Source organism: Streptomyces sp. NPDC039430 (genome assembly GCF_055639435.1).
Window position 1 is genome coordinate 57,672 of sequence record NZ_JBVKAK010000023.1, and the last position, 57,671, is coordinate 115,342.

9 protein-coding genes and 1 pseudogene (2 of these 10 cut by a window edge) are annotated in these 57,671 nt (G+C 73.5%); 6 read left to right on the forward strand and 4 right to left on the reverse strand.

Annotated features, from left to right (window positions below):
* The 3 genes from ACZ7LS_RS34290 to ACZ7LS_RS34300 all read left to right on the forward strand — a co-directional run.
* On the forward strand, positions 1–15,573 hold the 3' portion of the coding sequence (locus tag ACZ7LS_RS34290; protein WP_385341701.1) for a type I polyketide synthase. The gene continues 912 nt to the left of window position 1, outside the view; only the last 15,573 of its 16,485 coding nucleotides appear in the window; the start codon falls outside the window, past its left edge; its stop codon occupies positions 15,571–15,573.
* Positions 15,574–15,654: 81 nt separating this feature from the next.
* Positions 15,655–21,783 carry a type I polyketide synthase gene (locus tag ACZ7LS_RS34295; RefSeq protein WP_469449305.1) on the forward strand — a complete coding sequence of 2,043 codons (6,129 nt, stop codon included), beginning with the start codon at positions 15,655–15,657 and terminating at the stop codon, positions 21,781–21,783.
* A 242-nt stretch (positions 21,784–22,025) separates the two neighbouring features.
* The gene (locus ACZ7LS_RS34300) at positions 22,026–23,210 is read left to right on the forward strand and encodes a cytochrome P450 (protein ID WP_385136933.1); all 1,185 of its coding nucleotides are present in this window, start codon (positions 22,026–22,028) and stop codon (positions 23,208–23,210) included.
* A gap of 89 nt (positions 23,211–23,299) precedes the next feature.
* Here the strand turns inward: ACZ7LS_RS34300 and ACZ7LS_RS34305 are convergent, their stop codons facing one another.
* From ACZ7LS_RS34305 to ACZ7LS_RS34320, 4 genes are all read right to left on the reverse strand, one after another.
* Positions 23,300–23,494 (reverse strand): ferredoxin, encoded by a 195-nt coding sequence (locus tag ACZ7LS_RS34305; protein ID WP_382529839.1) that lies wholly within the window; start codon positions 23,492–23,494, stop codon positions 23,300–23,302.
* Between the two features lie 60 nt (positions 23,495–23,554).
* Positions 23,555–24,730 carry a cytochrome P450 gene (locus tag ACZ7LS_RS34310; RefSeq protein WP_382529827.1) on the reverse strand — a complete coding sequence of 392 codons (1,176 nt, stop codon included), beginning with the start codon at positions 24,728–24,730 and terminating at the stop codon, positions 23,555–23,557.
* 320 nt (positions 24,731–25,050) lie between these two features.
* A complete protein-coding gene (locus ACZ7LS_RS34315; protein WP_382529825.1) occupies positions 25,051–26,106 on the reverse strand; it encodes a DegT/DnrJ/EryC1/StrS family aminotransferase in 1,056 nt (351 codons plus the stop codon).
* A gap of 11 nt (positions 26,107–26,117) precedes the next feature.
* Positions 26,118–27,596, reverse strand: a complete 1,479-nt coding sequence (locus tag ACZ7LS_RS34320; protein WP_385136931.1) for a glycosyltransferase — start codon at positions 27,594–27,596, stop codon at positions 26,118–26,120.
* A 264-nt stretch (positions 27,597–27,860) separates the two neighbouring features.
* On the opposite strand from ACZ7LS_RS34320, the pseudogene ACZ7LS_RS34325 reads away from it, so the two are divergent.
* The 3 genes and pseudogenes from ACZ7LS_RS34325 to ACZ7LS_RS34335 all read left to right on the forward strand — a co-directional run.
* Positions 27,861–32,051, forward strand: a pseudogene (locus ACZ7LS_RS34325) (type I polyketide synthase); the annotation flags it as partial.
* A gap of 44 nt (positions 32,052–32,095) precedes the next feature.
* Positions 32,096–41,692 (forward strand): type I polyketide synthase, encoded by a 9,597-nt coding sequence (locus ACZ7LS_RS34330; protein ID WP_385136929.1) that lies wholly within the window; start codon positions 32,096–32,098, stop codon positions 41,690–41,692.
* Between the two features lie 90 nt (positions 41,693–41,782).
* The coding region annotated (locus ACZ7LS_RS34335) for an SDR family NAD(P)-dependent oxidoreductase (protein WP_385136927.1) crosses the window boundary (this coding region is incomplete at its 3' end): on the forward strand, positions 41,783–57,671 show 15,889 of its 16,228 nt. 339 nt of the annotated region lie beyond the right edge of the window.

Sequence of the window (57,671 nt, forward strand, 5' to 3'; positions counted from 1 at the left end):
GCCGTCAACCAGGACGGTGCCTCCAACGGCTTCACCGCGCCCAACGGCCCCTCGCAGCAGCGGGTGATCCGGCAGGCCCTCGCCAACGCCGGACTCACCCCGGCCGACGTGGACGCCGTGGAGGCACACGGGACGGGCACCCCGCTGGGCGACCCCATCGAGGCGCAGAGCCTGCTCGCGAGCTATGGCCAGGACCGGGAACATCCGCTGCTGCTCGGCTCGGTCAAGTCCAACATCGGTCACACCCAGGCCGCTTCGGGCGTCGCGGGCGTCATCAAGATGGTCATGGCGATGCGGCACGGCGTGGTGCCGAAGACGCTGCACGCCGACGAACCGTCGTCGCACGTCGACTGGTCGTCGGGCAAAGTCGAACTGCTCACCGAGGCGCGCCCCTGGCCGGACGCGGGCCGTCCGCGCCGTACGGGCGTCTCCTCGTTCGGGGTCAGCGGCACCAACGCGCATGTGATCATCGAGCAGGCGCCGGACGCCGGGGAGCCCACGGCCCCGCGGGACGAGACCGCTCCCGGCCGCCGCGCGACCGCGCTCCCGTGGGTCATCTCGGGTCGGACCGCCGAGGCGCTGCGCGACCAGGCGGCCGCGCTGCTGAGCAGGCTGGAGGCCGAGCCCGGTACGCGCGCGCTGGACACCGCGCTCTCGCTCGCGACCTCCAGGGCGAGCCTGGAACACCGTCTCGCCGTCGTCACGGACGAGGACGGCGGGGCGGGACGCGCGGCGCTGGCGAGCTGGATCGAGAACGGCGCGACGGCCGGCGCCGTCGAGGGCACGGTCGCGGCACGCGCGAAGAGCGCGGTGCTGTTCTCCGGCCAGGGCAGCCAGCGGCTCGGGATGGGCCGCGAACTGTACGAGAGCTTCCCGGTGTTCGCCGAGGCGCTGGACACCGTACTGGCACAGCTGGACGGCGAGTTGGACCGTCCGCTGCGCGAGGTCATCTGGGGCGACGACACGGAGGCGCTCGACGACACCGGCTTCACCCAGCCCGCGCTGTTCGCGATCGAGGTGGCGCTGTTCCGGCTGGTGGAGTCATGGGGGGTGGTCCCGGACTTCGTGGCGGGGCATTCGATCGGTGAGATCGCGGCGGCCCATGTGGCGGGGGTGTTCTCGCTGACGGACGCCTGCGCGCTCGTGGCCGCGCGGGCGCGGCTGATGCGGGCGCTGCCCCCGGGCGGCGCGATGGTCGCCGTCCGGGCCACCGAGGACGAGGTGCTGCCGCTGCTGTCCGGCGAGGTGTCGGTCGCCGCCGTCAACGGCCCGGCCTCCCTGGTGATCTCCGGCGGCGAGGACGCCGTCCTCAAGGCCGCCGCGCGGCTGGGGGAGCAGGGCCGCAGGACGAGCAGGCTCCGGGTCTCGCACGCGTTCCACTCGCCGTTGATGGACCCGATGCTGGACGAGTTCCGCGCCGTCGCGCGGGGCCTCGCCTACGCGGAGCCCGTCATCCCCGTCGTATCGAACCTGACGGGCCGTCTCGCGTCGGCCGGGGAGCTGTGCTCCGCCGAGTACTGGGTGCGGCATGTCCGCGAGGCCGTCCGGTTCGGCGACGGTGTGCGGACGCTGGCCGAGCAGGGCGTGACCGTCTTCCTGGAGCTGGGTCCCGACGGTGTGCTGTCGGCCATGGCCCAGGAGTCCGTGCCGGACGGCGCCGTGACCGTACCGGTGCTCCGCAAGGACCACCCCGAGGAGACCTCGGCCGTCGGGGCCCTCGCCCGCCTGCACGTCCACGGCGTACGCGTGGCATGGCCGGCGTTCTTCGCGGGCACCGGCGCCCGGCTGGTGGATCTGCCGACCTACGCCTTCCAGCACGAGCGCTTCTGGCCGAAGACGACCTTCCGGCCGGCCGACGCGACCGGTCTCGGACTGGCCTCCGCCGACCACCCGCTGCTGGGCGCCGCCATGTCCGTGGCCGGCTCCGACGAACTCCTGCTGACCGGCACCCTCTCGCTCGCCACCCATCCGTGGCTGGCCGACCATGTCGTCAGCGGAATGGTCTTCTTCCCCGGCACCGGATTCCTCGAACTCGCGATCAGGGCCGCCGACCAGGCGGGCTGCGACCGCGTCGAGGAACTGATGCTCGCCGCCCCGCTCATCCTGCCCCGCACCGGCGCCGTCCAGGTGCAGATCTCCGTCGGCGGCGCGGACGACGAGGGCCGCCGCGAGCTGCGCTTCTACACCCGCCCCGCCGCCGCGCCCGACGACGAGTGGACCCTGCACGCCTCCGGCCGGATCGGGAGCGGCGAGCGGATCCTCGGCTTCGACGGGTCCGTATGGCCGCCCAAGGGCGCGACCGTGGTGGACATCGAGGGGCTGTACGACCGTTACGCGGGCAACGGACTCGACTACGGACCGGTCTTCCGCGGCCTGCGCGCGGTCTGGCGCCGGGGCGAGGAGATCTTCGCCGAGGTCGCCCTCGACCGGGCGGTCGGCGACGCCACCGACTTCGGCATGCACCCGGCACTGCTCGACTCCGTCCTGCACAGCACCGTGTTCGCCAGCGCGGACGGCGACGACCGCAGCCTGCTGCCCTTCGCCTGGAACGGCGTTTCCCTGCACGCCTCCGGAGCGTCGGCGCTGCGCGTCCGGATCACCGGCAACGGCCAGGACTCCGTCCAACTGGCCGCCGTCGACGTCCAGGGCGAACCCGTCATCTCGGTGGACTCGCTGCTCCTGCGGGCGGCGGGCCCCCAGGCGGCCGACAGCGGACGCCGGGACGAACTGAACTCTCTCTTCCGCGTCGACTGGGTGCCCGGCACCCCGGAGAAGGTCACCGAGGACACCGGATGGGTGGTGCTCGGCGCGGACCCACTGGGCCTGACGGCCGCCCTCGCCTCGACCGGCGCGACCCGGCTCGGCGCACCGGCGCGTACGCTCGCCGAGCTGACCGCCCGCGACGAGGCGTCGGTGCCGGGGACCGTGCTCGTACCGCTCCGGGGCGACAGCGCGCGCGGCGCCGAGTCCGCGCACGAACTCGCCCACTACGCGCTGACGTTGGTGCGCGAATGGCTGGCCGAGGAGCGCTTCGCGGACTCGCGGCTGGTGTTCGTCACCCGGGGCGCGGTCGAGGACGGCGCCACGGACGTCACCGATGTCGCCGCCGCCCCCGTATGGGGTCTGGTGCGCTCGGCGCAGGCCGAGAACCCCGGCCGGTTCCTGCTGGTGGACGCCGACGACACCGCCGACTCGGCGGCCGTACTGCCCACGCTGCCGGGGCTGGTGGCCGCCGGCGAGCCGCAGGCCGTGGTCCGCGCGGGCGCGCTGCGCGTCGGCCGGCTCGCCCGGCTGGAGTCGGGTACGGGCCTCGTGCCGCCGGCCGGAGGGCCATGGCGGCTGGGCAGCAGGGCGAAGGGAAGTCTCGACGGGCTGACCCTGGCCCCGTTCCCCGAGGTCCTCGAACCGCTGACCGGCCACGACGTACGCGTCGAGGTCCGCGCGGCCGGAGTGAACTTCCGCGATGTCCTCAACGCCCTGGGCATGTACCCGGGCGACGCCGGGCTGTTCGGCTCCGAGGCGGCCGGTGTCGTGGTCGGGACCGGACCCGAGGTGACCGGTCTGCGGGTCGGCGACCGGGTCATGGGCATGCTCTTCGGCGGCTTCGGCACCCATGTGGTGGGCCACGAGCACATGATGACCCGCGTACCGGACACCTGGTCGTGGGAGACGGCGGCCTCGATGCCGCTCGTGTTCCTGACCGCGTACTACGCGCTGGTGGAGCTGGGCGGGTTGCGGTGTGGTGAGCGGGTGCTGATCCATGCCGGTGCGGGTGGTGTGGGTATGGCGGCGGTCCAGGTGGCGAACCATCTGGGTGCCGAGGTCTTCGCGACGGCGAGCGAGGGCAAGTGGGATGTCCTGCGGTCGCTGGGCGTGGCCGAGGATCACCTCGCCTCGTCGCGTACGACGGACTTCGAGGCGGCCTTCGCGCGGGTGAGCGGTGGTGACGGTGTCGATGTCGTACTGAACTCGCTGGCCGGTGAGTTCGTGGACGCGTCGCTGCGGCTGACCGGTCCCGGCGGCCGGTTCCTGGAGATGGGCAAGACCGATATCCGCGAGGCCGCCGATCTGCCGGACGGCGTGCACTACCAGGCGTTCGACCTCGGCTGGGTGGAACCGGACGGCATCCAGCGGATGCTGCTCACGCTGGGCGAGCTGTTCGAACGCGGCGTACTGGAGCCGCTGCCGGTGCGGTCGTGGGACGTACGCCGGGCGCGTGACGCGTTCCGTTTCATGAGCATGGCCAAGCACATCGGGAAGATCGTGCTGACCATGCCGCCGGTATGGAACGCCGAGGGTACGGTCCTGATCACCGGTGGCACGGGCGGTCTTGGCGGTGTGCTGGCCCGCCATCTGGTGGCCGAGCGCGGCGTACGGCACCTGATCCTCACCAGCAGGCGCGGCGCGGAGGCCCCCGGAGCCGCCGAACTGGCCGCGGAGCTGCGGACCCGGGGGGCCGAGGTGTCGGTCGCCGCCTGCGACGTGGCGGACCGGGCCGCGCTGGCCGGACTGCTGGCGTCCGTGCCCGCCGCGCACCCGCTGACGGCCGTGGTGCACACGGCGGGTGTGCTGGACGACGGCATCGTCGGCTCGCTGACCCCCGAACGCCTGGCCGGTGTGCTGCGTCCCAAGGTCGACGCGGCGTGGCACCTCCACGAGCTGACCCGCGATCTCGACCTGGCCGCGTTCGTGCTGTACTCGTCCACCGCCGGCGTCATGGGCAGCCCCGGACAGGCCAACTACGCGGGAGGCAACACCTTCCTGGACGCCCTGGCCGCGCACCGCCGCGCCCAGGGGCTGCCCGCGCTCTCGCTGGCCTGGGGCGCCTGGGAGCAGGGCGTGGGCATGACCAGCACGCTGGAGGACCAGGACGTACGCCGGGTCGGCGGCGGCTCCGGAATGCCGCTGCTCCCGGTGGAACAGGGCCTGGCGCTGTTCGACGCCGCCACCGCGAGCGACGAGGCGCTGATCGTCCCGCTCTCCCTCGGCGGCGGCGCGATCCCCTCGGCGGCCGGCGTCCCGGCCCTCCTGCGCGGACTCGTACGGACCGGCCGCCGCGCCGCGAAGAGCGGAGCCGCCGGAGTGTCCCGCGCGGGCCTCGTCGAGCGGCTGGCCGCGCTGCGCGAGAACGAGCGGCCCCGGCTGCTGACCGATCTCGTCCGCGCCGAGGCGGCGGTGGTGCTGGCGCACTCCTCGCCCGAGGCCATTTCCGTGGAACGGGAGTTCAGGCAGCTCGGCTTCGACTCCCTGACGGCCGTCGAACTGCGCAACCGGCTGGCGTCCGCCACCGGACTGACCCTGCCCGCCACCCTCATCTTCGACTACCCGACCCCGGCCAGGCTCGCCGCGTACCTCCTCGATGAACTGGTCGGCGAGGACGACGTCGCGGCCGTCACCACGCGCGAGTCGCGCGACAGCGCCGACGCCACCGGCGATCCGATCGCGATCGTCGGCATGAGCTGCCGCTTCCCCGGCGGCGTGGAGTCCCCCGAAGGACTCTGGGAGCTGGTGCTCTCCGGCGGCGACGCCATCTCCGGCTTCCCCGACGACCGGGGCTGGGAGGCCGACGCGTCCATCGGCGCGGTCGAGGGCCAGGGCGGATTCCTGCGGAACGTCGCCGACTTCGACGCCGGATTCTTCGGTATCTCGCCGCGCGAGGCCCTCGCCATGGACCCGCAGCAGCGCGTCCTGCTCGAAGTCGCCTGGGAGGCCGCGGAACGGGCGGGCATCGCCCCGGCCACCCTGCGCGGCAGCCGCACCGGCGTCTTCGTCGGCGTCAGCGGCCAGGACTACGCCGGTCTCGTCATGCGGTCGAAGGACGACATGGCGGGCCACGCCACCACCGGCCTCGCGGTCAGCGTCGTCTCCGGCCGGCTCGCCTACGCGCTGGGGCTGGAAGGCCCGGCGATGTCGGTCGACACGGCCTGCTCGTCGTCCCTCGTCTCGCTGCACCTCGCCACCCAGGCACTGCGCGGCGGTGAGTGCTCGCTCGCCCTCGCGGGCGGCGTGACGGTGATGACCACCTCCGCGAACTTCGCCGGCTTCTCCCGGATGGGCGGACTGGCCGGGGACGGCCGCTGCAAGGCGTTCTCCGAGTCGGCCGACGGCACCGGCTGGTCCGAGGGCGCGGCCGTGCTGGTGCTGGAGCGGCTGTCGGACGCGCGGCGCAACGGACACCGGGTGCTCGCGGTCGTACGGGGCAGCGCCGTCAACCAGGACGGCGCCTCGAACGGTCTGACGGCCCCCAACGGGCCCGCGCAGCAGCGGGTGATCCGGCAGGCGCTCGCCAACGCCGGGCTCTCCCCGGCCGAGGTCGACGCGGTGGAGGCACACGGCACCGGCACACCGCTCGGCGACCCGATCGAGGCACAGGCGCTGCTGGCCACCTACGGCCAGGACCGCGACCGGGACCTGCCGCTGCTGCTGGGCTCCGTGAAGTCCAACATCGGCCACACCCAGGCCGCCGCGGGCGCCGCCGGACTGGTGAAGATGGTGATGGCGCTGCGCCACGGGACGCTCCCGAGGACGCTGCACCTGACCGAGCCGTCGAGCCATGTCGACTGGTCGGCGGGGGCCGTGGAACTGCTCGCCGACACCACCGCGTGGCCGGAGACCGGACGCGCCCGCAGGGCGGGCGTCTCGTCCTTCGGGATCAGCGGCACGAACGCGCATGTGGTGCTGGAGCAGGCGGACACGGAGCAGCTTGCGGACACGGAGCAGCCTGTGGCCGCGGAGCGGCAGGCCGGCCCGGAGCCGGACCGGGCCGGCGCCGACCGCGCGCCGGCCACGCCCGTGGCCGTCCCGCGCGCCGTGCCGTGGCTCGTGTCGGCCACGAGCGAAGCGGCGCTGGACGGACAGATCGACCGGCTCAGGGCCTTCGCGCGGGAGCACCCCGAGTGCTCCGCCGTGGACGTCGGCCACTCGCTGGCGACGGGCCGTTCGGTCTTCGAGCACCGCGCGGTACTGCTGGCGACCGACGAGGGCGTCTCGGACGTCGCCCGTGGCCTCGCCACCGAGCCGTCACTGGCGGTGCTGTTCTCCGGGCAGGGCTCGCAGCGGCCGGGCATGGGCCGTGAGCTGTACGGCCGGTTCCCCGTCTTCGCCGAGGCGCTCGACTCCGTACTGGCCGCGCTGGACGCCGAGTCGGGGTCCGGGCCCGGTCGTTCGCCGCGCGAGGTCATCTGGGGCGACGACGCGGAGGCGCTCGATGACACCGGCTTCGCGCAGCCCGCGCTGTTCGCGGTCGAGGTGGCGCTGTTCCGGCTCGTGGAGTCCTGGGGCGTGCGGCCCGACGTCGTCGCCGGTCACTCGATCGGCGAGATCGCGGCGGCGCATGTGGCGGGGGTGTTCTCGCTGTCCGACGCGGCCCGTCTGGTGGCGGCCCGTGCCCGGCTGATGGCGGCGCTGCCGGCCGGCGGCGCGATGGCCGCCGTCCGGGCCACCGAGGAGGAGGTGCTGCCGCTGCTGTCGGCCGAGGTGTCGGTCGCCGCCGTCAACGGCCCCTCGTCGGTGGTGATCTCCGGCGCGCAGGACACCGTGCGCGAGGTGACGGCCCGACTGGAGGCGCGGGGACGCAGGACGAGCGGGCTCCGGGTCTCGCACGCGTTCCACTCGCCGCTGATGGACCCGATGCTGGACGAGTTCCGCACCGTCGCGGAGGGCCTGGCGTACGCCGAACCGTCCCTTCCCGTCGTGTCCAACCTGACGGGCGGCCCCGCGTCGGCGGGCGAGCTGTGCTCGGCCGAGTACTGGGTACGCCATGCCCGCGAGGCCGTGCGCTTCGCCGACGGGGTGCGCGCGCTCGCCGACCGCGGCGTCGGTACGTTCCTTGAGCTGGGCCCGGACGGGGTGCTCTCCGCGATGGCACGTGAGTCCCTGCCCGCCACCGCCGTGGTGGTCCCGGCGCTGCGCAAGGACCGCGACGAAGAAGCCGCGCTGGTCACCGCCGTGGCCCGGCTGCATGTCGCGGGCGTCTCCGTCGACTGGACCGGGATCCTCGCGGGCACCGGGGCCCGGCAGGTCGATCTGCCGACCTACGCCTTCCAGCGCGAACGGTTCTGGCCCGAGGTGGTGGAGGCCGCGCCCGCCGACGGTACGGACCCGGCTGACGCGGAGTTCTGGGCCGCGGTGGAGCGCGAGGACCTGGACTCCCTCGCGGCCGGCCTCGACGTGGACGGCGACTCGCTCGGGGCCGTACTGCCCGCGCTGTCGTCGTGGCGTACCCGGCGCAAGGCCCGTTCCACCGTGAACGCGTGGCGCTACCGCGAGAGCTGGAAGCCCCTGACCGTCAGCGGCTCCACGGCCACCCCGGCCGGGACCTGGCTGGTACTGGCACCCCCGGCACCGGTCGCCGACGCGTGGGTGACCGCGCTGATCGACGGGCTCGGCCCGGCGGCCGTCCGGGTCGACATCGAGGCATCGGACATCGAGGCATCCGGCAGCGGCGCGCTCGGCATCGACGCGTCCGGCGGCGGCCTGGCAGCCCGGCTGGCAGAGGCCGCCGCGGGCGCCCCGGCTGAGATCACGGGTGTGGTGTCGCTGCTCGCCCTGGACGAGACGGCCGGCCCCGCCGGGGTGCCCGCCGGGCTGATCGCCACCGCCGCGCTCCCGCGCGCGCTCGGCGACGCGGGCATCGCGGCCCCCCTCTGGGCCGTCACCCGCGGCGCCGTCTCACCCGTACGCTCCGAGCCGCCGGCCGGCCTGGCGCAGGCCGCCGTCTGGGGCCTCGGCCGGGTCGCGGCGCTCGAACACCCCCGTCAGTGGGGCGGGCTGGCCGATCTGCCCGAGGAGCTGGACGAGCGGTCCGTACGGCGGTTCCTCGCCGTCCTGGGCGGCCGGGACGGCGAGGACCAGGTGGCCGTCCGCGCCTCGGGCGTGTTCGGCCGCAGGATGGTGCCCGCGCCCGGCACCGGGAGCGCCGGGTCCGCCGAGGAGCGGTGGCGGCCGTCCGGCACCGTGCTCATCACCGGCGGTACGGGCGCGCTCGGCGCCCGCGTCGCACGCCGGCTGGCGGGCGACGGCGTCCGGCATCTCGTCCTGCTGAGCCGCCGCGGCCCCGACGCGCCAGGCGCCGAGGAACTGCGGGCGGAACTGACCGCTCTCGGCGCGCGGGTCACCCTCACCGCCTGCGACGCCGCCGACAGGGAGCAGCTGACGCGGGTCCTCGCCGCGGTCCCCGAGGACAGCCCGCTGACGGGCGTGGTGCACACGGCGGGTGTCCTGGACGACGGGGTGCTGGCAGGGCTGACGGCCGAACGGTTCGAGACGGTGTTCCGCGCGAAGGCCGCTCCGGCGCTGCTGCTCGACGAACTGACCCGGGATCTCGATCTGACGGTGTTCGCGCTGTTCTCCTCGGTGGCGGGCGCCGTGGGCAACCCGGGCCAGGCCAACTACGCCGCCGCCAACACCGTCCTCGACGCGCTGGCCGAGCGGCGAAGGTCGCTCGGGCTGCCGGCGACCTCGATCGCCTGGGGCGCGTGGGACGGCGACGGCATGGCCGCGCGGGGCACCCACCTCGGCATGGCCGCCCACCAGGCGGACGCCGCCGCTCCGACGGCAGGAGCCGGCGCGCTCGACCCGGCCCTCGCCGTCTCCGCGCTGCTCCGTGTCGTGGTGGAGCCCGAGCCGACCGTGGTCCTCGCCGACCTCCAGCAACCACGGCTGCTGAGCGCGCTGCTGAGCCTGCGCCCCAGCCCGCTGCTCGCCGATCTGCCCGAGGCGCGCACGGCGCTGACAGCGGTACGGGACGCGCGGCGCGAGAGCGAATCGGCCGCGTCAGGACTCCGCGAGCGGCTGCGCGCCGCGACCGGGGCCGACCGGACCGCCGTACTGCTCACCGCCGTCCGTACCCAGGCGGCGGCCGTACTGGGACACACCGGAGCCGACGCGATCAGGGGCGACAAGGCCTTCCGCGACCTCGGCTTCGACTCGCTGACCGCCGTCGAACTGAGCAACCGCCTCGCCGAGACGACCGGTCTCGCCCTCCCCGCCGGGCTGGTCTTCGACTATCCGAACCCGCACGCGCTCGCCGGCCATCTCCTCACCGAACTGCTCGGCGAGGAGGCGGGGGAGCGGACAGGACCCGACGCCCCGGGCACGGTTCCCGCCCCGTCCGCCGAGGTCACCGACGACCCGGTCGTCATCGTCGGCATGGCCTGCCGCTTCCCCGGCGGCGTGCGCTCGCCCGAGGACCTGTGGCAGCTGCTCACCGAAGGCCGGGACGGCATCGCGGAGTTCCCCACGGACCGCGGCTGGAACCTCGATGTCCTCGCGGGCGACGGCCAGGGCCGCAGCGCCACGCGCGAGGGCGGATTCCTCTACGAGGCCGCCGACTTCGACCCGGACTTCTTCGGCATCTCACCGCGCGAGGCCCTCGCCATGGACCCCCAGCAGCGACTGCTGCTGGAGACCGCGTGGGAGGCGTTCGAGCGCACCGGGACCGACCCGGCCTCGCTGCGCGGCAGCCAGACCGGGGTGTTCGTCGGCACCAACGGCCAGGACTACGCCAACCTGATCCTCCGGGCGAACGAGGACGTCGAGGCGCACGCGGGCACCGGCCTGGCCGCCAGTGTCATCTCCGGCAGGCTCTCCTACGCCTTCGGCTTCGAGGGCCCCGCCGTCACCGTGGACACCGCCTGCTCCTCCTCCCTGGTCGCGCTGCACTGGGCCGCCCAGGCCCTGCGCGCCGGGGAGTGCTCCATGGCGCTGGTCGGCGGCGTCACCGTCATGTCGACCTCGACCAGCTTCGCCGGGTTCACCCGCCAGGGCGGTCTGGCCCCGGACGGACGCTGCAAGGCGTTCTCCGACTCGGCCGACGGCACCGGCTGGTCGGAGGGCGTCGGCGTGCTGGTCGTCGAGCGGCTGTCCGACGCCCGGCGAGGCGGCCACGAGATCCTGGCCGTGCTGCGCGGTTCCGCCGTCAACCAGGACGGCGCGTCGAACGGGCTGACCGCCCCCAACGGCCCCTCCCAGCAGCGGGTGATCCGCCAGGCCCTCGCCGCCGGCGGGCTCACACCCTCGGACGTGGACGCCGTCGAGGCCCATGGCACCGGCACCACCCTGGGCGACCCCATCGAGGCGGGCGCCCTCCTCGCGACATACGGACGTGACCGCGACCCCGGGCGGCCCCTGCTGCTCGGCTCCGTGAAGTCGAACCTCGGCCACACCCAGGCCGCCGCGGGCGTCGCCGGTGTACTGAAGACGGTGCTGGCGCTCCGGCACGGCGAGCTGCCCAGGACGCTGCATGTCAGCGAGCCCTCGACCCGGGTCGACTGGTCGTCGGGCGCGGTGGAACTGCTCACCGAGCGTCGGGAGTGGCCGGAGACCGGGCGCGCCCGCAGGGCCGGTGTGTCGTCCTTCGGGATCAGCGGCACCAACGCGCACGTGGTCCTCGAACAGGCCCCGCGCGCCGAGCCGGTGGCACCGTCCCCGGCTCCCGGGGTGACACCGGCCGCCGTGCCGTGGCCCGTCTCGGCCAGGAGCGAAGCCGCGCTGGACGCACAGCTGGACCGGCTGCGCTCCTTCGTGGCGGACCGCCCCGGGCTCTCCCCGCTCGACCTCGGTCTCTCGCTGGCAGGGAGCCGGTCGTCCTTCGACCACCGTGCCGTGCTCATCGCCCCGGGCCTCGGCGCGGCCGCGGACGCGTCCGCGCCGCAGGTCGCCAGGGGAGTGGCCGTGGAACGGCCGACGGCGGTCCTCTTCTCCGGCCAGGGCAGCCAGCGGCTGGGAATGGGCCGTGAGCTCTATGAGCGCTTCCCGGTCTTCGCCGACGCGCTCGACTCCGTACTCGCCCATCTGGAAGGGGAGTTGCCCCGCCCGCTGCGCGAGGTGATCTGGGGGGACGACGCCGCCACGCTGAACCGCACCGCGTACACCCAGCCCGCGCTGTTCGCGATCGAGGTGGCGCTGTTCCGGCTGGTGGAGTCGTGGGGCGTGGCCCCGGATTTCGTGGCGGGCCACTCGGTCGGTGAGATCGCCGCCGCGCATGTGGCCGGGGTGTTCTCGCTGGCGGACGCGGCCCGGCTGGTCGCGGCCCGCGCCCGGCTGATGGAGGCGCTGCCCGAGGGCGGAGCCATGGTCGCGGTGGAGGCCACCGAGGACGAGGTACGGCCGCTGCTCCGCGCCGAGGTCGCGGTCGCCGCCGTCAACGGCCCCATGGCGGTGGTCGTCTCCGGCGCCGAGGACCAGGTCCTGAAGACCGCGGAACGCCTGGCGGACACCGGACGCAGGACGACCAGGCTCCCGGTGAGCCACGCGTTCCACTCGCCCCTGATGGACCCGATGCTGGACGGATTCCGTACGGTCGCCGAGAAGCTCACCTTCGAGGAGCCCCGTATCCCGGTCGTCTCGAACCTGACCGGCGAACCGGCCACGGCCGGTGAACTCTCCCGCGCCGACTACTGGGTACGGCACGTCCGCGAGCCGGTCCGCTTCGCCGACGGGGTACGGACCCTCGCCGGCCGGGGCGTCGGCACGTTCCTGGAGCTGGGCCCGGACGGCGTGCTCTCCGCCCTGGTCCGCGCGTCCGTACCGGACGACGCGGTCGTCGTGCCCGTCCTGCGCGAGGACAGGTCCGAGGAACTGACCGCCGTCACCGCGCTCGCCCAGTTGCACGCGCACGGTGTCACCACCGACTGGGCGGGGATCTTCGCCGGCACGGGCGCGCGCCGGGTGGAGCTGCCGACCTACGCCTTCCAGCACGCGCGCTACTGGCCCTCGGTGGCGCGGGCGGCGGCGGGCGACGCCACCGGCCTCGGCCTGGTGGCCGCGGGTCATCCGCTGCTGGGCGCGGCGACGACCGTGGCCGGCTCCGACGACGTGGTGCTGACGGGCCGGCTCTCGCTCGCAGCGCTCCCCTGGCTGGAGGCCCACCGGATCTCCGGCGGGCCCGTACCGCTGCCCGCCGCGGCCTTCGCCGAACTGGCCGTACGCGCCGGTGACGAGGTGGGCCGCGCGCTGATCGAGGAACTGACCGTGGAGACCGGCCTGTTCGTGCCCGAGGAGGGCGCGGTACGGATCCAGGTGCGGGTGGGCGCCGCCGACGAGACCGGCCGCCGCACCCTGGACGTGCACGCCCGCCCGGAGGCGGGAGCGGATCTGCCGTGGATCCGGCACGCCACCGGCGTGCTGGCCGCCGAGGACGGAGCGGCGACACCGGACCCGGAGTTCGACACCGCCCTCTGGCCGCCGGCCGGTGCCAGGGCCGTCGAGTGCGAGGGGGACGACGCCGGTCCGCGCACCGCCTGGCGGCGGGACGGCGCGGTGTTCGCGGAAGTCGCGCTGGACGAAGAGGCGGGCCGGGACGGCGCGTTCACGATCCATCCGACCCTGCTGGACGCCGCCGTGCGCGCGGCGGGGCTGCTGGACGACGTCACCACGGCCGGGGACGCCGAAGCGTTCGCCTGGCACGGGCTGACCCTGCACGCGGGCGCCGCCACGGCGCTGCGGGTACGGCTGACCGCCACCGGCCGGGACACCGTGTCGCTGGCGGCCGTCGACGTGGACGGCGCGCCGGTGGTCTCCGTACGCTCGCTCGCTCTCCGCCCGGCCACCGTCGCGGCTCCCGTCGCGGCGGGAGCCGGCGGAGAGGCGGCCGCGCTGCTCGGCGTGGTCTGGGAGCCGGCGCCCGCCCCGGCGGTCCCCGCGTCCTCCGCCGGTCTCCGCTGGGCGGTCGTCGGCGCGGACCCGGTGGGCCTGGCGACCGCGCTGGACATGGCGCGTACGGCGGAGGCGGTGCCCGTCGTACGCACCGGATCCCTGGCCGAACTCCTCGGCTCCGAAGGGCCGTTGCCCGACGTCGTGCTGGCACCGGTCATCGGGGACGCGTCCGGCGCCGGGCACATGGCCGCAGCCATGCGGACCACGACGGCCACCGCCCTCGACCTGCTGCGCGCCTGGTCCGCCGATGAGCGGACCGCGGGGTCGCGGCTGGTGTTCGTCACCCGGCGCGCGGTCGGCGTCGGCACCGAGGACGTACGGGACCTGGCCGCCGCCCCCGTATGGGGCCTGGTCCGCTCCGCCCAGTCGGAGGAGCCCGGCTCCTTCCCGCTGCTCGACCTCGACGACCGCGACGGCGCCGACGTCCTGGGCGCGGCCCTCACCGCCCTGCCCGGCCTCCTGGCGGCCGGTGAGACCCAGACGGCGCTGCGCGACGGCGCCCTGCGGGTCGCCCGGCTCGCCCGGCTGCCCGAGAACGGCGTCACCGCGCCGCCCGGCCGGGTCAGGTCCTGGGACCGCGACGGCACGGTCCTGATCACCGGCGGCACCGGCGGCCTCGGCAGCGCACTCGCCAGGCATCTGGTGACCGCGCACGGCATGAGGCACCTGCTGCTGGCCGGCCGGAGCGGCCCCAACGCGCCCGGCGCCGAGGAACTGCGGGCCGAACTGACCGCACACGGCGCCGAGATCACCATCGCCGCCTGCGACGTCGCCGACCGTACGGCGCTCGACGCGCTGCTGGCCGCCGTACCGGCCGCACACCCGCTGACCGCCGTGGTGCACACCGCGGGCGTGCTCGGCGACGCCACCATCGGCTCGCTCACCCCCGCGCTGGTCGACCGGATACTGCGTCCGAAGGCGGACGGGGCCTGGGAGCTGCACGAGGCGACCCGCGCACTCGTCCCCGATCTGGCCGGGTTCATCCTGTACTCCTCGATCGCCGGGATCACCGGCGGCCGGGGACAGGGCAACTACGCCGCCGCCAACACGTTCCTGGACGCGCTGGCCGGGCACCGCGCCGCCCTCGGTCTGCCCGCACTGTCGCTCGCCTGGGGCCCCTGGACCTCGGACACCGGGATGACGGGCACCCTGAACGGCACCCAGCTGCGCCGGCTGTCCCGCTCCGACCTCGCCCCGCTCCCGGTGGCACAGGGCCTCGCGCTCTTCGACGCGGCGAGCGCCCGCGACGACGTACTGGCCGTGCCGGTACGGATCGCCACCGGCGCGGACCAGGAGACGACCCCCGCGACGGCCGAGGTCCCCGCGATCCTGCGCGGCCTGACCCGCGCCAAGCGCCGTACGGCCGCCGCCAGGAGCCGTGCCGGCGGTCTGACGCGGCGCCTGGCAGAGCTGAACGCGCGGGAGCGGGAAGCGGCCCTGGTGGAGCTGGTGCGGACCGAGACCGCCGCCGTACTGGGCCACGCCACCCCGGACGACGTCCCCGCCGACCGGGACTTCAGCCGGCTGGGCTTCGACTCGCTGATGGCGGTGGAACTGCGCACCAGGCTGACCGCGGCCACGGGGGTACGGCTCTCCGCCACGCTCGTGTTCGACCACCCCACACCGCTCGCCGTCGCCGCGCATCTGACGCCGGCGCTGTTCGGCGCGGACACCTCCGGCCCGGACGGCTCGCCGCTCGCCGCGCTCGGCCTGCTGGAGGCGGCGCTCACCGACGGCGCACTCGACGAGGTCACCACGACCGGAGTCGCCGGACGGCTGCGCCGGCTCCTCGCGCGGTGCGACGCGGCCGCCCCGGAGACCGGCGGAGCCGTGGTCACCGAACGGATCGAGGCCGCGAGCGCCGACGAGATCCTCGCCTTCATCGACAACGAGCTCGGCAGGTCGACGGATTCCTGACAGGGGCCCACTCCCTTCGCACGCGATACATCTGAGGAAGGTTCACGGACGATGCCGGACGAAAAGAAACTCGTCGAATACCTGAAGTGGGTCACGACGGATCTGCACCAGACCCGCCAACGACTCGAAGAGGCCGAATCCGGCCGTCACGAACCGGTCGCGATCGTCGGGATGGGATGCAGGTTCCCGGGCGGGGTCCGGTCCCCCGAGGACCTGTGGGCGCTGCTCGCCGACGGCCGGAGCGCCATCTCCGGATTCCCCGACGACCGCGGCTGGGACCTGGACGTACTCGCCGGTGACGGAGAAGGACGCAGCGCCACCCAGGAGGGCGGCTTCGTCCACGACGCGCCGCGCTTCGACCCGGGCTTCTTCGACATCTCGCCGCGCGAGGCCCTCGCCATGGACCCGCAGCAGCGGCTGCTCCTGGAGGTGGCCTGGGAGGCCGTCGAGCGCTCCGGCATCGACCCGGCCACCCTGCGCGGCAGCAGGACCGGCGTGTTCGTCGGCACCAACTCCCAGGACTACGCGCACCTGGTGCTCGCCGCGCGCGACGACATGGGCGGCTACGCGGGCAACGGCCTCGCGGCGAGCGTTCTGTCCGGCCGGCTCTCCTTCGTCCTCGGACTCGAAGGCCCCGCGGTCACGCTCGACACCGCGTGCTCGTCCTCGCTGGTGACCCTGCACCTCGCCGCGCAGGCCGTACGCAACGGCGAATGCTCGCTGGCACTGGCCGGCGGGGTCACCGTGATGGCGACCTCCGCCAGCTTCGCCGGGTTCAGCGTCCAGGGCGGGCTGGCCGCCGACGGCCGCTGCAAGGCCTTCTCGGACGCGGCGGACGGCACCGCCTGGTCCGAGGGCGCCGGCCTGCTGGTCGTCGAGCGGCTCTCCGACGCCCAGCGCAACGGACACCCCGTCCTCGCGGTCCTGCGCGGCAGCGCGGTCAACCAGGACGGCGCGTCCAACGGACTCAGCGCGCCCAACGGCCCTGCCCAGCAACGGGTGATCCGCCAGGCGCTGGCCGGCGCCGGACTCTCCCCGTCCGACGTGGACGCGGTCGAGGCGCACGGAACGGGCACCACCCTGGGCGATCCGATCGAGGCGGGCGCCCTGCTCGCCACCTACGGCCAGGACCGCGAGCCGGAGCGCCCACTGTGGCTCGGCGCGGTCAAGTCGAACATCGGACACACCCAGGCGGCGGCGGGCGTCGCGGGTGTGATGAAGATCGTGCTCGCGCTCCGCCACGGCCTGCTGCCGAGGACGCTGCACGTGGACGCGCCCTCCTCGCACGTGGACTGGACGGCCGGTGACGTACGGCTGCTGACCGAGCCGGTGGAGTGGCCGGAGGGCGACCGCGTGCGCCGCGCCGGGGTGTCGTCGTTCGGCATCAGCGGCACCAACGCGCATGTCGTCATCGAGCAGGCGCCGCCCGCCGACGCGGCGGACGAGCCCGCGCCGGAGCCGGCCGTCACGCCGAAGGCCGTGCCCTGGCCCGTGTCCGGCCGCGGCGGGGCGGCGCTCGACGCGCAGCTGGACCGGATCCGCGCCTTCGCGGACGCGCGCGGCGGCGACCCGCTCGACATCGGCTTCTCCCTCGCCACGACCCGCACCGCCTTCGAACACCGCGCGGTACTGCTCGCCACCACCGGCACCGGCGCCGGGGCGCCCGTCGAGGTGGCGCGCGGGACGTCCGGCAAGGGCCCGCTCGCCGTGCTCTTCTCCGGGCAGGGCTCACAGCGCATCGGAATGGGCCGGGAGCTGTACGCCCGCTTCCCTGTCTTCGCGGAGGCCCTGGACGCCGTACTGGACCGGCTGGACGGCGAGTTGGACCGTCCGCTGCGCGAGGTCATCTGGGGCGACGACGCGGACGCGCTGAACGACACCGGCTGCGCCCAGCCCGCCCTGTTCGCCGTCGAGGTCGCCCTGTACCGGCTGGTCCGTTCCTGGGGCGTCGTACCGGACTTCCTGGCCGGGCACTCCGTCGGCGAGATCACGGCCGCGCATGTCGCCGGAGTGTTCTCGCTGGCGGACGCCTGCCGGCTGGTCGCCGCGCGGGCCCGGCTGATGCGGGCGCTGCCCGCCGGCGGCGCGATGGCCGCCGTACGGGCCACCGAGGACGAGATCACGCCGCTGCTGACCGACCGGGTGTCGGTCGCCGCGGTCAACGGCCCCGACGCGGTGGTCGTCTCCGGTGACGAGACCGCGGTGCTCGGCCTCACGGCCCGGCTGGCGGCCGACGGCCGCAAGACCACCCGGCTCGCGGTCAGTCACGCGTTCCACTCGCCGCTGATGGAGCCCATGCTCGACGCGTTCCGCGAGGTGGTGGCGGGCCTGTCCGCCCAGGAGCCGGATCTGCCGGTCGTCTCGAACCTGACCGGCGAGGTGGCCACCACCGGTGAACTCACCGACCCCGGCTACTGGGTCCGTCATGTCCGCGAGGCCGTGCGGTTCGGCGACGGGGCGCGCACGCTCGCCGGACGCGGCGTACGGACCTTCCTGGAACTGGGCCCGGCCGCGGTGCTCTCCGCCCTCGTACCCGAATCCCTCCAGGACCCGGCCGTCACGGCGCTGCCGTTCCTGCGCGAGGACCGGTCCGAGGAGACCGCGGCCGTCACCGCGCTCGCCGCGCTGTACACGCGCGGTGTCGCGGTGGACTGGACCGGGCTGTTCGCGGGCACCGGCGCGCGCCGGGTGGAGCTGCCGACGTACGCCTTCCGGAGCGAGCGGTACTGGCCCACGCTCCGCGCGGCCGGCGGCGACGCCTCGGGGCTCGGTCTGGTGGCCGCCGCGCATCCGCTGCTCGGCGCCGCGGTCACGATCGCCGACTCGGACGAGATCGTGCTGACCGGCAGGCTGTCGGCGCAGTCGCATCCGTGGCTCGGCGGCCACCGGATCTCCGGCACGACCGTGCTGCCCGGCGCGGCCTTCGCCGAGCTGGCGATCCGGGCCGGCGACCAGGCGGGCCTGGACCGGGTCGCGGAACTGACGCTGTCCGCGCCCCTCGTACTGGCCGGGCGCGACGCGGTCACCGTGCAGGTGCGGGTGGGCGCGCCGGACGGCTCCGGCGACCGCGCGCTGACGGTGCACTCCCGCCCCGCCGACCGCGACACGGACGGCTGGACGCCGCACGCCCGGGGTGTGCTCACGGCCGCCGGGCAGGCCGAGGAGACCGGCGGGTTCGACACCTCCGTATGGCCGCCGCGCGACGCCGAACCGGTCTCCCCGGACGCGCTGGACGAACGGCTCACCGGCGCCGGCCTGGAACTCGGGCCCGTGTTCCAGGGGCTGTCGGGAATCTGGCGGCGCGAGGGCGAGATCTACGCGGAGGTGGCGCTGCCCCCGGCGGCCGAGGACGCCGGCGCGTTCGGGATCCACCCGGCGCTGCTGGACGCGGCCGTCCGCGCGGCGGGCTGCCTCGGCCCCGACGGCGCGTCCGCCGCCGTCCCGGTGTCCTGGAGGGGACTGACCCTGCACGCCGCCGCGGCCTCCGCCCTGCGCGTACGGCTCACCGCGACCGGCCCGGACGAGGTGGCGCTGAGCGCGGTCGACGCGACGGGCGCTCCGGTGCTCTCGGCCGACTCGCTCGTCCTTGGCCCGCCCTCCGGCGAGCCCCGGCAGGCCCCCGCCGCCGGCGGCACCGAGCGCGGCTCGCTCCTCACCCTCGACTGGGTGCCCGTCCCCGAGCCGGTGGCCGTCACCGGCACCCGCTGGGCGGTCGTCGGCGCCGACGAACTCGACCTGGGCTACGCGATGCACCGCGCCGACGAGACCGTCAGCGCGTACGCGGAGTCCCTGACCGGCGCGGTCGGCGACAGCGGTGTCGCCCCCGATGTCTTCCTGGTGCCCGTGGTCGGCGACCCGGCGGCGGCAGGACCCGGGTCCGTACGCGCCCTCACCACTTTCGTCCTCGGCCTCCTCCAGGAGTGGCTGGACGAACCGGCGCTGGCGCGCGCACGGCTGGTCTTCGTCACCCAGGGCGCCGTCGCCGTCGACGGCGAGGACGTCAGGGACGTGGCCGCCGCCGCGGTCTGGGGCCTCGTACGGTCCGCGCAGACCGAGAACCCCGGCAGCTTCCTGCTGGTCGACATGGACGACACGTTCCTGTCGGCGGGGGTCCTGCCCGGTCTGCTCGGCCTCGACGAACAGCAGCTGGTCGTGCGCTCCCACACGGTCAGGGCCGGCCGCCTCACCCGGCTGCCCGAGCACGCCGAGACCCCCGCGGTCCGCGGCGCTGCCCGCCCCTGGGACCCCGAGGGCACCGTCCTGATCACCGGCGGAACCGGCGGCCTCGGCAAGGAGCTGGCACGCCATCTGGTCGCCGAGCACGGCGTACGGCATCTCCTGCTGGCCAGCAGGAGCGGCCAGGACGCCCCGGGCGTGCCGGAACTGCTCGACGCCCTGGCCGCGCGGGGCGCCGAAGCCTCCGTGGTCTCCTGCGACCTGGGCGACCGCGAGTCGGTGGCCGCGCTGATCGCCGGTGTGCCCGCGGAACGCCCGCTCACCGCCGTCGTCCACACCGCCGGTGTACTGGGCGACGCGCTGACCGGCTCGCTGACGCCGGAGCTGCTGGAGCGCGTCCTGCGGCCGAAGGCGGACGCCGCCTGGTATCTGCACGAGGCGACCCGCGGCCTCGATCTGGCAGCCTTCGTGCTCTACTCCTCCGTCTCCGGTGTGCTGGGCGCCCCCGGCCAGGGCAACTACGCGGCGGCCAACGCCTTCCTGGACGCCCTCGCCCGGCACCGCAGGAGCCAGGATCTGCCCGCGGTATCCCTCGCCTGGGGTCCCTGGGGCCGGGGCAGCGGCATGACCAGTCACGTCAGCGCCGCCGACCTGGAGCGGATGGCGCGGGGCGGCATGCCTCCGCTGGCCATCGACGAGGGTCTGGCGCTCTTCGACGCCGCGCTCGCCCGGGACCTGGCCACGGTGGTCCCGACCCGGATCAATGTCGCCGGACTCCAGGAGCAGCAGGCCCTGCCCGCGCTGTGGCGGGAGCTGGTGCCCCGTACCCGCCGCTCAGCCGCCGCGGCCGACCGCTCGCCCGTCACCCTGCGCGAGCGGCTGCGGCTGCTGGCCCCGGCCGAGCAGGAGGGCCTGCTCACCGAACTGGTGGTGGGCTACTCCGCCGCGCTCCTCGGCCACCCCGACCCGAGCGGTGTCGACCCCGAACGAGGCTTCCTGGAGCTGGGGTTCGACTCGCTGGTCTCCGTCGGACTGCGCAACCAGCTCGCGGAGGCGCTCGGGCTGCGGCTGCCCAGCTCGGTGGTCTTCGACAACGCGACGCCCGTGAAGCTCGCCCGCCGGCTCCACGCGGAGCTGGCCGGGCAGCTGGCCGCCGGCACCACGGGCACCGCCGCCCCCGCCGCCGCGCGCGGCACCCAGAACCGGGACGAGACGCTGGAGGGCCTGTTCTACGCGGCGGTGAAGGCCGGAAAGATGGTCGAGGGCATGCGCATGCTGAAGGCGGTCGCCAACACCCGGCCGACCTTCGAGACCCCCGCCGACCTGGAGGAGCTGTCGGCGCCCGTCGTCCTGGCGGACGGTCCGAGCAACCCCCGGCTGGTGTTCGTCAGCGCCCCCGGCGCCACCGGCGGCGTACACCAGTACGCGCGCATCGCGGCGCACTTCCGCGGCAGGCGGCACGTCTCCGCGCTGCCGCTCATGGGGTTCGCCCCCGGTGAGCTGCTGCCGGCCACGAGCGAGGCCGCGGCCCGTATCGTGGCGGAGAGCGCCCTGCACGCCAGCGACGGCGAACCCTTCGTCCTGGTCGGCCACTCGACGGGCGGCTCGCTCGCCTATCTGGCGGCGGGCGTGCTGGAGGAGACCTGGGGCATCCGCCCCGAAGCGGTGATCCTGCTGGACACCGCGAGCATCCGGTACCAGCCGGGCGAGGGCAAGGACCTCGACAGGACCACCCGGTACTACCTGGCCGACATCGACTCGCCGTCGGTGACGCTGAACAGCGCCAGGCTCTCCGCGATGGCGCACTGGTTCATGGCGATGACCGATATCGAGACGGTGCCCACCACCGCGCCGACGATGCTCGTGCGGTGCGTGGAGTCGCTGGACGGCTTCCTGTTCGACACCGCGGGCGTCCCCGCTGACGACATCCGTGAGATCCGGGCCAACCATCTGTCCCTCGCCAAGGAGCACTCCGCGCTGACGGCGCGGACGATCGAGGAGTGGCTCGGCGGCCTGCCCGCAGGCGAGGCATGACCCCCGGCGGGGGGGGGGGGGGGGGGGGGGGGGGGGGGGGGGGGGGGGGGGGGACGGGGGGGGGGGGGGGGGGGGGGGGGGGGGGGGGGGGGGGGGGGGGGGGGTGGGGGGGGGGGGGGGGGCGCCACCCCCCCCCCCCCCCCCCCCCCCCCCCCCCCCCCCCCCGCCCCCCAGGCAGCGGGCACCGGACAGGACCTGGCACCTGCGCACCACCGACCGACCGTCCAGAGGAGAGAGACCCCATGACCACATCCCGCGAGCTGCCGTCGCTCAGGGGCGTGCCGCCCACCGTGCTGCGGCTGAGCCCGCTGCTGCGCGACCTCCAGACCCGGAGCCCCGTCTGCAGGGTGCGGACCCCCGCAGGCGACGAGGGATGGCTGGTGACCCGCCACGCCGAACTCAAGGAACTGCTCCGTGACGAGCGGCTGGCACGCGCGCACCCCGACCCGGCGAACGCTCCGCGCTACGTCCAGAACCCGTTCCTGGACATGCTCGTCAGCGATGACGCCGAGCTGGCACGGAAGCTGCACTCCGAGACCCGCGCGATGCTCACCCCGAACTTCGCGGCCCGGCGCGTGCTCAATCTGATGCCGAAGGTCGAGGCCATCGCGGAGGGCCTGCTGGAGAGCTTCATCGCCCAGGGCCCGCCCGCCGATCTGCACGGCGGGTTCTCCCTGCCGTTCTCGCTGGCCGTGCTCGGTGAACTCATCGGCGTACCCGCCGAGGACCGCGGCCTGCTCGTCACCCTGCTGTCCCGGATGGGCGGTCTCGACGACCCGGACACCGTCCAGGACGGACAGCAGGACCTCTTCGGCTATCTGGTGGAGCTGGCGGGCCGCAAGAGGGCCGAGCCCGGCGACGACGTGATCTCCCGGCTGTGCGTGAACGAGCCCTCGGACGAGCGTATCGGGCCGATAGCGGCCGGTGTGCTCTTCGCCGGCCTGGAGGCCGTCGCCAGCCATATCGACCTCGGTGTCGTGCTGTTCGCCCTCTACCCCGAGCAGCGCGACGCGGCGCTGAAGGACCCGAAGCTGATGTCGGGGGCCGTGGAGGAGATCCTGCGCTCGGCGAAAGCGGGCGGGTCGGTGCTGCCGCGGTACGCCACCGAGGACGTCGAGATCGGCGAGGTCACCATACGGTTCGGTGAGCTGGTCCTGCTCGACTTCACCCTCTCCAACTTCGACACCCAGGTCTTCGACGACCCCGAGCTGTTCGACATCACCCGCTCGCCCAACCCGCATCTGACGTTCGGGCACGGGATGTGGCACTGCATCGGCGCCCCGCTGGCCCGGATGCAGCTGAAGACGGCGTACACCCTGCTCTTCACCCGCCTGCCGGGACTGCGACTGGCCCAACCGGCGGAGGAGCTCCAGGTGCTGGGCGGCCAGCTCTCGGCCGGCCTCACCGAACTGCCGGTCACCTGGTAGCACTGCCCCGGTCCCGGCGGGACATCACCACGGGCTCTGCCCCCACCGCCGGTGGGGGCAGAGCCCGTGACGTGTGTGCGGCGCCCCGCTCAGTTCTCCGTGACGGTGATCGCCTGGGACGGGCAGATCAGCCCCGCCTGCCGCGCGGCCTCCCGCCCCGGCTCGTCCCCGGGTTCCTCCAGGACCATGACGATCCCGGAGTCGTCCTGGTCGAAGACATCGGGAGCGGACAGCACACACTGCCCCGCCCCCACACAGCGTTCGGTGTCCACGCTGATGCGCACCATCATTCCTCCGTCGATTTGCCTGCGGTCGTGCGTCTTCCTTCGCCCGCTCCGGCCGGTCTACCAGCGGACGGGCAGGGCGTGCAGCCCGTACAGCACTCCGTCGTACTTGAGCGGCAACTCCTCGACCGGCACGGCCAGTTCCAGGGTCGGGATCCGCTCGAACAGGGTCCGGTAGGCGATGTCCATCTCGACCCGGACCAGGTTCTGGCCCAGGCACTGGTGCACGCCGTAACCGAACGCCACATGCGAGCGCGCGGACCTGCCCGGGTCGAACTCGTCGGGGCGGTCGAAGACGGTCCCGTCGTGGTTGGCCGCGGCGACCAGCGGGATGATGCCCTCGCCCGCCCTGATGAGCTGTCCGCCGATCTCCACGTCCTCGACGGCCACCCGGAAGGCGACCAGATCGGCGACCGAGTAGTAGCGCAGCAGTTCCTCGACCGCCCGTTCGTCACCGATCCACCGCGGGTTGGACAGCAGGGTGACGACCCCGAGCCCGATGTTGTTCGCCGTCGTCTCGTGTCCGGCGATCAGCAGCAGCATCGAGACACCGGACAGCTCCTGCTTGCTCAGCGTCCCCTCGGCCAGCAGCTGACTGATCAGATCGTCACCCGGCCGCTTCTGCTTGATGGTGATCAGCCGGTTGAGATAGCGCAGCAGCGCCAGGGACGCGGCCTGCCGCTGCTCGTCCGTGGAGGTGAGCGTCACCAGCACCCGGGTCCTGGTCTCGAAGAAGTCCCGGTCGGCGTTGGGTACCCCGAGCAGACTGGAGATGACCAGGGACGGTACGGACAGCGCGAAGTCGGCGATCAGATCGGCGGTGTTGCCGGCCGCGAGCATCGCGTCGACGCGCTCGTCGACGATCTGCTGGATGGCCGGCCGCATCTCCCTGACCTTGCGGACGGTGAACTCGGGAATCAGCGTCTTGCGGAACCGGCCGTGCTCCGGCGGGTCCAGCGCCACGAACCAGCCGGGCACCTCGTCCTGGGAGGGGACGCCGCCGGTCTTCGCCGCGCGGGGGAAGCCCGGGTGCGAGGGGTTGGAGCTGATCCGCGGATCGGTGAGGACCGTACGTACGTCTTCGTGCCGCGTCACCAGCCACACCCCGACCCCGGAGGGCAGCGTCGTACGCACCAGCCCGTCCTGTTCGCGGAAGTCCCGGTACTCCGGCGGCGGAAACGACTGGCCCGGCCGCCGCAGCGGGAAGGCGACCGGGCACCTGTCGGTAGTTGTCATCTTCTCAATTCCCCTGGGGATCGGAACGTCACGGGTCACGGGTCACAGGTCGCGGGTCACAGGTCGCGGGTCACAGGTCGCGGGGCCTAGGGCGTGTTGCGAAAGTCCCGCCTGGCCCGCGACGCCCAGCACGCACGCTCGCGGCGTTGTCGGGATCACCCCAGTACGTCCAGTACCGGGGCGGCCCTCCGCCTTGCGATCGCCGCTCGGCATCCAAAGGAGGAGTCAGGCGCCGAGACGGAGAGAGCGCGGCGAGCGTAGTGCACCGGACGCCGCGGGCCCCGCCCTTCGGGCGGACGGCGCTGCTTTCGCAACACGCCCTAGGCGCCGTAGAACTTGCGGACCTTCCCCGTGATGAACTCCTGGTCCTCCGCGGTGAGCCCGGTGTGGGTCGGGAGGTAGAACCCGTCCTCGCTGAAGCGGCTGGCCTTCAGCGAGGGCCAGTCGGGGTGGAGGTATCCGGGCTGCCGGCTCATCGGTTTGAAGAAGAGCCGTGTCTCGACGCCCTCGTCGGCGAGGAAGTCCCGCAGCTCCTCCCGGCGTTCGGCGCGCAGGTCGTACATCCACAGCACATCGCGCGGTGGCATCAGCGTGATCCCGTCGATACCGCTCAGGCCCTCGTCGTAGCGCCGCTCGATCTCCCGGCGGGTCTCCAGGATGGCGTCGAGCCGCTCGGTCTGCGCCAGGGCGACGGCCGCCTGCATGCTCGTCATACGGAAGTTGTAGGCCAGCTTCTTGTGCAGGAAGCTGTGGTCCTTGGTGAAGGCCATCGCCCGCAGATGCGCCATCTGATCGGCGAGACGCTTGTCGTCGGTGAGACAGATACCGCCCTCACCGGCGGTGATGATCTTGTTGGCGAACAGCGAGAAGCAGGCGATGTCGGCGACCGGCCGCACCCCGTGCGCCTCGGCGGAGTCCTCCACGACCCGCAGGTTGTACTCATGGGCCAGATCCATGATCGTGTCCATGTCGCACCGGCGGCCGTAGATGTGCACCGGCATGATCACCTTGGTGCGGGGGGTGATCTTCTCCTCGATCAGCGTGACATCGATGTTGAGATCGTCCCCGCAGTCCACGAAGACGGGCGTGGCACCGGTGTACGTCACCGCCCACGCCGTCGCGATCATCGTGAACTCGGGGACGATCACCTCGTCGCCGGGGCCGACCCCGAGGGCGCGCAGGGCCAGCGTGAGCGCCGTCGTACCGGACGAGCAGGCGACGCCGTGCGCGATCCCGTTGTAGTCGGCGAACGCGCTCTCGAACTTGCGGACGTACGGCCCCTGCGAGGAGATCCAGCCGCCGCTGACGGCGTCCGTCACATAGTCGAGCTCACGCCCGCCGAGCCAGGGCTTGGACACAGGATGGGTGTAGGACATGGCAGCCTCGATCAGTCGGTGGCGGAAGCCGGGTCGGAAAGGGCCGGACCGGAAACGCCCAGGTCGGCAAGGACCGGATCGGTGGGGGCCGGACCGGCGGGGGCCGCGCCGGTGAGCGCCGGAAGGCCCAGCAGCAGATCCGCGGCGGCGGCGCGTCCGCCCGCGGCGTGCAGCAGCTCCGCGAAGTGCTCGGCACGCTCCCGGAACGCGCTGTCGTCGAGCACCCTGGTGAGCTTGTCGAACACATCGTCCGGATCGACGGTCTCCGGACGGTCGAGGGTCAGACTGACGCCGAAGTCCTGGCCGCGGATGGCCTGGTCGTCGCAGTCGACCCAGAGAGGACGCACCACCAGCGGCTTACCGAAGTACAGCCCTTCGTGGTAGCCGTTGCCGCCGGCGTGGGTGAAGAAGACCTTGATGTTCGGATGGGCCAGCACATCGAGCTGGGACGGGACCCAGCTCTCGATCCGCAGATTGTCCGGCAGTTCGTCCCGGGAAGGCAGCAACTCCTGCTGTTCCTTGGGGAGTTTCCACAGGACCGCGTGCTTGCCCGCCAGCCGCCGCGTGACGTCCACCAGCGCCCCGACCTGTTCGCCGGTCAGCCGGGTGATGGTGCCGAACCCCATGTAGACGACGGACTTCTGGGCGTCGAGCCACTCGGAGAGCCCGTCGTCGTCCGGAGCCTGCGGCAGCGGCGGCACCATCGCGCCGACCAGCCGCATCTTCTCCGGCATCGGGAACGGATAGTCCAGCTCGGGCACCGAGTAGCAGAGGACCATCTCGGCATGGTCGATCCTGGCCATCATCTGGCGCGCCTCGGGCGCGATCCCCAGCTCCGCGCGGATCCGGTTGTCCTCCTCGACCACCTTGCGCACCGAGGACGTCATGAACATCCCCAGCGTCCGCAGCCGGAACAGCTGGTTCTCCACCCGCTGCGCGAACGTCATGTCCAGCGGCAGCCCCGAGTGCGGCACCGGGAAGCCGCGCGGCGTGTAGGACGTGGCGAACGGCACGTGCGAGGTGAGGACATTGCTCGGCACGAACGGCACGCCCAGCACGAAGGGGATCTTCTTCGTGATGGCCAGCTCGTACCCGAACTGACACATCGACTCGATGACCATCAGCGCCGGCTTCACCTCGTCGACGACGGCTTCGAGGCGCTTGTACTTCTCCACCCGCGACTCCGGCGCGAAGGAGTGCTTGATGACCGCGCGATGCGCCTTGAACCGGGAGCGCTGGGTCACCTCCCGGTACGTTTCGTCGTCCCAGGTGACGGCCGACATCTGCGACACCACATCACCCAGTGACGCGAACTCCACGGGCGTTCCCGCTTTGGCCGCGCCGATATCGGAGCGCCCCTTTTCGTCGGTCGCGAACCACAGATCCTCCACCCCTCGGCGGGACAATTCCTCCGCCAGTACGAGCAGCGGGTTCAGAAGACCGCTTTCGGCATAGCTGACGAACAGGATCGGCCGCCGAATCGAGCCCATGGACAACACCCTTCGGAAGTGGCAGCCGGAGCGTTCGGTGCCACAGGTACCCACACGGCCGGTCGCCGGGTGGCCGCGCCGCGCGAGGAAGCGGAACAGTTACTTGGTCTCACACCACGTTCCGGAGAATCCCTAGTCTTCCGCGGTCTCCGGCGCGGAACCGCCGAATTCCTTAGGGAAAAGTACAGCCTTGACACCCATACGATCCGGCACGGAGAGGTGTCCGAGGCCCGACTTTCCCTAGGGGTGTGCAACGTCATGACGATCGGAGCCGACGAAGACCCGGTAGTGGTCGTCGGGATGGCATGCCGCTGTCCTGGAGGGGTGCGTTCCCCCGAGGAGCTGTGGGACCTGGTCCTGACGGGCCGTGACGCGATCTCCGGCTTCCCGGCGGACCGCGGCTGGGACCTGGACGCGCTGGCAGGCGAAGGACCGGGCCGCAGTGTGACCCGGCACGGCGGGTTCCTGTACGACGCCGCCGACTTCGACGCCGGGTTCTTCGGCATGTCACCCCGCGAGGCGGTGTCCACGGACCCGCAGCAGCGGCTGGTGCTCGAAACCGCCTGGGAGGCCGTCGAACGGGCCGGGATCGACCCGTACGCGCTGAACGGCAGCCGCACCGGCGTGTTCGTCGGCACCAACGGCCAGGACTACGCCACCGTCACCCAGCGGTCGGGGGAGGACCTGGCCGGCCACGCCATGACCGGGCTCTCACCCAGCGTCGTGTCCGGACGGCTCGCCTACACCCTGGGTCTCGAAGGACCGGCGGTCACCGTCGACACCGCGTCCTCCTCCTCGCTGGTCGCCCTGCACTGGGCGGCGCGCTCCCTGCGCGCGGGGGAGTGCTCGATGGCGCTGGCCGGCGGCGTCACGGTGATGTCCACCCCCGTGGGGTTCGTCGGCTACTCCCGGCAGGGCGGACTGGCCCCCGACGGCCGCTGCAAGGTGTTCTCCGACGACGCGGACGGCACCGCCTGGGCCGAGGGCGTCGGCATCGTCGTGCTGGAACGCCTCTCCGGTGCCCGCGCCCACGGGCACCCCGTACTCGCCGTCATCCGCGGCAGCGCCACCAACCAGGACGGCGCCTCCAACGGCCTGACCTCCCCGAGCGGCCGGGCACAGGAGGACGTCATCCGCCGGGCGCTCGCCGACGCGGGCCTCTCCGGAGGCGATGTCGATCTCGTCGAGGCACACGGCACCGGTACGAAGCTGGGTGACCCGATCGAGGCGCAGGCGCTGCTCGCCACCTACGGCCGCGACCGCGCCCCCGGGCGCCCGCTGCGGCTCGGCTCCCTCAAGTCGAACATCGGGCACGCCCAGGCGGCGGCCGGGGTCGCGGGCTTCATCAAGACGGTGATGGCCCTGCGGCACGGAGTGATGCCGCGCACCCTGCACGTGAACCGGCCGACCAGCCAGGTGGACTGGTCGGGCGGCGCCGTCGAGCTGCTGACCGAGCCGGTCCCGTGGAACGCGGACGGCCGGCCCCGGCGCGCGGGCGTGTCGTCGTTCGGGATCAGCGGCACCAACGCGCATCTGATCGTCGAACAGGCCCCGGACACGGCCGAACAGGCCACGGGTGCGGGCGGAACGGCCCTGAGCGCGGGCGGACAGGCCCCGGGTGCGGGTGAACCGGCCCCGTCCGCTCCCGTTCCGGACACCACGCCCGCCGTGCTGCCGTGGCTGGTCTCGGCCAGGACGGAAGCGGCGCTGGAGGACCAGCTGGCCCGGCTCACGGACTTCGTGGCGGGCGCGCCCGGCCTCGCACCGGCCGACATCGGGTACTCCCTGGCGGCCGGCCGGGCCGCGCTGCGGCACCGGGCCGTACTGCTCGCGGACGGCCGGGGCGTCACCGAGGCCGCCCGGGGCGAGGCGGGCGACGGCACCACCGCGATCCTCTTCCCCGGCCAGGGCAGCCAGCGCCTGGGCATGGGGCGCGAACTGTACGCGCGCTTCCCGGTCTTCGCCCGCGCCCTCGACGAGGTGCTGGCCGAGCTGGACGGACATCTCGACCGGCCGCTGCGTACGGTCATGTGGGGCGACGACCCGGAGACGCTGAACCGCACCGCCTGGACCCAGCCCGCGCTGTTCGCCGTCGAGACGGCGCTGTTCCGGCTGGTGGAATCCCTGGGCGTGCGCCCCGCCGTGGTCGGCGGCCACTCGATCGGTGAGATCGCGGCGGCCCATGTCGCGGGCGTGTTCTCCCTCGCCGACGCCTGCCGGCTGGTCGCCGCGCGCGGCGCCCTGATGCAGGCGCTGCCGCCGGGCGGCGCCATGATCGCCGTACAGGCCGCCGCGGACGAGGTCCTTCCGCTGCTCGCGGACCGCGCGGACCGGGTCTCCCTCGCCGCCGTCAACGGACCCGCGTCCGTCGTCGTCGCGGGCGAGGAGAGCGCCGTACTGGAGATCGCCGCGCACTTCACCGCCCAGGGCCGCAAGACGAACCGCCTGTCGGTGTCCCACGCCTTCCACTCGCCGCTGATGGACCCGATGCTCGCCGCCTTCCGGCGCGTCGTGGACACGCTCACCTTCCACGAGCCGGCCGTACCGGTCGTCTCGAACCTCACCGGCGAACCGGCCGGCGCGCGGCTGCTGTGCACCCCCGATTACTGGGTGCGGCATGTACGCCGGACCGTGCGCTTCGCCGACGGGGTGCGGGCGCTGCGCGCCGAGCGGGTGGACGTGCTGCTGGAGCTGGGGCCCGGAAGCGTGCTCTCCGCGATGGCCAAGGAGAGCCTCGGTGAGGCAGCCCGGCACATGACCGTCGTACCCGCGCTGCGCAAGGACCGTACGGAGGAAGCCGCCCTGGTCACCGCGCTGGGCCGGCTGCACACCGCCGGAGCCCCGGTCGACTGGCGGGTCTTCTTCGCGGACACCGCCGCCCGCCGGGTCGATCTGCCCACCTACGCCTTCCAGCGCGAGCGCTACTGGCCGGCCCCGCCACCGGCCGGCGCGGGCGACGAGGGCGCGGGCGCCACCGGACACCCCCTGCTCGGCGTCACCGTGGAACTCGCGGGCGACGAGGGCCTGGTGTTCACCGGACGGCTCTCCACCCGCACCCACCCCTGGCTGGCCCAGCACGCGATCGCCGGACGGATCACGCTGCCCGGAAGCGCCCTGCTGGAGCTGGCGATCCGGGCCGGTGACGAGGCGGGCTGCGACCGGATAGAGGAACTGACCCTCACCGAACCGCTCGTCCTGCCCGAGCACGGCTCCGTACGGCTGCACGTGCGCCTCAGCACGCCGGACGGCATCGGCTGGCGCGCCGTCACCGTCCACTCCAGGCCGGAGGGCGCCGTCCACGCGTCGTGGACCCAGCACGCGTCCGGTGTCCTGACCCCCGTCCCCGGCGAGCCGCGCACCGCCGCCGACCTCGGCTTCGGCACGGGCGTCTGGCCGCCGGAGGGCGCCGAGCCGGTGGACGTGGCGGAACACTACGAACGCCTCGCCGACCGCGGTTTCGACTACGGCCCGGTCTTCCAGGGCCTGCGGGCGCTGTGGCGGCGCGGCGCCGAGACCTTCGCCGAGATCGCCCTGCCCGCCGAGGTGGCCGACGCGGAGGCGTACGGACTCCACCCCGCCCTGCTGGACGCGGCGCGGCACGCCGTCATGACGGACGAGGCCGGTCTTCCCGACCGCTGGCGCGGCGTGTCCCTGCACGCCTTCGGGGCCTCCGCACTGCGCGTACGACTCGCCCCGCGAGGCGGTGACGACGGCGGCGGTGGTGACGGCGGCGGCGCCCGCGTGCTGGAGCTGACGGCCGCGGACTTCTCCGGGAACCCGGTGTTCACGGCCGAGTCGCTGCGCGTACGGCCGCTGACCGCACGGGAGTTGCTGCCCGCCCCCGCGACGCCCCGGAACGGAGCCCGACGGGAGCACGCCGGCGCCCGCACCACCCGGCCGCCGGCCGCCAGGCCCGGCGTACGGGACGGAGACGCCCCCACCCTGCTCAGGCGGCTGGCGGAGATGCCCGAGGCCAAGCGGGCACGCTATCTGCTCGATCTCGTACGGACCGAGGCCGCCGCCGTACTCGGCCACGGCGGCGCGGACGCCATCGGCGCCCGGCACGCCTTCAAGGAGATGGGCTTCGACTCGCTCGCGGGCGTCGAACTCCGCGACCGGCTCGGCGTGCTCACCGGCAGGGCGCTGCCCAGCACGCTCGTCTTCAACTTCCCGACGCCCGTTCGGATCGCCGATCACCTCGCGGCGCTCCTCACCACGCCCGCCGCCCCCGCGACGGGCTCGGCGGACGACGAACTCACCAGATTCGAGGCGGTCATCCACTCGGTGTCGCCGGACGGGTGTGAACGTCAGGTGATCGCCGACCGCCTGGAGAAAATCATCTCCACCCTTCGGCAATCCACGCCCTCCGCACTGCGCACTTCCGGTGAGGACATCGAGACGGTGTCGGTCGACAGACTGCTCGACATCATCGATGAAGAGTTCGAAACCACATAGAGAATTGCTGCTTTCGTTCGCGACCCGATGATGAGGACGGACCGGTGCCAGAAGATCAGCAGGACAAAGTCGTCGACTACTTGAGGCGGGTCACTTCCGATCTCCGCCGCGCACGGCAGCGCATCGGCGAACTGGAGCTCAAGAACAATGAGCCCATCGCCCTTGTCGGAATGAGCTGCCGGCTGCCGGGAGGCGTACGTTCCCCGGAAGCCCTCTGGGAACTCGTCGAGTCCGGTGGCGACGCCATATCGGTATTTCCCGCGGACCGCGGCTGGGATCTCGACCGGCTCACCGGGACCGGCGAAGGAAACAGCGCCACCCACGAGGGCGGCTTTCTCTACGAGGCGGCCGAATTCGACGCGGACTTCTTCGGGATCTCGCCGCGCGAGGCGATCGCCATGGATCCCCAGCAGCGGCTGCTGCTCGAAGTGACCTGGGAGGCCCTGGAGCGCGCCGGGATCGCCCCGACCGCGCTGCGCGGCAGCCAGGCCGGCGTGTTCGTCGGCGCCTACCACTGGGGAGCGCCCTCGGCCACCGCGGCCGGTGGGCTCCAGGGACACGCGCTGACCGGCACCGCCGCCAGCGTGCTGTCGGGACGGCTCGCCTACACCCTCGGGCTCGAAGGCCCCGCCCTCACGGTCGACACCGCCTGCTCGTCCTCACTGGTCGCCCTGCACGTGGCGGCGCAGTCGCTGCGCAACGGCGAGTCCTCGCTCGCCGTCATCGGCGGTGTCACCGTCCTCACCGAGCCCTCCGTCTTCGTGGAGTTCAGCAAGCAGGGCGGACTGGCCCCCGACGGACGCTGCAAGGCGTTCTCCGACGACGCGGACGGCACGGGCTGGGGCGAGGGCGTCGGCGTCCTCATCGCGGAACGCCTCTCGGACGCCCGCCGCAACGGCCACCAGGTCCTCGCCGTACTGCGCGGCTCGGCGGTCAACCAGGACGGCGCGTCCAACGGGCTCACCGCCCCCAACGGCCCTTCCCAGGAACGGGTGGTCCGCCAGGTCCTGACGACGGCCGGACTCTCCCCGTCCGACGTGGACGCGGTGGAGGCGCACGGTACGGGGACGCGGCTCGGTGACCCGATCGAGGCGCAGGCGCTGCTGGCCACCTACGGCCAGGACCGCGACCCGGAGCACCCTCTGTGGCTGGGCTCGCTCAAGTCGAACATCGGCCATACGCAGGCCGCCGCCGGAGTCGCGGGCGTCATCAAGATGGTGATGGCGCTGCGCCACGGCGTACTGCCCAGAACACTGCACGCGGACACCCCCTCGTCGCACGTCGACTGGTCCTCCGGCGCGGTACGGCTGCTCACGGAGGCCGTCCGGTGGCCGGAGACCGGACGGCCGCGCCGGTGCGCGGTGTCGTCGTTCGGTATCAGCGGCACCAACGCCCACGCCCTGCTGGAGCAGGCCCCGGTCCCGGCGGAGACGGCGGCGGACGGCGAGGACGACGCGACGGCCCCCTTCGCGGGCCCCGCCGTGCCGTGGGTCGTCTCCGGACGCGGTGAGGCCGCCGTACGCGATCAGGCGCGCGCGCTCGTGGCCCGCCTGGAGAACGACCCGTCGGCGCGGCCCGCCGACGTCGGCCACTCCCTCCTCTCGACGCGCTCGGTGTTCGAGAACCGCGCGGTCGTGGCCGGCGCGGACCGTGCCGGGCTCCTCGACGGAACACGGGCGCTCAGCACCGGCCAGTCCTGGCCGGATCTCGTCTCGGGCGTGGCCGATGTCGAGGGCAGGACGGTGTTCGTCTTCCCCGGACAGGGCTCGCAGTGGGCCGGGATGGGCGCCGGACTGCTCGCGGAGTCACCGGTCTTCGCCCGGCGTATCGCCGAATGCGCCACCGCGCTGGGCGAGTTCGTGGACTGGTCGCTGGAGGACGTACTGCGCGGGGCGCCGGACGCCCCGTCGCTGGAGCGGGTCGATGTCGTACAGCCCGCGTCCTTCGCGGTGATGGTCTCCCTCGCCGCCCTGTGGCGCTCGTACGGCGTGGAGCCCGCGGCGGTCGTGGGCCACTCACAGGGCGAGATCGCGGCGGCAGTCGTCGCCGGGGCGCTCTCGCTGGAGGACGGCGCGCGGGTGGTCGCGCTGCGCAGCCAGGCGATCGGCCGCACCCTGGCCGGCCACGGCGGGATGATGTCCGTCCCACTGCCCGCCGACGAGGTCGACGGCCGGCTGGAGGCCTGGCGGGGCCGGGTGTCGGTGGCCGCCGTCAACGGGCCGCGCTCGGTCGTCGTCTCGGGCGAGCCCGGCGCGCTGGACGAGCTGTCGGCCGAACTGACCGCCGAGGACGTACGGGTCCGCCGGGTCGCCGTGGACTACGCCTCGCACTCCGCGCAGGTCGAGGACCTGCGCGACGCACTCCTCGACGCCCTGGCGCCGGTCCGCCCGCGCGCCTCCGACGTCCCGTTCTTCTCCACGGTGACCGGCGACTGGCTGGACACCGAGGAGATGGACGCGGGGTACTGGTTCCGCAATCTGCGACAGCGCGTGCGGTTCGCGGAAGCGGTCGGCGAGCTGCTGGCCGACGAACACCGTGTGTTCATCGAGGTCAGCTCGCACCCCGTACTGACCATGCCGGTACAGGACATGACCGAGGCGTACGGCGAACCGGCTGTCGCCACCGGCACGCTGCGGCGCGACCGGGGCGGCCTCGCGCGCTTCCTGGTCTCCGCCGCCGAGGTGTTCGTACGCGGCGTCGACGTCGACTGGGCCGGGCTCTTCGCCGGCACAGACGTCCGCCGGATCGATCTGCCCACCTACGCCTTCCAGCACGAGCGCTTCTGGAACATCCCCGCCGTCCTGGACCAGGTCGACGCCGTCGATCCGCTGGACGCGGAGTTCTGGGCCGCCGTGGAGCGGGAAGACCTCTCCGCGCTCACCACGGCGCTGCGCACGGACGAGAATTCCGTGGCCGCCGTCCTGCCCGCGCTCTCCTCCTGGCGCAGGTCCCGCAACGACCGCTCCACCGTCGACTCCTGGCGCTACCGCGTGACCTGGTCGCCGGTGGGCACCGTCCCGGCACGGTCGCTGACCGGCGGCTGGCTCGTCGTCTCCGCCGCGGGCACCGACGACAGCGAGACCGTCGGCCTGCTGGAGGACGCCGGAGCCGAGGTGACCCGGCTGGCCCTGGACGAGCAGTACGTGGACCGCGCCGTGCTCGCCGAACGGCTGTCCGGCATGGGCGAGTTCGCCGGGGTCGTCTCGACGCTCGCCGCCGCCGAGGAGCGCGGCGCGCGCTTCCCGGGCCTCACCCTCGGCCTCGCGCTGACCGTCTCGCTCGTCCAGGCCCTGGGCGACGCCGGAATCGAGGCGCCGCTGTGGTTCCTCACCCGGGGCGCGGTCTCCACCGGCCGCACCGACGCGCTCACACACCCGGTACAGGCCCAGGTCGCCGGTGTCGGCTGGACCGCCGCGCTGGAACACCCCCGGCGGTGGGGCGGCGTCATCGACCTGCCGCCGGCGCTGGACCGGCGCACCGCGGGACGCGTGGTCTCCGCCCTCGCGGGCGCGCTGGGCGACGAGGACCAGCTCGCCGTCCGCCCCTCCGGTGTCTTCACCCGCCGTATCGTCCGCGCCGGAGCCGGCGGCCAGGACGCCTCCCGTACCTGGACACCGCGCGGTACGACACTGGTCACCGGCGGCTCGGGCACCCTCGCCCCCGACCTCGCCCGCTGGCTCGCGGACCGGGGCGCGGACCATGTGGTCCTCGCCAGCCGCCGGGGCGTGGACGCCCCGGGCGCCGCCGAACTGGTCGCGGAACTGGCCGCGTCGGGCACCGAAGCCTCCGCCGTCGCCTGCGACGTCACCGACCGCGACGCCGTCGCCGCGCTCCTCGCGGACCTCAGGGCCCAGGGCCGTACCGTACGCACGGTCGTCCACACCGCCGCCGTCATCGAGCTGTACACCCTGGCCGAGACCACGATGGAGTCCTTCTCCGACGTCGTGCACGCCAAGGTCACCGGCGCCCAGCACCTGGACGAACTGCTCGACGACGAGGAACTCGACGACTTCGTCCTCTACTCGTCCACCGCCGGCATGTGGGGGAGCGGCCACCACGCGGCCTACGTCGCGGGCAACGCCTATCTCTCCGCGCTCGCCGTCAGCCGCCGCGCCCGTGGCCTGCGCACCACCTCGGTGCACTGGGGCAAGTGGCCCGACGACATCGAACGCGAGCTGGCCGACCCGCACCACATCCGCCGCAGCGGTCTCGAATACCTCGACCCGCGGCTCGCGCTGGACGGACTCGGCACGGTCCTGGACGACGACGAGACCGTCATCGGGCTCACGGACATCGACTGGGACACGTACTACCCGGTCTTCACCGCGGGCCGGCCCACCCGCCTCTTCGACGAGGTGCCCGAGGTCGCCCGCCAGCTCACCTCCGCCGCCGAACAGACCGGCGCGCGGCCGGAGTCGAGCGAGCTCGCGGCGCGGCTGCACGATCTGCCGGGACCCGAGCAGGAACGGCTGCTGCTCACCCTGGTCCGTACGGAGGCCGCCGCCGTCCTCGGCCACGCCTCCGCCGAGTCCTTCCCCGAGCGGCGCGCCTTCCGCGACATCGGCTTCGACTCGGTCACCGCCGTGGACCTGCGCAACCGCGTCGTCGCGGCCACCGGGCTGGCCCTGCCCTCGACCATGGTCTTCGACTATCCGAACGCCGTCGCGCTGGCGGGCTACCTGAAGTCCGCCGCCCTGGGCGGCGGCCGGGAGACGGCCGTGGCGGCGCCCACCGCGCCCGCCGGGGCCGGCACGGACGACGACCCGATCGCCATCATCGGCATGAGCTGCCGCTACCCCGGCGGGGCGGGCTCGCCCGAGGAGCTGATCCGGCTCGCCCTGGACGGCGCGGACGTGATCTCCGAGTTCCCCGCCGACCGCGGCTGGGACGCCCGGGGACTCTACGACCCCGACCCCGACCGGCAGGGCAGGACCTACTCCACCCAGGGCGGATTCCTGCACGATGCCGCGGAGTTCGACCCCGGATTCTTCGGCATCTCGCCGCGTGAGGCCGTGTCGATGGACCCGCAGCAGCGCCTGCTGCTCGAAACCTCCTGGGAGGCCTTCGAGCGCGCCGGGATCGATGTCGACTCACTGCGCGGCAGCGCCGCCGGCACCTTCATCGGCGCCAGCTACCAGGACTACTCGACCAGCGTGCAGAACGGCACCGAAGGCTCCGAGGTACACATGGTCACCGGCACGGCGGCCAGCGTCCTGTCCGGCCGGATGTCCTATCTGTACGGGTTCGAGGGCCCGGCCGTCACCGTCGACACCGCCTGCTCGTCCTCGCTGGTCGCGATCCATCTGGCCTGCCAGTCGCTGCGCGGCGGCGAGAGCTCCCTCGCACTGGCGGGCGGCGCCGCCGTCATGGCCACCCCGCACGCCTTCGTGGGCTTCAGCAGGCAGCGGGCGCTCGCGCTCGACGGCCGCTGCAAGCCGTTCTCCGAGGCCGCCGACGGCATGACCCTCGCGGAGGGCGTCGGCGTCGTCCTGCTGGAGCGGCTGTCGGACGCCCGCCGCAACGGCCACCGCGTCCTCGCGGTCGTACGCGGCTCGGCGATCAACCAGGACGGCGCGTCCAACGGGCTCACCGCACCCAACGGCCCCTCCCAGCAGCGCGTCATCCGCCAGGCCCTCGCCAACGCGGGACTGACCGGCGCCGACGTGGACGCGGTGGAGGCGCACGGTACGGGGACGAGGCTCGGTGACCCGATCGAGGCGCAGGCGCTGCTGGCCACCTACGGCCAGGACCGCGACCCTGAGCACCCTCTGTGGCTGGGCTCGCTCAAGTCGAACATCGGTCATACGCAGGCCGCCGCCGGAGTCGCGGGCGTCATCAAGATGGTGATGGCGATGCGCGGGGGAGTCCTTCCCGGAACGCTGCACGCCGACATCCCGTCGTCGCACGTCGACTGGTCGTCGGGCGCGGTGGAAGTGCTGACGGGACAGACCGAGTGGCCGGACGCCGGCCGGCCGCGGCGCGCGGGCGTGTCGTCGTTCGGGATCAGCGGCACCAACGCCCATCTGATCCTGGAGCAGGCGCCGACGGCCGAGGTCTCGACGACGGCCGCCGGGGAAACGCCGGCGGACGGTGAGCCCGGGGACGAGAGCGTCGTGCCCTGGCTGGTCTCGGCCAAGTCCCAGGCGGCGCTGCGCGACCAGGCGGCCCGGCTGCTCGCCCTCGCCGACGCCGGCCCCGGCCTCTCGCCCACCCGTGTGGGCTGGTCCCTGGCGACCACCCGCTCCGCCTTCACCCACCGCGCGGTGCTGCTCGGCAGGACCCGCGGCGACTTCCTGCGCGCCCTCGAAGCGCTGGCCACCGGGCGGAGCGCGGCCGGCGTCGTCCACGGCACCGTCGGCGAAGCCCCGGCGGGTCCCGTGTTCGTCTTCCCCGGCCAGGGCTCCCAGTGGTGGGGCATGGGCCGCGAACTGCTCGCGCACTCCGCGGTGTTCCGGGAGACCGTGGACGCCTGCGCCGGCGCGCTCGCCCCGTACACCGACTGGTCCCTGCACGACGTACTGGCCGGTGAGGGCGACCCCGCGCTGCTCGACCGCGTGGATGTCGTCCAGCCCGCGCTGTTCTCGATGATGGTGGCGCTCACCGCGCTGTGGCGCTCGTACGGGGTGGAGCCCGCGGCGGTCGTCGGCCACTCGCAGGGCGAGATCGCCGCCGCCCATGTGGCGGGCGCGCTGACCCTGGAGGACGCCGCCGCCGTCGTGGCCCTGCGTAGCCGGGCCCTGCCCCGGCTCTCCGGCCTCGGCGGCATGATGTCGGTGGCCGCACCCGTCGAGCGGGTGACCGCGCTGCTGGAACCGTGGGGCGAACAGCTCTCGGTCGCGGCCGTCAACGGCCCCTCCTCGGTCGTCGTCTCCGGCGACGCCGGGGCACTGGACGAACTGCTCGCCGCCTGCGGACAACAGGGCGTGCGCGCCCGCAAGGTGTCCGTGGACTACGCCTCGCACGGCGCGCACGTCGAGGCCGTACGCGACGAACTCGGCCGCGTGCTCGCACCGGTCCGCTCCGAGGCCCCGCGCGTGCCGTTCTACTCGACCGTGACCGGCGCCCGGCTGACGGACGCCGCGTTCGACGGCGCGTACTGGTACACGAACCTGCGCAGCACCGTACGGATGGAGGAGGCGACCCGGGCGCTGCTGGCCGACGGGCACCGCGTCTTCATCGAGATGAGCCCGCACCCGGTGCTGGCCGCCCCCATCCAGGAGACCCAGGAGACCGTGGCGGAGGCCGTCGCCGACGCGGCGGTGGTGCTCGGCACCCTGCGCCGGGACGAGGGCGACCTCAGGCGCTTCCTCACCTCCCTCGCCGAGGCGCACACGCACGGCACGGCGGTGGACTGGCGCGCGGCGTTCCCGGCCGGCGGCGCCGTCCCGGTCGAACTGCCCACGTACGCCTTCCAGCGCCGCCGGTACTGGCCGGAGCCCCGGCCCAGCACCGGGACCGGCATCGGTGGCGGCGGTGGCACGGACGCGGACGCGGCGTTCTGGGATCTCGTCGAGAGCGAGGACCTGGAGTCTCTGGCCGACGAACTCGGCGTCGGCGCCAACGGCGCACGCTCCTCGCTCGGCGCCGTCCTGCCCACGCTGTCGGCGTGGCGCGCCAGGTCACGCGAGCGCTCCACCGTCAACGCCTGGCGCTACCGCGTCGACTGGACCCGGCTGAACGAACCGGGCGCCACCTCCCACGCCACCGCCGGCCGCTGGCTCGCGGTGGTCCCGGCCGGCCACGCCGACGACGCCTGGATCTCCGCCGCGCTGGCCGCGCTCGGCCCGGACACCGTCCTGTTCGAGGCGGAGGACGGGGCCGCGAACGGCACCGACGGCGCCGACCGCGCGGCCTGGGCCAAGCGGATCACGGAACTGACCGCCGACGGAACGGAGTTCACCGGCGTCCTGTCCCTGCCGGCACCCGTCGAGGAGCGCCTCCGGAGCCACGTCTCCGTACCCGTGGGGCTGGCCCTGACACTCACCCTCGTCCAGGCACTGGGCGACGCGGGACTCCACGCCCCGCTGTGGTGCGCCACCCGGGGCGCCGTATCCGTGGGCCGGGACGACCGGCTCACCCGTCCCCTCCAGGGCTCCCTGTGGGGTCTCGGCCGGGTGGTCGCGCTGGAGCACCCGGACCGCTGGGGAGGTCTCGTCGACCTCCCCGAGACGCCCGACGCACGGGCCATGGCCCGGCTGACGGCCGTCCTGGCGGGCCAGGACGGAGAGGACCAGATCGCGATCCGCCCGTCCGGGGTCTACGGCCGCCGCATGACCCACGCGGCCCCCACAGCGGACCGCCCCGAGCGCCGCTGGCGTGGCCGGGGTACGGCACTGATCACCGGCGGCACCGGCGGAATCGGCGGCCGGGTCGCCCGCTGGATGACCGAACGCGGCGCCGAGCACGTGGTGCTGACCAGCCGTCGCGGCGAGGACGCGCCCGGCGCGGCGGCGCTCCGCGCCGAACTGGAGGAGCTGGGCGCCCGTGTCACCATCGCCGCCTGCGACGCCGCCGACCGCGACGCGCTGGCCGGCGTACTGGCCGCGATCCCCGAGGAGTTCCCGCTCGCCTCCGTGTTCCACGCGGCGGGCGTGGCGGACGGCGACGCCGCCGTGGAATCGCTGACGCTGGACCAGCTGGACGCGCTGATGCGGTCCAAGCTGACCGCCGCCCTGCATCTGCACGACCTCACCCGCGGCCTCGACCTGGACGCGTTCGTCCTGTTCTCGTCGGGCGCCGCGACCTGGGGCAGCGGCGGCCAGCCCGGCTACGCCGCGGCCAACGCGTTCCTCGACGCCCTCGCCGAACACCGCAGGGCCGAGGGCCTGACCGCCGCGTCCGTCGCCTGGGGCACCTGGGCCGAGGTCGGCATGGCCACGGTCGACGAGGTCCACGAACGGCTGAGCCGCCAGGGCGTCATGCCCATGGAACCGGCGGCGGCCATCGCCGCGCTCCAACGGATGCTGGAGGACGACGACACGGCGCTCACCGTGACGCTGATGGACTGGGAGCGGTTCACCCCCAGCTTCACCGCGACCCGGCCCAGCCCGCTGCTCTCCGGGATCCCGGAGGCGGGCCGGGCGCTGGCCGCGGACGAACCGCCCGCCGGTGACGGCGCACCGGCCGTCCCGCCGCTCAGGCAGCGGCTCGACTCCCTGCCCACCGCCGGACGCGACCGCGCGCTGCTCGAAGCGGTACGCGCGGAGGCGTCCGCGACGCTCGGCCACGACGCCGCCGACGCCATCCCCGCCACCCGCGCCTTCCGCGACGTCGGCTTCGACTCCGTGACCGCGGTCGAACTGCGCAACCGGCTGCGGACCGCCCTGGGCCTGCCGCTGCCCGCGGCCCTGGTCTTCGACCACCCGACCCCGGCCGCCCTCGCCCGGCACATCGGCTCGCTGCTCTTCGGAACCGCCCCCGGGCGCGCCGGCGAGAACCGCGCCGACGACCCGGACGCGGAGATCCGCGACGCCCTCGCCTCCGTTCCCATCAGCCGACTCCGTAAAGCGGGACTTCTCGACATGGTGCTCAAACTCGCCACCGCCGACGCCGCCGAGGCGACCGCCCCGGCCACCGACGGCGAGGACTCACTCGACGACATGGACGCCGAAAGCCTGCTGCGGCTCGCCACCGAGATGTAGCACCTCCCGGCGATGTCCGGCCCGCCGTGTGCCGGGCGGGCGTCGCCGGTCGCGCGGCACCTGCGAACCGAAAGAGATCTGGAGAGTCCGATGAGCACGTCCACCAACAAGTACGTCGAGGCGCTGCGGTCCTCCCTGAAGGAGATCGAGCGGCTCCGTCAGCAGAACCAGCGGCTGGTGGCGGCTGCCGAGGAGCCCATCGCCGTCGTCGGGATCGGCTGCCGCTACCCCGGCGGAGTGACGTCTCCCGAGGACCTGTGGGAGCTGGTCACCGAAGGCCGCGACGTCATGGCGGGCTTCCCCGCCGACCGCGGCTGGGACCTGGAGCGCCTCGCCGGGGACGGCCCCGGCCGCAGCCTCGCCCAGGAGGGCGGATTCCTCTACGACATGGCGGACTTCGACCCCGGGTTCTTCGGGATCTCGCCGCGCGAGGCCGTCGCCATGGACCCCCAGCAGCGGCTGCTGCTCGAAGTCGCCTGGGAGGCCCTGGAACGCGCCGGGATCGACCCGGTCACGCTGCGCGGCAGCCGGGCGGGCGTGTTCGTCGGCACGGCCGGGCAGGACTACGCCACGGTCATCAAGGCGTCCGACGAGGACGCGGAGCTGTACTCGACCACCGGGCACGCGGCGAGCGTCATCTCCGGCCGGCTCTCCTACACATTCGGCGCCGAGGGCCCCGCCGTCACCGTCGACACCGCCTGCTCCTCCTCGCTGGTGGCGCTGCACTGGGCCGCGCAGTCCCTGCGCAACGGCGAGTGCTCCATGGCCCTGGCGGGCGGCGCCTCCGTGATGGCGACGCCCGGCCCCTTCGTCTCCTTCACCGCCCAGAGCGGCATGGCCGCCGACGGCCGCTGCAAATCGTTCTCGCAGGACGCCGACGGCACCGGCTGGGGCGAGGGCGCCGCCGTCCTCGTACTGGAACGCCTCTCGGACGCCCAGCGGGCCGGCCACCCGGTCCTGGCCGTCCTGCGCGGCAGCGCGATCAATCAGGACGGCGCGTCCAACGGCCTGTCCGCGCCCCACGGCCCCTCGCAGCGGCGCGTCATCCGCGCCGCCCTGGAGAACGCCCGGCTGGCACCCGCCGAGGTCGACATCGTCGAGGCGCACGGCACGGGGACGACACTCGGCGACCCGATCGAGGCACAGGCCCTGCTGGCCACCTACGGCCAGGACCGCGAACGGCCGCTGCGGCTGGGCTCGGTCAAGTCGAACATCGGGCACACCCAGGCGGCCTCGGGCGCCGCCGGTGTCATCAAGATGATCATGGCGATGCGGCACGGACTGATGCCCCGCAGCCTGCACGTGGGCGAGCCTTCCCACGACGTGGACTGGACCACCGGCTCCATCGAACTGCTCGACCAGCCCCTCGCCTGGCCCGAGACGGGCCGTGCCCGGCGCGCCGCCGTCTCCTCCTTCGGCGTCAGCGGCACCAACGCGCATGTGATTCTCGAACAGGCCCCGCCGACTCCCGAGAACGCCTCCGCCGAGGACGCCTCCGCCGAGAACGCCCGCCCCGGGGACTCCGCGCCGCCCGGAGTCATCCCCTGGGCCCTGTCGGGCCGGACCGCCGCCGCCCTCGCCGACCAGCGCGCCCGGCTGCTCTCCTTCATCGAACGCGCCCCCGGGACCCGGCCCGCCGACATCGGCCACTCCCTCGCCACGGGACGCTCGGTCTTCGAGCACCGGTCCGTGCTGCTCGCCGGCCCCGCCGGCACCACAGAACCCCCCACGGTGATCGCCGAAGGCGTCGCCGACGAGGGCGCGCTCGCCGTGCTCTTCTCCGGGCAGGGCTCCCAGCGCCTCGGCATGGGACGCGAACTCCACGCCGGATTCCCGGTGTTCGCCGAGGCGTTCGACGCCGCCGCCGACGCACTCGACACCCACCTCGACCGTCCGCTGCGCGACATCGTCTGGGGAACCGACCCCGGCCCGCTCGACGAGACCCGCTGGACACAGCCCGCGCTCTTCGCCGTCGAGGTCGCCCTCTACCGCCTCGTCGCCTCGCTCGGCGTCACCCCCGACTTCGTCGGCGGCCACTCCATCGGTGAGATCGCGGCCGCCCACGTGGCGGGCGTGTTCTCCCTGGAGGACGCCTGCCGCCTCGTCGCCGCCCGCGCCTCGCTGATGGCGGCCCTGCCCGCCGGCGGCGTCATGGTCGCCGTACGGGCCACCGAGGACGAGGTCGCCCCACTGCTCACCGAAGTCACCGGGCGGGTGTCGATCGCCGCCGTCAACGGCCCCACGTCCGTGGTCGTCGCCGGTGACGAGAGCGCCGTACAGGACATCGCCGCGCACTTCGAGGCGCGGGACCGCAAGACCAGCCGGCTGCGCGTCTCGCACGCCTTCCACTCGCCGCTCATGGAACCGATGCTGACGGAATTCCGCGCCGTCGCGGAGAGCCTGACGTACGAGGAACCCGCCATCCCCGTCGTGTCGAACGTGACCGGCCGGATCGCCGAGGTAGCGGAGCTGTGCTCCGCCGCCTACTGGGTACGGCACGTACGCGAAGCCGTACGGTTCGCCGACGGCGTCCGCACCCTCACCGGACGCGGAGTCACCACCCTGCTCGAACTGGGCCCCGACGGCGTGCTCTCCGCCATGGCCCAGGACTCGCTCACGGAGCGGGCGGCGATGGTGCCGCTGCTGCGCAAGGACCGCCCGGAGGAACTGGCCGCCGTCACCGCCCTCGCGCGGGTGCACGTCCGGGGCGCCACCGTGCGCTGGGCCGGTCTCTACGAAGGGTCCGGCGCCCGCCGCGTCGACCTGCCCACCTATCCGTTCCAGCGCCGGCGCTTCTGGCCCGCCGCCGCCCCCGGCACGGCCGGCGACATGCGCGCCGCCGGACTCGGCTCCGCCGGACACCCGCTGCTCGGCGCGGCCGTCGAACTCGCCGACGGCGAGGGCGCGCTGTTCACCAGCCGGCTGTCCACCCGGTCCCATCCCTGGCTCGCCGACCACGGCGTGCGCGGTCGCGCCCTGCTGCCCGGCACGGCCTTCGTCGAACTGGCCATCCGCGCCGGTGACGAGGTCGACTGCGGCCGCGTCGAGGAACTGGCCCTCGCCGCACCGCTCGCGCTCCCCGAGCACGGCGCCGTACAGCTCCAAGTACGTGTCGGAGCGGCCGACGCCGCCGGACGCCGCCCGCTGGGCATCTACTCGCGTGTCGAGGACGGCCTCGACCTCCCCTGGTCGCAGCACGCCACCGGTGTCGTCGCCCCCGGCACGGGCGCCCCCGACCCCGGCTTCGACGCCACCGTATGGCCGCCCGAGGGCGCCGAACCCGTCGACCTCGACGGCTGCTACGAACGGCTCGCCGGACTCGGCTTCGACTACGGCCCCGTCTTCCAGGGCCTGCGCGCCGCCTGGCGGCGCGGCGACGAGGTGTACGCCGACGTCACCCTCCCGGAGGACGCGGGCACGGACGCGAGCGCCTTCGGCCTCCACCCCGCACTCCTCGACGCCGCCCAGCACGCGGCGGCCTTCACCGACCTCGGCGCCATCAGCCGGGGCGGCCTGCCGTTCGCCTGGGAGGGCGTGTCACTCATCGCCTCCGGCGCCACGGCGGTTCGCGCCCGGCTGTCCCCGGCGGGCGACGACACCGTCTCCATCGCGGTCTACGACACAGCGGGCGGCGCGGTGCTCTCCGTGGACTCCCTCGTCTCCCGCACGGTCCCCGCCGAGAGCCTCGACGGCGCCGGCGCGGTCCACCGCGACTCCCTGTTCCGCGTGGAGTGGACCGCGGTGCGGGGCCCGGCCCCTGCCGCACCCGACGCGGTGGCGGTGATCGGCGCCGACCCGTTCGGCCTGGCAGGCGCGGCGCGTACGGCGGGCGCCCCGGTCACGGTCCACCCCGATCTGACCGCGCTCGCGGCCTCGGAAGGACCCGTTCCCGGCGTGGTCCTGATCGCCGCCGTCGGCAGTGAGGGCGCGGACGACGGCAGCGAGGGCGCGGGGGCGGGTGACGGCGCGCGCGCGGGCGTCGTAGCGGCGACCCACGCCCTCGGCGCCCGCGTACTCGCAGACGTACAGCGCTGGCTGGACGAGGACCGGTTCGCCGGCGCGCGCCTGGTGTTCGTCACCCACGGCACGCTGACGGGCGACGACCTCGCCGCCGCCTCGGTCCACGGCCTCGTACGGACGGCCAGGACCGAGAACCCGGGCCGCTTCGGCCTGCTGGACCTGGGACCTGTCCCGCCCGCCTCTGACCCCGGCGCGGCCTCGTGCCCCCCGGAGGCCGGGCCGGCCATCCTGCTCCCGGCCCTCGCGGTCGCGGCCGACGAGCCCGACCTCGCGGTGCGCGACGGAGAACTGCTCGCCGCCCGCCTGACGCGCGTCTCCGCCTCCGTCCCCGTCCCCGTCCCGGTCTCCGATGAGCGGGCCTGGGAAGCCGGGGGCACCGTCCTCATCACCGGCGGTACGGGCGGACTCGGCGGCGTCCTCGCCCGGCACCTGGTCGCCGAGCGCGGCGTACGGCACCTGCTGCTCGTCAGCCGCCGCGGCCCCGCCGCCGACGGCGCCGAGACCCTCAAGGCCGAACTCACCGCACAGGGCGCCCAGGTGACCATCGCCCCCTGCGATGTCACCGACCGGACCGCCCTCGCGGAACTGCTGGCGGCCGTCCCCGCCGCGCACCCGCTCACCGCCGTCGTCCACACCGCCGGTGTCGTCGACGACGGCGTCATCGGCTCACTGACCCCGGCGCGGCTCGACAGCGTGCTGCGCCCCAAGGCCGACGCGGCCTGGAACCTCCACGAACTGACCAGCGGACTCGACCTGGCCGCGTTCGTGCTCTTCTCCTCCGTCGCCGCCACCCTCGGCAGCCCCGGCCAGGCCAACTACGCGGCCGGGAACGCCTTCCTGGACGCGCTCGCCGCCCACCGGCGCGCCGGCGGACTGCCCGGCCTCGCCCTCGCCTGGGGCCCCTGGACCCAGAGCGTCGGCATGACCAGGACACTCACCGACATCGACGTGGAGCGCATCGCGCGCTCCGGCATGCCACCGCTCTCCGTCGACCAGGGCCTGGCACTCTTCGACGCCGCCCTCGCCACCGGCCTGCCGGCCGTCGCGCCCGTACGCCTCGACCTGCCCGTCCTCCGTACCCAGGGCGAGATCCCGCCCCTGCTGCGCGGCCTCATCCGCACCCCCGGCCGGCGCGCCGCCGCACAGGTCTCGGAAACGGCGGGCGGCCTCGCCCAGCGGCTCACCGGACTGAACGCCGCCGAACGCCGCGAGATCCTCCTCGACCTCGTACGCGGCCAGGTCGCGCAGGTGCTCGGCCACACCGACGCCGCGGAGGTCGAGGCGTCCCGCCAGTTCCAGGACCTCGGCTTCGACTCCCTGACGGCGGTCGAGCTGCGCAACGGCCTCAACACCGTGACCGGCCTGCGGCTGCCCGCGACCATGGTCTTCGACTATCCGACCCCGAGCGCCCTCGCCGACCATATGCGCGACGAACTGCTCGGCACCGACGCCGAAGCACCGGCCGCGCCCGTGGCCGCGCCGCGGCCGGTCACCGACGACCCCATCGCGATCGTCGGCATGGCCTGCCGCTACCCGGGCGGGGTGACCTCGCCGGAGGACCTCTGGCGGCTCGTCACGGAGGACGGTGACGCCATCTCCGGCTTCCCCACCAACCGAGGCTGGGACCTCGACGGCCTCTACGACCCGGACCCCGACCAGCCCGGCAGGACCCATGTCCGCGAGGGCGGGTTCCTGCACACGGCGGGCGAGTTCGACCCGGACTTCTTCGGGATGTCACCGCGCGAGGCGATGGCCACCGACTCCCAGCAGCGCCTGCTGCTCGAACTCTCCTGGGAGGCCGTCGAGCGCGCCGGTATCGACCCCGTCTCGCTTCGGGACAGCCGCACCGGTGTCTTCGCCGGAGTCATGTACAACGACTACGGACCGCTGCTCACGGGCGAGGAGTACGAAGCCTTCCGCGGCAACGGCAGCGCGCCGAGTGTGGCCTCCGGCCGTGTCTCCTACACGCTGGGTCTCGAAGGCCCGGCGGTGACCGTGGACACCGCCTGCTCCTCCTCCCTGGTCGGCATGCATCTCGCCGCACAGGCGCTGCGGAGCGGTGAGTGCTCGCTGGCGCTGGCCGGCGGTGTGACCGTCATGTCCACCCCGAGCACCTTCGTCGAGTTCTCCCGGGCGCGCGGTCTGGCCCCCGACGGCCGGTCCAAGGCGTTCTCCGAGTCGGCCGACGGCGTCGCCTGGTCCGAGGGCGTCGGCATGCTGGTGCTTGAGCGGCTCTCCGACGCGCGGCGCAACGGCCACCAGGTGCTCGCCCTGCTGCGCGGCAGCGCGATCAACCAGGACGGTGCGTCGAACGGTTTGACGGCGCCGAACGGTCCGTCGCAGCAGCGGGTGATCCGTCAGGCGCTGGCCAGTGGCGGACTCGCGGCCGGTGACGTCGATGTGGTGGAGGCGCACGGTACGGGTACGACGCTGGGTGACCCGATCGAGGCGCAGGCGCTGCTGGCGACGTACGGGCGCGATCGGGACCCGGAGCGGCCGCTGCTGCTGGGCTCGGTGAAGTCGAACATCGGTCATACGCAGGCCGCCGCCGGTGTCGCCGGTGTGATCAAGATGGTGATGGCGATGCGGCACGGGGTGCTGCCGCGGACGCTCCATGTGACCGAGCCGTCCACGCATGTCGACTGGTCGGCAGGCGCGGTGGAGTTGCTGACGGAGCCGGTGGAGTGGCCGGAGGCCGGTCGCGCGTGCCGGGCGGGCGTCTCGTCGTTCGGTATCAGCGGGACGAACGCCCACGTCATCCTGGAGCAGCCGCCCGCCGTCATCCGGGGAACGGTGCTCGCCGGGTCCGATGTCCCGGCTGACGTCCCGGCTGAGGTCCCGAGTGCGGATCCGGGAGTGGTGCCGGGTGTCGTGCCGTGGGTTCTCTCGGGCAGGACGCCCCAGGCGCTGGCGGATCAGGCGCGGCGGCTGCTGCCCCTCGTCGAGAGGGGCCCGGGAGCGCGTCCGGTGGATGTCGGCTTCTCGCTGGTGACGGGCCGTTCGGTGTTCGACCACCGCGCGGTGGTACTGGCGGGGGACCCCGCCGGCACGGAGCGCGCGCTGTCGGCGCTGGCGGCCGGCGAACCGGACGCGGCTGCGGTGTCGGGCGCTGTGCGGGGTGCGGTATCGGGCGCGGTGGCGGCCGGGAAGCGCGCTTTCCTCTTCTCCGGCCAGGGCAGTCAGCGGCTGGGGATGGGTCGTGAGCTGTATGGGCGGTTTCCGGTGTTCGCGGAGGCGTTGGATTCCGTACTCGCGCTGCTGGAAGCGGAGTTGGGTGGGTCGCTGCGTGGGGTGATGTGGGGTGAGGACGCCGACTCGCTGAATGACACGGGGTGCGCTCAGCCGGCGTTGTTCGCGGTGGAGGTGGCGTTGTTCCGGCTGGTGGAGTCGTGGGGTGTGCGGCCGGACTTCGTGGCGGGGCATTCGATCGGTGAGATCGCGGCGGCGCATGTGGCGGGGGTGTTCTCGCTGGAGGATGCCTGTGCGTTGGTGGTGGCCCGTGGTCGGCTGATGGGGGCGCTGCCGCCCGGTGGTGCGATGGTGGCGGTGCGGGCGACGGAGGATGAGGTCCTGCCGCTACTGTTCGAGCGGCAGGATCAGGTGTCGGTCGCCGCTGTCAACGGCCCTTCCTCGGTGGTGATTTCGGGCGCGGAGGATGCCGTGCTGGAGGTCGCGGCGCGGCTGGAGGAGCAGGGCCGCAAGACGAGCAGGCTCCGGGTCTCGCACGCGTTCCACTCGCCGTTGATGGACCCGATGCTGGACGAGTTCCGGGCGGTGGTCGAGGGCCTGTCGTTCGAGGCGCCGCGGATCGGTGTCGTATCGAACCTGACGGGCCGTCTCGCGTCGGCCGGGGAGCTGTGCTCGGCCGAGTACTGGGTGCGGCATGTCCGTGAGGCCGTCCGGTTCGGCGAGGGTGTGCGGACGCTCGGCGAGCAGGGCGTGACCGTCTTCCTGGAGCTGGGTCCCGACGGTGTGCTGTCGGCCATGGCCCAGGAGTCCGTGCCGGACGGGACCGTGACCGTACCCCTGCTCCGCAAGGACCGGACGGGAGAGGCCGCCGCGCTCACCGCTCTGGCACAACTGTACGTACGGGGCGTCCCCGTGGACTGGACGGCCGTGTTCGCCGGGACCGGCGCGTCGCGGGTGGATGTGCCCACGTACCCCTTCCAGCATCAGTGGATCTGGCCGGCCGGTTCACAGGCCGGCGCCGCCGGTGATGTGCGTGCCGCCGGACTCGGCTCCGCCGGACACCCGTTGCTGGGCGCGGCGGTCGAACTCGCCGAGAATGAAGGCGCGTTGTTCACCGGGCGGCTGTCCGTCCAGTCACACCCCTGGCTCGCGGATCACGCGGTGCAGGGCCGGATCCTGCTGCCGGGCACCGCCCTGCTGGAACTGGCGTTCCGCGCCGGTGACGAGGTCGGCTGCGACCGGGTCGAGGAGCTGACACTCGCGGCGCCACTCGTACTGCCGGAGGGCGGCGCGGTGCAGGTGCAGGTACGTGTCGGGGTCGCGGACGACGCGGACCGGCGCCCCCTCACGGTGCACTCCCGGCTCGACGGCGCCGACGAGCGGTCGTGGACACAGCACGCCATGGGGGTGCTGACGGCCGGAGGCCGGACCCCGGCCGACGGCTTCGACGCGACGGTGTGGCCGCCGGAAGGCGCCGAGGCGCTGGAAGCGGCGGGCTGCTACGAGCGGTTCGCCGAGCTGGGGTTCGCCTACGGACCGGTATTCCGGGGCCTTCGCGCGGCCTGGCGGCGTGACGGTGAGATCTTCGCCGAAGTGAGCCTTCCGGAGAGCGCGGAAGGTGACGCGGCCGCGTTCGGTCTGCACCCCGCGCTGCTCGACTCCGCGCTGCACGCCTCGCTCCTCGCGGGCGACGGCGAGGAGGGGAGCGGAGGACTGCCGTTCTCGTGGGAGGGCGCGTCGCTCCACGCCACGGGCGCCGCCGCGCTACGGGTGCGCATCACCCCGGCCGCCGGCCGGGACGCGGTGTCGATCGCGGCCGCGGACCTGTCGGGAGAGCTGGTCGCCTCGGTCGATTCACTGCTCGTACGCGCCGTGTCGCGCGAGGACCTGACCGAGGACGCGGCGCTGACCAGGGACGCGCTCTTCGGCCTCGACTGGGTGCCGGTGCCGGCGGGGTCCGGTGCGGATGTGCCCGAGGCCGTCGCGCTGGTCGGGCCCGACGCGTTCGGGCTGGCCCGCGGACTGGCGGATTCCGGGACGCGCGTCGAGACACACGCCGATCTGGCGTCACTGGCGGCGGGGGAGTCCCCGGTGCCGGACGTCGTGCTGGTCACCGTGTCCGGGGACGGCGACGGGGACGGGGACGGGGACGGGGACGCGGGCGGGGACCGCAGCGGGGTGGCGGAGTCCGCCCACGCGCTGACCGCGGACGTACTGGCGCTCGCGCAGGGCTGGCTGGCCGAGGAGCGGTTCGCCGGCTCACGGTTGGTGTTCGTCACCAGGGGCGCCATGGCTGCCGGTGACGAGGAGGCCGGCGATGTCGCGGCGGCCTCCGCGTGGGGACTGGTGCGCTCCGCGCAGACGGAGAACCCCGGCTGCTTCGGCCTGGTGGACCTCGGCCGTACGGACGACGGCGCCACGCCGCTCGCGCGGTCCCTCACCACGGACGAGCCTCAGGTGGCGATCCGTGACGGCGCGATCCTGGCGGGCCGGCTCGCACGGCTGGCGTCGGGCACGGGTCTTGTACCGCCGGCCGGGGTGCCCTGGCGGCTCGACAGCGAGACCCAGGGAAGCCTGGACGGGCTGACCCTGGCCCCGTTCCCCGAGGTCCTCGAACCGCTGACCGGCAGCGAGGTCCGTATCGATGTACGGGCCGCCGGGGTCAACTTCCGCGATGTCCTCAAGGCCCTCGACATGTACCCGGGCGACGCCGGACGCATGGGGCGCGAGGCCGCGGGTGTGGTGACCGAAGTGGGTCCCGAGGTGACCGGGCTGCGGCCCGGCGACCCGGTCACCGGCCTGGTGTCCGGCGGTTTCGGCTCGCTGGTGGTCGGCGACGCGCGGCTCCTCACCCGGCTGCCCGACGGCTGGTCGTGGGAGACGGCGGCCTCGATGCCGCTCGTGTTCCTGACCGCGTACTACGCGCTGGTGGAGCTGGGCGGGTTGCGGCGTGGTGAGCGGGTGCTGATCCATGCCGGTGCGGGTGGTGTGGGTATGGCGGCGGTCCAGGTGGCGAACTATCTGGGTGCCGAGGTCTTCGCGACGGCGAGCGAGGGCAAGTGGGATGTCCTGCGGTCGCTGGGCGTGGCCGAGGATCACCTCGCCTCGTCGCGTACGACGGACTTCGAGGCGGCCTTCGCGCGGGTGAGCGGTGGTGACGGTGTCGATGTCGTACTGAACTCGCTGGCCGGTGAGTTCGTGGACGCGTCGCTGCGGCTTACCGGTCCCGGCGGCCGGTTCCTGGAGATGGGCAAGACCGATATCCGCGAGGCCGCCGACCTGCCGGACGGCGTGCACTACCAGGCATTCGACCTCGGCTGGGTGGAACCGGACGGAATCCAGCAGATGCTGGTCGCCGTCATGGAACTGTTCGGGCAGGGCGTACTGGAGCCGCTGCCGGTGCGGTCGTGGGACGTACGCCGGGCGCGCGACGCGTTCCGCTTCATGAGCATGGCCCGGCATATCGGCAAGATCGTGCTCACCATGCCCCGCGTCTGGAACGCCGAGGGTACGGTCCTGATCACCGGCGGTACGGGCGGTCTTGGCGGTGTGCTGGCCCGCCATCTGGTGGCCGAGCGCGGCGTACGGCACCTGGTGCTCACGAGCAGGCGCGGGCTCTCCGCCGAGGGAGCCACGGAACTCGTCGCCGAACTCACAGCACGTGGCGCCTCGGTGTCCGTCGAGGCCTGTGATGTCGCGGACCGCGACGCCCTGGCGGCCCTGCTGGGCGCGGTCCCGGCCGAGCATCCGCTGACGGCGGTCGTCCACACGGCGGGTGTGCTGGACGACGGCATCGTCGGTTCGCTGACCCCCGAACGCCTGGCCGGTGTGCTGCGTCCCAAGGTCGACGCGGCGTGGCACCTCCATGAGCTGACGCGCGATCTCGACCTGGCCGCGTTCGTGGTCTTCTCCTCCGTCTCCGGCGTGATCGGCGGCGCGGGCCAGGCCAACTACGCGGCGGGCAACGCCTTCCTGGACGCGCTCGCCACACACCGTCAGGCCACGGGCCTGCCGGGAGTATCGCTGGCGTGGGGCGCCTGGAACCAAGGCTCGGGCATGACGAGCGGCCTCGGTGAAGCCGATCTGCGCCGGGCCGCCGAAGCCGGTATGCCCCTGCTCTCGGTCGATCAGGGCGTAGCGCTCTTCGACGCCGCGCTGGCCACAGGCCAGGCCGCGGTGGCACCCGTACGGCTGGACCTGTCGGTGCTGCGCTCGCGGGGCACCGTCCCGCCGCTGTTGCGGGGGCTGGTCCGTACGACCGCCCGGCGTACGGCGGTCGCGGGACCCGGAGCGGGCACGGACGCCGGGCTCGCCGAGCGTCTCGGCAGGCTGGAGCGCGCCGAACGGCACGAGACGCTGCTCACGCTCGTACGCGGCCAGGCGGCGCTGGTGCTCGGCCACGCCAGCGGCGACGGGGTCGACCCGGCGCGGGCCTTCCGTGACCTGGGCTTCGACTCGCTGACGGCGGTGGAACTGCGCAACCGGCTCAACACGGCGACCGGACTGCGGCTGCCCGCCACGATGGTCTTCGACTACCCGACGGTCGAAGCGCTCGCCGAGCACCTGCTCGACGAACTGGTCGGCCCCGAAGCGGACGTGGACGCCGAAACGGCGGCGCCGGCCTTCGCCCGTGCCGTGCTCGAAGACGATCCGGTCGTGGTCGTCGGCATGAGCTGCCGCTTCCCCGGCGGTATCGGGTCGCCGGAGGATCTGTGGCGGGTGGTCACCGAGGGCACCGAGGTGGTCTCCGACTTCCCGACGAACCGCGGCTGGGACGTCGACGCGCTCTACAACCCCGACCCGGAACACATGGGCACCTCCTACACGCGGCAGGGCGGATTCCTGCACGACGCGGGCGAGTTCGACCCCGGGTTCTTCGGGATGTCGCCGCGTGAGGCGATGGCGACGGACTCGCAGCAGCGGCTGCTGCTGGAAACATCGTGGGAGGCGATCGAGCGGGCCGGGATCGACCCGGTGTCACTGCGCGACAGCCAGACCGGTGTGTTCGCGGGTGTGATGTACGGCGGCTACAACACCACTCTGAGTGGTAAGGAGTTCGAAGGCTTCCAGGGCCAGGGCAGCGCCCTGAGCGTGGCCTCGGGCCGGGTCTCGTACACCTTCGGTTTCGAGGGACCGGCCGTCACGGTGGACACGGCCTGCTCGTCGTCGCTGGTGGCGATGCATCTGGCCGCGCAGGCGCTGCGGAGCGGTGAATGCTCGCTGGCGCTGGCCGGCGGTGTGACCGTGATGTCGATCCCCGACACCTTCGTGGAATTCTCCCGTCAGCGGGGCCTGTCACCCGACGGCAGGTCCAAGCCGTTCTCCGAGTCGGCGGACGGCGTCGGCTGGTCCGAGGGCATCGGCATGCTCCTGCTGGAGCGGCAGTCGGACGCGCGGCGCAACGGCCACGAGATCCTTGCCGTGATCCGGGGCTCGGCCGTCAACCAGGACGGTGCGTCGAACGGGTTGACGGCGCCGAACGGTCCGTCGCAGCAGCGGGTGATCCGTCAGGCGCTGGCCAGCGGCGGACTCTCGGCCGATGACGTCGATGTGGTGGAGGCGCACGGTACGGGTACGACGCTGGGTGACCCGATCGAGGCGCAGGCGCTGCTGGCGACGTACGGGCGCGATCGCGACCCGCAGCGGCCGCTGCTGCTGGGCTCGGTGAAGTCGAACCTGGGGCACACCCAAGCCGCCGCCGGAGCCGCGGGTGTGATCAAGATGATCATGGCGATGCGCCATGGAGTGCTGCCGCGGACGCTGAATGTGACCGAGCCGTCGTCGCATGTCGACTGGTCGGCGGGTGCGGTGGAGTTGCTGACGGAGCCGGTGGAGTGGCCGGAGGCCGGTCGCGCGCGCCGGGCGGGCGTCTCGTCGTTCGGTATCAGCGGGACGAACGCCCACGTCATCCTGGAGCAGCCGGCCACGGTGATCCAGGGAACGGTGGTCGCCGGGGGCGATGACCCGGCGGTGGAGCCGGGTGTGGTGCCGTGGGTGCTCTCCGGCAAGACACCGGACGCACTGCGCGGCCAGGCAGGACGGCTGCTCTCCTACATCCAGGCACGGCCCGAACTGCGGCCGGTGGATGTCGGGTTCTCGCTGGCGACGGGCCGGTCGATGTTCGACCACCGAGCGGTGGTCTCGGCCGGCGGGCGCGCGGAGACGGTGCGCGCGCTGGCGGGCCTGGCGGTCGGCGAGCCGGACGCTTTGGCGGTGTCGGGTTCGGTCGTTGGTGGGAAGACGGCGGTGCTGTTCTCGGGGCAGGGCAGTCAGCGGTTGGGGATGGGTCGTGAGTTGTATGGGCGGTTTCCGGTGTTCGCGGAGGCGTTGGATTCCGTACTCGCGCTGCTGGAAGCGGAGTTGGGTGGGTCGTTGCGTGGGGTGATGTGGGGTGAGGACGCCGACTCGCTGAATGACACGGGGTGCGCTCAGCCGGCGTTGTTCGCGGTGGAGGTGGCGTTGTTCCGGTTGGTGGAGTCGTGGGGTGTGCGGCCGGAGTTCGTGGCGGGGCATTCGATCGGTGAGATCGCGGCGGCGTGTGTGGCGGGGGTGTTCTCGCTGGAGGATGCCTGTCGTCTGGTGGTGGCGCGTGCGTCGTTGATGCGGGCGTTGCCGGTGGGTGGTGCGATGGTCGCGGTGCGGGCGACGGAGGACGAGATCCTTCCGTTGCTGGTCGAGCAGCAGGGGCAGGTGTCGGTCGCCGCTGTCAACGGTTCGTCGTCCGTGGTGATTTCGGGCGCGGAGGATGCCGTGCTGGAGGTCGCGGCGCGGCTGGGGGAACAGGGTCGCAAGACGAGCAGGCTCCGGGTCTCGCACGCGTTCCACTCGCCGTTGATGGACCCGATGCTGGACGAGTTCCGGGCGGTGGCCGAGGGCCTGTCGTTCGAGGCGCCGCGGATCGGTGTCGTATCGAACCTGACCGGGGCCCTGGCGTCGGTGGAGGAGCTGTGCTCGGCCGGGTACTGGGTGCGGCATGTGCGGGAGGCTGTCCGGTTCGCGGATGGTGTGCGGACGCTGGTGGAACAGGGTGTGGGAACGTTCCTGGAGCTGGGCCCGGACGGCGTGCTCTCCGCGATGGCGCGGGAGTCGGTACCGGACGAGGCCCTCACCGTGCCGGTCCTCCGTAAAGATCGCGCCGAGGAACTGTCGGCTATCACCGCGCTGGCTCAGCTGCATGTGCGTGGGGTCGTCGTGGACTGGGCCGGGTTCTTCGCCGGTACTGGGGCGTCGCGGGTGGATGTGCCGACGTACGCCTTCGAGCACCAGCCGTTCTGGCCCGGCGGTATGCGGGGCGGCACCGACGCGGCGGCCATCGGGCTTGTGGAGGCAGGGCACCCGCTGCTCAACGGCGTGGTGGAGTTGGCCGAGGGCGAAGGCGTGCTGCTCACCGGTCGGCTGTCGGTGCGCTCGCACCCCTGGCTCGCTGATCACGCGGTGATGGGCAGGGTTCTCGTACCGGGCACGGCGCTGCTTGAGCTGGCGATCCGGGCCGGTGACGAGGTCGGCTGTGACCGGGTGGAGGAGCTGACGCTCGCGGCGCCGCTGGTGCTTCCGGAGCGTGGCGCGGTGCGGACGCAGGTGCGGGTGGGTGTGGCGGATGTGTCGGGGCGGCGTACGGTCGCGATTCATTCGCGTCCTGAGGGTGAGGCGGAGTTGCCGTGGACGCAGCACGCGGCGGGTGTGCTGGCGGTAGAAGCTGGGTCCGGGGCTGAGGCTGTCGTTGAGTTTGATGCGTCGGTTTGGCCGCCGGTGGGTGCTGAGCCGGTGGAGCTGGATGGTTTCTATGATGCTCGGGCGGCTGAGGGGTTCGCGTACGGTCCGGTGTTCCAGGGGCTGCGGGCCGCGTGGAGCCGGGACGGCGAGATCTACGCGGAGGTGAGCCTGCCCGAGGACGTGCAAGGTGACGCGGAGGCGTTCGGTCTCCATCCCGCGCTGCTGGATGCCGGTCTTCACTCGGCGTGGTTCGTGGATTCGGCTGGTGCTGATGGTGCTGATGGTGCTGGTGGGCGGTCCGGTGGTGTTCCGTTCGCGTGGAGTGGGGTGTCGTTGCGGGCGTCGGGGGCTTCTTCGGTGCGGGTGCGGTTGGTGCGTGGGGTGGATGGTGCGGTGTCGATCGCGGTGGCTGATGTGACGGGTGCGCCGGTCGCGTCGGTGGAGTCGTTGGCGATGCGGGTGTTGTCGTCGGAGGCTCTGGATGATGAGGGTGCGCTGACGAGGGATGCGCTGTTCCGGCTGGACTGGACACCGCCGGTGGCTGTCTCGTCGTTCTCCGGTACCTCTCAGACGATCGCCGTGGTCGGCCAGGACACGCTGGGTCTGGTGGAAGCTCTGCGTGTGGCAGGTGCTGACGCCGAACTGAGCGCGGATTTGGCCGCGTTGGCCGCTGATGGGTCCCCGGTACCAGGTGTGGTGCTGATTCCGGTGGTCGGGGAGCCCGGTGCCGAGATGGCTGGTTCAGTGCGGGCGTTGACGCATCGGGTGCTTGGGGTGCTTCAGGAGCGTTTGGTGGTGGAGCGGTTCGCGGAGTCGCGGTTTGTCTTTGTGACGCGGGGTGGGGTCGGGGGTGGTGATGTGGCGGCGGCTGCGGTGCGGGGTCTTGTCCGGTCGGCGCAGTCGGAGAGTCCGGGGTGCTTCGGTCTGGTTGATCTCGATCCGGGGGAGCCTGTCGTGTTGCCGTTGGCGGCGTTGGGTGTGGATGAGCCGCAGGTGATTGTGCGGGGTGGTGAGGTGTTGGCCGGGCGTCTGGTGCGTGCGGCGGCTGTGGTGGGGG

Excerpts from the sequence above, each read along its gene's own strand:
- ACZ7LS_RS34320 (WP_385136931.1), bottom strand. The coding sequence starts at position 27,596 with ATGGGCTCGATTCGGCGGCCGATCCTGTTCGTCAGCTATGCCGAAAGC.
- ACZ7LS_RS34300 (WP_385136933.1), top strand. The coding sequence starts at position 22,026 with ATGACCACATCCCGCGAGCTGCCGTCGCTCAGGGGCGTGCCGCCCACC.
- ACZ7LS_RS34310 (WP_382529827.1), bottom strand. The coding sequence starts at position 24,730 with ATGACAACTACCGACAGGTGCCCGGTCGCCTTCCCGCTGCGGCGGCCG.
- ACZ7LS_RS34315 (WP_382529825.1), bottom strand. The coding sequence starts at position 26,106 with ATGTCCTACACCCATCCTGTGTCCAAGCCCTGGCTCGGCGGGCGTGAG.